Source organism: Vibrio tetraodonis, assembly GCF_003350295.1.
In the GTDB taxonomy this organism is placed as follows: domain Bacteria; phylum Pseudomonadota; class Gammaproteobacteria; order Enterobacterales; family Vibrionaceae; genus Vibrio; species Vibrio tetraodonis.
In genome coordinates, this window is sequence record NZ_QLYY01000024.1 from 1 (window position 1) to 57,671 (window position 57,671).

The 57,671-nt window shown below is 42.0% G+C and carries 49 protein-coding genes, 2 tRNA genes, 2 rRNA genes and 1 riboswitch (1 of these 54 running past the window's edge); of the genes, 38 read left to right on the forward strand and 15 right to left on the reverse strand.

The window, feature by feature from the left end; genetic code table 11:
• The 12 genes from DPF90_RS20375 to thiH all read left to right on the forward strand — a co-directional run.
• Positions 1–270: ribosomal RNA gene (locus tag DPF90_RS20375) — 23S ribosomal RNA — on the forward strand; the annotation flags it as partial.
• A gap of 81 nt (positions 271–351) precedes the next feature.
• Positions 352–467: ribosomal RNA gene (gene rrf, locus DPF90_RS17595) — 5S ribosomal RNA — on the forward strand.
• Positions 468–499: 32 nt separating this feature from the next.
• Positions 500–576: transfer RNA gene (locus DPF90_RS17600), tRNA-Asp, on the forward strand.
• A 45-nt stretch (positions 577–621) separates the two neighbouring features.
• A tRNA-Trp gene (locus DPF90_RS17605) sits at positions 622–698 on the forward strand.
• A 271-nt stretch (positions 699–969) separates the two neighbouring features.
• Positions 970–2,352 carry a multicopper oxidase family protein gene (locus DPF90_RS17610; protein ID WP_114787633.1) on the forward strand — a complete coding sequence of 461 codons (1,383 nt, stop codon included), beginning with the start codon at positions 970–972 and terminating at the stop codon, positions 2,350–2,352.
• Positions 2,353–2,461: 109 nt separating this feature from the next.
• Positions 2,462–2,845 (forward strand): fluoride efflux transporter CrcB, encoded by a 384-nt coding sequence (crcB, locus tag DPF90_RS17615; protein WP_114787634.1) that lies wholly within the window; start codon positions 2,462–2,464, stop codon positions 2,843–2,845.
• Positions 2,846–2,914: 69 nt separating this feature from the next.
• A riboswitch (TPP riboswitch) is annotated at positions 2,915–3,013 on the forward strand.
• Between the two features lie 167 nt (positions 3,014–3,180).
• Complete coding sequence (gene thiC, locus DPF90_RS17620; protein ID WP_114787635.1) at positions 3,181–5,121, forward strand: phosphomethylpyrimidine synthase ThiC; 1,941 nt, start codon at positions 3,181–3,183, stop codon at positions 5,119–5,121.
• Positions 5,121–6,494: a thiamine phosphate synthase gene (locus DPF90_RS17625; protein ID WP_114787636.1), complete on the forward strand. Its 1,374-nt coding sequence runs from the start codon at positions 5,121–5,123 to the stop codon at positions 6,492–6,494. The genes thiC and DPF90_RS17625 overlap by 1 nt, the downstream gene beginning before the upstream one ends.
• Positions 6,484–7,239 carry a HesA/MoeB/ThiF family protein gene (locus tag DPF90_RS17630; RefSeq protein WP_114787637.1) on the forward strand — a complete coding sequence of 252 codons (756 nt, stop codon included), beginning with the start codon at positions 6,484–6,486 and terminating at the stop codon, positions 7,237–7,239. The genes DPF90_RS17625 and DPF90_RS17630 overlap by 11 nt, the downstream gene beginning before the upstream one ends.
• Before the next feature lie 74 nt (positions 7,240–7,313).
• Entirely contained in the window at positions 7,314–7,568 is a 255-nt protein-coding gene (gene thiS, locus DPF90_RS17635; protein ID WP_114787638.1) for a sulfur carrier protein ThiS, read from the forward strand.
• Positions 7,569–7,573: 5 nt separating this feature from the next.
• A complete protein-coding gene (locus DPF90_RS17640; protein ID WP_114787639.1) occupies positions 7,574–8,341 on the forward strand; it encodes a thiazole synthase in 768 nt (255 codons plus the stop codon).
• Positions 8,342–8,359: 18 nt separating this feature from the next.
• Complete coding sequence (gene thiH / locus DPF90_RS17645; RefSeq protein WP_114787640.1) at positions 8,360–9,502, forward strand: 2-iminoacetate synthase ThiH; 1,143 nt, start codon at positions 8,360–8,362, stop codon at positions 9,500–9,502.
• Positions 9,503–9,602: 100 nt separating this feature from the next.
• Here thiH and DPF90_RS17650 read toward each other — a convergent pair whose 3' ends face one another.
• Both DPF90_RS17650 and DPF90_RS17655 read right to left on the reverse strand, forming a co-directional pair.
• Entirely contained in the window at positions 9,603–11,390 is a 1,788-nt protein-coding gene (locus DPF90_RS17650; protein ID WP_114787641.1) for an aminopeptidase P family protein, read from the reverse strand.
• A gap of 96 nt (positions 11,391–11,486) precedes the next feature.
• Positions 11,487–12,428 carry a LysR family transcriptional regulator gene (locus DPF90_RS17655; protein WP_114787642.1) on the reverse strand — a complete coding sequence of 314 codons (942 nt, stop codon included), beginning with the start codon at positions 12,426–12,428 and terminating at the stop codon, positions 11,487–11,489.
• A gap of 109 nt (positions 12,429–12,537) precedes the next feature.
• Here DPF90_RS17655 and DPF90_RS17660 point away from each other — a divergent pair, with 109 nt between their 5' ends.
• Both DPF90_RS17660 and tsrA read left to right on the forward strand, forming a co-directional pair.
• Complete coding sequence (locus DPF90_RS17660) at positions 12,538–13,731, forward strand: multidrug effflux MFS transporter (RefSeq protein ID WP_114787643.1); 1,194 nt, start codon at positions 12,538–12,540, stop codon at positions 13,729–13,731.
• Between the two features lie 83 nt (positions 13,732–13,814).
• A complete protein-coding gene (tsrA, locus tag DPF90_RS17665) occupies positions 13,815–14,099 on the forward strand; it encodes an H-NS-like global regulator TsrA (protein WP_114787644.1) in 285 nt (94 codons plus the stop codon).
• Between the two features lie 28 nt (positions 14,100–14,127).
• Here tsrA and asnC read toward each other — a convergent pair whose 3' ends face one another.
• Positions 14,128–14,592, reverse strand: a complete 465-nt coding sequence (gene asnC, locus DPF90_RS17670) for a transcriptional regulator AsnC (protein ID WP_114787645.1) — start codon at positions 14,590–14,592, stop codon at positions 14,128–14,130.
• 93 nt (positions 14,593–14,685) lie between these two features.
• Between asnC and DPF90_RS17675 the strand changes: the two genes are divergently transcribed.
• The 3 genes from DPF90_RS17675 to DPF90_RS17685 all read left to right on the forward strand — a co-directional run bounded on the left by DPF90_RS17675 (position 14,686) and on the right by DPF90_RS17685 (position 19,265).
• A complete protein-coding gene (locus tag DPF90_RS17675) occupies positions 14,686–17,829 on the forward strand; it encodes a bifunctional diguanylate cyclase/phosphodiesterase (protein ID WP_114787693.1) in 3,144 nt (1,047 codons plus the stop codon).
• Positions 17,830–17,894: 65 nt separating this feature from the next.
• The gene (locus DPF90_RS17680; protein ID WP_114787646.1) at positions 17,895–18,674 is read left to right on the forward strand and encodes a class I SAM-dependent methyltransferase; all 780 of its coding nucleotides are present in this window, start codon (positions 17,895–17,897) and stop codon (positions 18,672–18,674) included.
• Between the two features lie 102 nt (positions 18,675–18,776).
• A complete protein-coding gene (locus DPF90_RS17685) occupies positions 18,777–19,265 on the forward strand; it encodes a hypothetical protein (protein WP_114787647.1) in 489 nt (162 codons plus the stop codon).
• Positions 19,266–19,300: 35 nt separating this feature from the next.
• On the opposite strand, the gene DPF90_RS17690 is transcribed toward DPF90_RS17685, so the two are convergent.
• Positions 19,301–20,176, reverse strand: a complete 876-nt coding sequence (locus DPF90_RS17690) for a carboxylate/amino acid/amine transporter (protein ID WP_114787648.1) — start codon at positions 20,174–20,176, stop codon at positions 19,301–19,303.
• 56 nt (positions 20,177–20,232) lie between these two features.
• Positions 20,233–20,658, reverse strand: a complete 426-nt coding sequence (gene uspA, locus DPF90_RS17695; RefSeq protein WP_114787649.1) for a universal stress protein UspA — start codon at positions 20,656–20,658, stop codon at positions 20,233–20,235.
• Between the two features lie 155 nt (positions 20,659–20,813).
• Here uspA and ftnA point away from each other — a divergent pair, with 155 nt between their 5' ends.
• The 12 genes from ftnA to DPF90_RS17760 all read left to right on the forward strand — a co-directional run bounded on the left by ftnA (position 20,814) and on the right by DPF90_RS17760 (position 36,860).
• The gene (gene ftnA / locus DPF90_RS17700; RefSeq protein WP_114787650.1) at positions 20,814–21,341 is read left to right on the forward strand and encodes a non-heme ferritin; all 528 of its coding nucleotides are present in this window, start codon (positions 20,814–20,816) and stop codon (positions 21,339–21,341) included.
• Positions 21,342–21,414: 73 nt separating this feature from the next.
• Entirely contained in the window at positions 21,415–21,738 is a 324-nt protein-coding gene (gene uspB, locus DPF90_RS17705) for a universal stress protein UspB (RefSeq protein ID WP_114787651.1), read from the forward strand.
• A gap of 105 nt (positions 21,739–21,843) precedes the next feature.
• The gene (locus DPF90_RS17710) at positions 21,844–23,037 is read left to right on the forward strand and encodes a BaiN/RdsA family NAD(P)/FAD-dependent oxidoreductase (RefSeq protein WP_114787652.1); all 1,194 of its coding nucleotides are present in this window, start codon (positions 21,844–21,846) and stop codon (positions 23,035–23,037) included.
• Between the two features lie 132 nt (positions 23,038–23,169).
• Complete coding sequence (locus DPF90_RS17715; protein WP_114787653.1) at positions 23,170–23,991, forward strand: TnsA endonuclease N-terminal domain-containing protein; 822 nt, start codon at positions 23,170–23,172, stop codon at positions 23,989–23,991.
• Positions 23,981–26,107: a transposase gene (locus tag DPF90_RS17720; protein ID WP_205395205.1), complete on the forward strand. Its 2,127-nt coding sequence runs from the start codon at positions 23,981–23,983 to the stop codon at positions 26,105–26,107. The genes DPF90_RS17715 and DPF90_RS17720 overlap by 11 nt, the downstream gene beginning before the upstream one ends.
• A 10-nt stretch (positions 26,108–26,117) precedes the next feature.
• Positions 26,118–27,566: an ATP-binding protein gene (locus DPF90_RS17725; protein ID WP_240314541.1), complete on the forward strand. Its 1,449-nt coding sequence runs from the start codon at positions 26,118–26,120 to the stop codon at positions 27,564–27,566.
• A gap of 593 nt (positions 27,567–28,159) precedes the next feature.
• Positions 28,160–29,551, forward strand: a complete 1,392-nt coding sequence (locus DPF90_RS17735) for a TnsD family Tn7-like transposition protein (protein ID WP_114787656.1) — start codon at positions 28,160–28,162, stop codon at positions 29,549–29,551.
• A 147-nt stretch (positions 29,552–29,698) separates the two neighbouring features.
• On the forward strand, positions 29,699–29,875 hold the full coding sequence (mads1, locus tag DPF90_RS17740) for a methylation-associated defense system helix-turn-helix domain-containing protein MAD1 (RefSeq protein ID WP_114787657.1): 177 nt from the start codon (positions 29,699–29,701) through the stop codon (positions 29,873–29,875).
• A gap of 20 nt (positions 29,876–29,895) precedes the next feature.
• Positions 29,896–32,892, forward strand: coding sequence for a type I restriction endonuclease subunit R (locus tag DPF90_RS17745; protein ID WP_114787658.1), 2,997 nt, complete (start codon positions 29,896–29,898; stop codon positions 32,890–32,892).
• Entirely contained in the window at positions 32,885–34,117 is a 1,233-nt protein-coding gene (locus tag DPF90_RS20490) for a restriction endonuclease subunit S (protein ID WP_114787659.1), read from the forward strand. Before DPF90_RS17745 ends, DPF90_RS20490 begins: the two co-directional genes overlap by 8 nt.
• 5 nt (positions 34,118–34,122) lie before the next feature.
• Positions 34,123–35,226: an AAA family ATPase gene (locus DPF90_RS17755; RefSeq protein ID WP_114787694.1), complete on the forward strand. Its 1,104-nt coding sequence runs from the start codon at positions 34,123–34,125 to the stop codon at positions 35,224–35,226.
• A gap of 2 nt (positions 35,227–35,228) precedes the next feature.
• Positions 35,229–36,860 (forward strand): type I restriction-modification system subunit M, encoded by a 1,632-nt coding sequence (locus DPF90_RS17760; protein WP_114787660.1) that lies wholly within the window; start codon positions 35,229–35,231, stop codon positions 36,858–36,860.
• A gap of 314 nt (positions 36,861–37,174) precedes the next feature.
• On the opposite strand, the gene DPF90_RS17765 is transcribed toward DPF90_RS17760, so the two are convergent.
• Both DPF90_RS17765 and DPF90_RS17770 read right to left on the reverse strand, forming a co-directional pair.
• Positions 37,175–37,819: a hypothetical protein gene (locus DPF90_RS17765; protein WP_114787661.1), complete on the reverse strand. Its 645-nt coding sequence runs from the start codon at positions 37,817–37,819 to the stop codon at positions 37,175–37,177.
• Positions 37,809–40,469 carry a phospholipase effector Tle1 domain-containing protein gene (locus DPF90_RS17770; RefSeq protein ID WP_205395206.1) on the reverse strand — a complete coding sequence of 887 codons (2,661 nt, stop codon included), beginning with the start codon at positions 40,467–40,469 and terminating at the stop codon, positions 37,809–37,811. The genes DPF90_RS17765 and DPF90_RS17770 overlap by 11 nt, the downstream gene beginning before the upstream one ends.
• A gap of 199 nt (positions 40,470–40,668) precedes the next feature.
• Between DPF90_RS17770 and DPF90_RS17775 the strand changes: the two genes are divergently transcribed.
• Both DPF90_RS17775 and DPF90_RS17780 read left to right on the forward strand, forming a co-directional pair.
• Positions 40,669–41,145, forward strand: coding sequence for a hypothetical protein (locus DPF90_RS17775; protein ID WP_240314542.1), 477 nt, complete (start codon positions 40,669–40,671; stop codon positions 41,143–41,145).
• Between the two features lie 275 nt (positions 41,146–41,420).
• Complete coding sequence (locus tag DPF90_RS17780; protein ID WP_162814061.1) at positions 41,421–42,386, forward strand: G protein-coupled receptor family protein; 966 nt, start codon at positions 41,421–41,423, stop codon at positions 42,384–42,386.
• A 24-nt stretch (positions 42,387–42,410) separates the two neighbouring features.
• Here DPF90_RS17780 and DPF90_RS17785 read toward each other — a convergent pair whose 3' ends face one another.
• The 6 genes from DPF90_RS17785 to DPF90_RS17810 form a co-directional block, all read right to left on the reverse strand.
• Positions 42,411–43,007, reverse strand: a complete 597-nt coding sequence (locus tag DPF90_RS17785) for a hypothetical protein (protein ID WP_114787664.1) — start codon at positions 43,005–43,007, stop codon at positions 42,411–42,413.
• Positions 43,004–43,435, reverse strand: a complete 432-nt coding sequence (locus DPF90_RS17790) for a biopolymer transporter ExbD (RefSeq protein WP_114787665.1) — start codon at positions 43,433–43,435, stop codon at positions 43,004–43,006. Before DPF90_RS17790 ends, DPF90_RS17785 begins: the two co-directional genes overlap by 4 nt.
• Entirely contained in the window at positions 43,425–44,168 is a 744-nt protein-coding gene (gene exbB, locus DPF90_RS17795; RefSeq protein WP_114787695.1) for a tonB-system energizer ExbB, read from the reverse strand. Before exbB ends, DPF90_RS17790 begins: the two co-directional genes overlap by 11 nt.
• Before the next feature lie 617 nt (positions 44,169–44,785).
• A complete protein-coding gene (locus tag DPF90_RS17800) occupies positions 44,786–47,875 on the reverse strand; it encodes a TonB-dependent receptor (protein ID WP_114787666.1) in 3,090 nt (1,029 codons plus the stop codon).
• Between the two features lie 121 nt (positions 47,876–47,996).
• On the reverse strand, positions 47,997–48,944 hold the full coding sequence (locus DPF90_RS17805) for a FecR domain-containing protein (RefSeq protein WP_114787667.1): 948 nt from the start codon (positions 48,942–48,944) through the stop codon (positions 47,997–47,999).
• 2 nt (positions 48,945–48,946) lie between these two features.
• Positions 48,947–49,465: a sigma-70 family RNA polymerase sigma factor gene (locus DPF90_RS17810; protein WP_114787668.1), complete on the reverse strand. Its 519-nt coding sequence runs from the start codon at positions 49,463–49,465 to the stop codon at positions 48,947–48,949.
• 482 nt (positions 49,466–49,947) lie between these two features.
• On the opposite strand from DPF90_RS17810, the gene DPF90_RS17815 reads away from it, so the two are divergent.
• The 3 genes from DPF90_RS17815 (at position 49,948) to DPF90_RS17825 (ending at position 52,674) form a co-directional block, all read left to right on the forward strand.
• Positions 49,948–50,358 carry a TetR/AcrR family transcriptional regulator gene (locus tag DPF90_RS17815; RefSeq protein WP_338062880.1) on the forward strand — a complete coding sequence of 137 codons (411 nt, stop codon included), beginning with the start codon at positions 49,948–49,950 and terminating at the stop codon, positions 50,356–50,358.
• Positions 50,359–50,607: 249 nt separating this feature from the next.
• Positions 50,608–52,122: a catalase KatE1 gene (gene katE1, locus DPF90_RS17820; protein ID WP_114787669.1), complete on the forward strand. Its 1,515-nt coding sequence runs from the start codon at positions 50,608–50,610 to the stop codon at positions 52,120–52,122.
• An 87-nt stretch (positions 52,123–52,209) separates the two neighbouring features.
• Positions 52,210–52,674: an ankyrin repeat domain-containing protein gene (locus DPF90_RS17825; protein WP_114787670.1), complete on the forward strand. Its 465-nt coding sequence runs from the start codon at positions 52,210–52,212 to the stop codon at positions 52,672–52,674.
• A gap of 115 nt (positions 52,675–52,789) precedes the next feature.
• Here DPF90_RS17825 and DPF90_RS17830 read toward each other — a convergent pair whose 3' ends face one another.
• Positions 52,790–53,296 carry a GlcG/HbpS family heme-binding protein gene (locus DPF90_RS17830; protein ID WP_114787671.1) on the reverse strand — a complete coding sequence of 169 codons (507 nt, stop codon included), beginning with the start codon at positions 53,294–53,296 and terminating at the stop codon, positions 52,790–52,792.
• Positions 53,297–53,458: 162 nt separating this feature from the next.
• Here DPF90_RS17830 and DPF90_RS17835 point away from each other — a divergent pair, with 162 nt between their 5' ends.
• The 4 genes from DPF90_RS17835 to DPF90_RS17850 all read left to right on the forward strand — a co-directional run bounded on the left by DPF90_RS17835 (position 53,459) and on the right by DPF90_RS17850 (position 56,516).
• Positions 53,459–54,133, forward strand: coding sequence for a response regulator (locus DPF90_RS17835; RefSeq protein ID WP_114787672.1), 675 nt, complete (start codon positions 53,459–53,461; stop codon positions 54,131–54,133).
• Positions 54,117–55,502 carry a sensor histidine kinase gene (locus DPF90_RS17840; protein WP_114787673.1) on the forward strand — a complete coding sequence of 462 codons (1,386 nt, stop codon included), beginning with the start codon at positions 54,117–54,119 and terminating at the stop codon, positions 55,500–55,502. The genes DPF90_RS17835 and DPF90_RS17840 overlap by 17 nt, the downstream gene beginning before the upstream one ends.
• Before the next feature lie 310 nt (positions 55,503–55,812).
• Entirely contained in the window at positions 55,813–56,181 is a 369-nt protein-coding gene (locus DPF90_RS17845; protein ID WP_114787674.1) for a hypothetical protein, read from the forward strand.
• A gap of 35 nt (positions 56,182–56,216) precedes the next feature.
• A complete protein-coding gene (locus DPF90_RS17850; protein WP_114787675.1) occupies positions 56,217–56,516 on the forward strand; it encodes a hypothetical protein in 300 nt (99 codons plus the stop codon).
• A gap of 90 nt (positions 56,517–56,606) precedes the next feature.
• On the opposite strand, the gene DPF90_RS17855 is transcribed toward DPF90_RS17850, so the two are convergent.
• Positions 56,607–57,671, reverse strand: the 3' portion of a protein-coding gene (locus DPF90_RS17855; RefSeq protein ID WP_114787676.1) for an aerolysin family beta-barrel pore-forming toxin. 381 nt of this gene lie beyond the right edge of the window; only the last 1,065 of its 1,446 coding nucleotides appear in the window; its start codon lies off the right edge, out of view; the stop codon is at positions 56,607–56,609.

The window sequence follows — 57,671 nt, forward strand, 5'->3', positions numbered from 1 at the left end:
GAAGAAGGGGGCTGCTCCTAGTACGAGAGGACCGGAGTGGACGAACCTCTGGTGTTCGGGTTGTGTCGCCAGACGCATTGCCCGGTAGCTAAGTTCGGAATCGATAACCGCTGAAAGCATCTAAGCGGGAAGCGAGCCCTAAGATGAGTCTTCCCTGACCCCTTGAGGGTCCTAAAGGGTTGTTCGAGACTAGAACGTTGATAGGCAGGGTGTGTAAGCGTTGTGAGGCGTTGAGCTAACCTGTACTAATTGCCCGTGAGGCTTAACCATACAACACCCAAAGGGTTTTGTTGTGGACTCAAATAGAACATTGAATGTGTAAGAACGCAGCTTTCCGAATTAACAAATTTGCTTGGCGACCATAGCATTGTGGACCCACCTGATTCCATGCCGAACTCAGTAGTGAAACGCAATAGCGCCGATGGTAGTGTGGGGCTTCCCCATGTGAGAGTAGGACATCGCCAGGCTTTACATTTAGACTCAAGAGTCTAACCAGTGCGGAGCGGTAGTTCAGTTGGTTAGAATACCGGCCTGTCACGCCGGGGGTCGCGGGTTCGAGTCCCGTCCGCTCCGCCAATTATTTAGAAACCTCGCTAATGCGAGGTTTTGTCAGATATCCACAGGGGTGTAGCTCCAATTGGCAGAGCAGCGGATTCCAAATCCGCGTGTTGGGAGTTCGAATCTCTCCACCCCTGCCATATAGAAGGCTCTAGTCGAAAGACTGGAGCTTTTTTGTTTTTGTAGCGATAAGCAGCGGATTCAGCTTATACCTAAAGAATACGCGTGTTGGGAGTTCGAATCTCTTCACCCCTGTCAAATATAGAAGATCTAGTTGTCAAACTGCAGGCTTTTCTCAACTCAACTTTTTATGATTCATGGATAGTCGATAATTTTTGTTATACATCGATGAGAAGTATTCTTATTTATCTGTTAAATTTATCGCCTTGTTGAATTCACATTCTATTATCTATGAATATCTCTCGTCGCCAATTTGTAAAATCTGGTCTAGCGCTTTCCGCACTCAGCGTTCTTCCAGCTTGTAGTTTAACTCGAACTTCTACTAATCCAGATGAATGGATATACGATCTTACGGCAGAGCCGGCTTCAGCGGAGCTTGTTCCCGGTTATACGACCAATGTGCTAGGTTTCAATGGCGAGATACCTGCTCCGACTATTCGGTGTCGTCAGGGGCAAGAGGTAACGATTCGATTTACTAACAAACTTGATGAGCCTACAACCATTCATTGGCATGGGTTGCGAATACCTATAGAAATGGATGGTGTCCCATTTCTTAGTCAGCCCCCTATTATGCCCGGTGAAACCTTTGTATATAAATTTACCCCACCAGATGCTGGCACATTTTGGTATCACCCTCACATGAACAGCGTTAAGCAATTAGGCATGGGCTTGGTTGGCTTGATCATTGTCGAAGAGTCAGTTCCTGTTCAGTTTGACCAAGAATACGACCTGATGCTCAAGCATTGGCATCTTGATAAACAGGGGCAGTGGAAAGATCTCATGATCCCTCGACTAAGTGCAAGAATGGGCACGCCGGGTGAATGGAGTAGTGTCAATGGTGTCCATGAACCGGTTTATCAATTAAAAGAAAACGCAGCGACACGGATACGTATAGCTAATGTGGACAATACCTTGACCTACCCAATCGCTATCGAAGGCGCGCGCGCATGGGTCATAGCGATAGATGGTAATCCAATAGAATCCCCTTATGAGCTTTCTCAGCATAAAATTGGCCCCGGTATGAGACTTGACCTTGCTTTGATTGCACCTGAGCAAGGAGAGCGTATTTATGTGCGTTATATGAAGGGGCGATTCCCTTTCCCATTATGTGAGTTTGATATTGTTCATTCAGATCTGCCTGATCAGCGATACATTCCAAAGTTGCCCCTTAACCCTGTTCCCGAGCTGGACCTTGATAATGCGCAAAAACTTGATTTTGTATTCGAGTGGGAGGGGGCTGTATCACCAGTTGGCAAGAATGGTAAGTCAATGCCTAAGTTCTGGTTAACTAATAAACGAGCATGGGAGGGGATGTCAAAAGATAATATACCTGAGCCACTTGCTTCACTTGAACTGGGTAAAACATACATTTTCTATCTAAAGAATGTTACTCAATACCATCATCCAATCCACTTGCACGGGCATACATTCACAGTATTGGAGCTGAATGGCAAAAAAGTAGAAGAACCTTTTCATACCGACACCGTGTTGCTTGGTAAGAATGGGACGGCTAAAGCGGCGTTTGTTGCCGACAATCCCGGCCGCTGGATGTATCATTGCCATGTGATTGAGCATATGAAAACGGGCTTAATGGGTTATATTGAAATAAAGTGACTCCTGTAACTTTTTAAATCTCATATTATTTTGCAGTGATATTACTCGATAATTTGTTACTATTGATCGTTAACTATCCAAAGGTAACAGGCATTCTCTGGGGGAGATAATGGGACAGCTTTCGATTCTTGGGTTTATTGCACTAGGTGGGGCCTTGGGGGCATGTTCTCGTTATCTTGTGACTGAGTTTTTTGTTGCCTTACTTGGACGAGGTTTCCCATACGGAACCTTGACGGTCAATGTGGCTGGCTCTTTCGTTATGGGGCTTCTCATTGCTGCATTTGAAAATGAAATGTTAGCCAGTGAGCCATGGCGTCAAATTATTGGTTTGGGCTTTCTTGGAGCTTTGACCACCTTCTCGACCTTTTCCATGGATAATGTTTTGCTGATGCAGCAGGGCGAGTTTTTTAAGATGGGCCTCAATGTATTAGCGAATGTCATTTTGAGTATTTCTGCCGCTTGGGTGGGTTTTCAATTGATAGCCAGGCTCTAGTGACTGTCAATATTTCGCTAATTACTGTTTAACTTGGCTTGGTTTAACCAAGTCTCTTCTATATACTTTGTTTACTTGTCGGAGTGCCATAAGGCTGAGACCGTTTATTCGGGATCCGTTGAACCTGATCAGATTAGTATCTGCGAAGGGAACAAGAGAAGATATCTATACCAGCTTCAGTTCTGGTTTATCTATCAACTTGTCGAATACAGCTGTATCGTTATTGTTACTTGAAGTAACCCGATTTAGCTCTCGTTTGACACCTCTTGTCGCATCTTTCCGCCAAGCATTTTTATGACTTTTTATCTAAGAATAACAAAGCAAGGAAAAATGCTATGTCGAATCGCAAACAAGCTCGACTGGAAGCAAAACAGTTTATAGACACGCTTTCAGCTGCACCATATCCTAACTCTAGTAAAGTTTATGTTGAAGGATCTCGGCCCGATATCCGTGTTCCCATGCGTGAAATTAGACTTTCAGATAGTTTGATTGGCGGAAGCAAAGAGAGCCCCGTTTTTGAGCCCAATGAAGCTGTTAGAGTCTATGATACCTCTGGACCATATACAGACCCAAACTATAACATCGACCTTTATAATGGTTTGCCCAAGCTCAGAGAGGGGTGGATCATAGAGCGCAGTGATACTGAGCTACTAGACGATGTAAGTTCAGTCTATTCTAAGCAGCGCTTAGCGGATGAAACACTTGATGATCTTAGGTATGGAAACCTTCCTCGTGTTCGCCGTGCCAAGAAAGGTCAATGCGTTACTCAGCTCCATTATGCTCGCAAGGGTATCGTAACTCCAGAGATGGAATATATTGCACTGCGCGAAAATATGGGGCGTGCAGTCTATCGAGATAAGACTTTAAACCAACAGCACCCGGGTGAAAGCTTTGGCGCCCATTTACCCAAGGATATTACCCCTGAGTTTGTGCGTCAGGAGGTTGCGCAGGGCCGTGCAATTATACCCTCCAACATCAACCATCCCGAGTCTGAGCCTATGATAATTGGTCGCAACTTTCTTGTTAAAGTGAACGCTAACATTGGTAATTCATCGGTTACATCGTCAATTGAAGAGGAAGTTGAAAAGCTGGTTTGGTCAACTCGATGGGGAGGCGACACGGTTATGGATCTTTCCACTGGCCGCAATATTCATGAAACGCGAGAGTGGATTTTACGTAATAGCCCAGTGCCAATAGGCACGGTTCCTATGTATCAGGCGCTGGAAAAGGTCAATGGTGTTGCTGAAAACCTGAACTGGGAAGTTATGCGTGACACACTGATAGAGCAAGCGGAGCAGGGTGTTGATTACTTTACCATTCATGCTGGCCTTCTTTTACGTTATGTCCCTATGACGGCTAAACGCGTGACTGGAATCGTTTCTCGCGGAGGGTCGATTATTGCCAAGTGGTGCTTGGCGCATCACGAAGAGAGCTTTCTTTACACACACTTTAGAGAGATTTGCGAAATTTGTGCCCAGTACGATGTTGCCCTCTCCTTAGGTGATGGATTAAGACCAGGGTCTGTTGCTGATGCTAATGACGAAGCACAATTTGCCGAGCTGAGGACTCTTGGTGAGCTCACCAAGATAGCTTGGGAATACGATGTACAAGTTATCATAGAAGGTCCAGGTCATGTACCTATGCATATGATTAAAGAGAATATGGAAGAGCAATTGCACCATTGCCATGAAGCACCTTTCTATACTCTTGGACCATTGACTACCGATATTGCACCAGGCTATGACCACATTACGTCGGGTATTGGGGCGGCGATGATTGGTTGGTACGGATGTGCCATGCTTTGTTATGTAACACCTAAAGAGCATCTAGGGTTACCTAATAAAGAAGATGTCAAAACTGGGCTAATTACCTACAAAATAGCTGCACATGCGGCAGATTTAGCTAAGGGGCATCCCGGAGCACAAGTGCGAGATAATGCCTTATCCAAAGCGCGCTTTGAGTTTCGCTGGGAAGACCAATTCAACTTAGCTCTAGACCCAGATACTGCCCGCTCTTTTCATGATGAAACACTACCTCAAGAGTCAGGAAAAGTAGCGCACTTCTGCTCTATGTGTGGTCCTAAGTTTTGCTCGATGAAAATCTCCCAAGAGGTTCGAGAGTACGCCAAAGACAAACAGCAGGTCGCTGCAGACCAGGCTATTAGCATACAAATGCTGGATGATCCGCTGGAAGGGATGCGTAAAAAGTCACAGGAGTTTCTAGCGACAGGGTCTGAGCTTTATCATCCTGCGGCTCATGCTGAGGCCAACGAATAATGACAAAAATCCTTATTCCCAAGCCGCTGATTGAGCTTACATGCCTTATTCAACACTATTTACTAAGCGCTAAAAAGCAAGGGTTTGATATTAATGAAATAGAGCTGGGTGTGAATTCAACTGCATCATTTAAAGTGATTACAGATCATCAGGTGACTGATTTTAATACGGATATTATTGATGAAGCGTTTGAGGTGACTGAAAACACTCATCATGTCTACTATCACTCCAAGCTGTCCGCTCTAGATTATAAAAGTTACTCTTGTAGCTCTTTCTATATGGGTATTGATGATGGTGAAAAAAACAAAGAAAATCATATGGATATATGGTTTAACCCTGCAACTGGTCAGACTCTGGCGTTATCTTGTGGTCGCAAATGTGGTAGTGATAATTTCAGGCCAAAGGAACATTTTTGTTGGTTCATTATGCTCTTCGCATTGGACTTTTCTATAGAAGACTCGTTGGTTTTGGCTCGAGCGATGACCAATAGAAAAGATAATGTTTCACGTGAAACATATGGAGATAACGACCTAAATCCAAGTTTATTCACTTGGCCGCATAGGATTTCTGAGTTTCCGACACCTGTTCTGAACGATTCACGCTTTGGTATTAGATCGGCTTGGTCATTAAATACGCCTGATTCACCATTTGCACCTCTTGCGAAAGATGGCTTAGGTATATACCCGATTGTCAGCAGCAGCGAATGGGTGGAAAAGCTACTAGAGTTAGGCGTAAAAACAATTCAGTTGCGCTTGAAGGGCCTAAGTCCAACTGAGTTGGAGAGGGAAATTGTTCGGTCGATTGAACTAGGATGCCGATACGGTGGCCAAGTCTTTATCAATGATTACTGGGAACTCGCGATTCAACATGGTGCTTTTGGCGTTCACTTAGGCCAAGAAGATTTAGAAGAATCAAACTTGTTACGTATTAAGCAGGCCAATCTTAGATTAGGTATATCAACTCATGGTTATTATGAGCTTTTATGTGGTTTGAGTCTTTGTCCTAGTTATATTGCTATCGGACCTATTTTTCATACTAACTCCAAACAGTTAGTGTCCAAACCACAGGGGTTGGCACGTTTGGCATTATACCAACAGCTAATCGACAGTCTTGGTTCTTGCGATATACCAAGCGCTCGCGTTAAAGCAAGTCCTTGTCCTACGGTAGCAATAGGTGGAATTAACCAAGCGAATGCTGAGCAGGTTTTGCAATCTGGTGTATCCAGTATTGCCTTGATAGGCGCTATTTGTTCTTCAGATAACTTAGGCGCTACCGTTAGCTTTTTTACCAATCTATTCCATAGCTACGTCGACAGAAACAAGGACCAAGAAGGACGTGGTCTGCAGGAATCTGGGAGGGCTTATGTTAACTGATGAGCAGTTTAACCGTTATCAGCGGCAAATCGCTCTTCCGGAGATTGGCGAACAGGGGCAAGTTAAGTTAAGTCAGTCACATGTGCTCATGATTGGCTGCGGTGGTCTAGGTAGCGCCGCAAGTTTATATTTAGCTGGCTCAGGTGTGGGTAAGTTGGTCATCGTTGATGATGATGACGTTGACTTTAGCAACCTCCATCGACAGGTTGTTTATCGCGATAAAGACATCTCTTCATCTAAAACTGAGGCGATGACGAACCAGTTATTAGCTTTAAACCCAGCCGTAAAGATACGCAGTTTGGATAAAAGGCTGAGCAAATCTCAACTCGAGCTAGAGGTAATGTTAGCTGACATCGTATTAGACTGCTCAGATAACATGCATACTCGGCAACTGATTAACCAAGTTTGTCTAGAGCAGAATACAGATTTGATATCTGCTGCTGCTATTGGTTGGCTTGGACAGTTCTGTGTTTTTGACTTTAGTTCGAAGGGGGAAAGTAATGCTTGTTATCGTTGCCTATACCCATTTGATGAAGTTGAGCAGGTACACAATTGCGCTGAGCTTGGTGTGATTGGGCCGGTTGTTGGCATTTTAGGAACCTATCAAGCACTTGCCGCCATTCAAAAGCTTGCTACTGGTCGGTTTCAATTCAAGGCACCTATGCTGCATAGGTTTGATGGCCTACAAATGCAATGGCAGTACTTATCGATCACGAAAGATAAACAGTGCAAAGTCTGTAGCTAAAGTAGGATTGAAACCTAGATTACATACGATGCCTGGAACATAAATTTTATCGGATATTTAAGGACAGGAAGGCTGTGACAACTTCTGAACAAAAAGTATTTCATCGTTCACAAGCGAACCATGATCTAATGACTATCGTAATTAACGATATTTCAAAGCAGGTGGCTAAAGACTCAAATCTTGAGCAGATAGTAAATCAGTTAGGTTTGTCTGAGAAAGGCTACGTATTCTCGATTAATAATCAAGTGGTCCCTGGTAGCGAGTGGACTGAGACTGTACTGGTAGAAGGGGATCGCATTAGTTTGTTTCAAGCGATCGCTGGAGGGTGAGTGAGATGCTAACAATTGGAGAGAGACAGTTTCAATCGAGATTGATTACTGGCACTGGAAAATTCTCTAACAGTAGATTGATGGTCGAGGCAATTACGGCTGCTGGTTCTGAGCTCGCCACTATGGCGCTTAAGCGGGTTAACATTAACGACAGCAAAGACGACATTATTGCGCCGCTTATAGAAAAAGGCATAGGATTATTGCCCAACACGTCTGGTGCGAAGAACGCCGAAGATGCGGTTTTTGCGGCGAACTTAGCCCGAGAGGCACTAAAGACCAACTGGGTAAAACTGGAAATTCACCCTGACCCCAAATACCTATTGCCCGATCCTATCGAGACTCTCAAAGCTGCAGAGAGGCTTGTGAATCTTGGTTTTATCGTATTGCCCTATTGCCACGCTGATCCAGTGTTATGTAAACGGTTGGAAGAAGTTGGCTGCTCAGCTGTAATGCCTCTTGGTTCACCGATAGGATCAAATAGGGGGCTAGTCACCAAAGATTTCTTGGAAATTATTATCGAACAAGCCAAGGTGCCGGTTATTGTTGATGCTGGAATTGGAACACCTTCTCATGCCGCCCACGCGATGGAGATGGGTGCTGACGCTGTAATTGTCAATACAGCGATCGCAGCTTCTAGGGACCCTGTTTATATGGGCGAGGCGTTTAAATTGGCGGTGAACGCTGGTCGTATAGCCTATGAAGCGGGGTTAGCGAGTCAAGCTTCTCATGCGGTTTCGTCAAGTCCATTAACTTCATTTCTTGATGAAATCTAGCACTAAATGGAGGGGCTGATGAGTTTCAGCAAAGAGTTTAATCATTTTGTTTGGGACGACATATCAATGTCGATTTATGCCAAAACCGCAAGAGATGTTGAGAGGGCACTTAATAAAGAAAAACTCGACTTAGAGGATTTTAAGGCACTTGTTTCACCAGCAGCAGAGCCATATCTCGAATTGATGGCTCAAAAGTCGTATGCCATTACCCGTAAGCGTTTTGGTAATACCATATCCTTATTCATCCCTTTGTATCTGTCTAACTTATGTGCCAATGACTGTACTTATTGTGGCTTCTCAATGCAGAACCGCATAAAACGCCGTACTTTAAGTAAAGGCGAAGTTATGGCTGAAGTTAGAGCAATTAAACAGATGAAGTTTGATAGCATACTCCTGGTGACCGGAGAGCATGAATCAAAAGTAGGAATGGATTATTTTCGCGAGATGGTGCCAATTATAAAACGCAGCTTCAATTATCTTGCAATGGAGGTTCAACCTCTTAAACAGCAACAATATGCTGAATTGAAAACGCTTGGTTTAGATGCAGTGATGGTTTATCAAGAAACGTATAAACCTTCTACTTACGCAAAACATCACTTGCGCGGCAACAAAACTGATTTTGAATTCCGACTGGATACGCCAGACCGTCTCGCTCAAGCGGGTATAGACAAGATAGGGCTCGGAGCTTTAATTGGTCTAGAAGACTGGAGAACTGACTGTTTTTTTGTTGCCGCACATCTCAATTATTTAGAGCGCAACTATTGGCAAACTCGCTATTCAATATCATTTCCACGACTGCGTCCGTGCGAGGGCTCGAGCTCGTCGAATTATGTCCAACCTAAGTCTGTGATGACGGATAAACAATTGGTCCAGCTTATATGCGCTTATCGGTTGTTTAATAATCAGGTTGAACTTTCAATGTCAACTCGTGAATCTGCAACATTCAGAGACAACGTACTCCCCTTGGGAGTGACCACTATCTCTGCAGCGTCGAAAACTCAGCCTGGTGGCTATTCATTGGAGCAGGAAGAGCTGGAACAGTTTGAAATTAGTGATGAGAGAAGTGCAATGGAAGTGGAAAGTGCAATCATAGCTAAAGGGTTTGAACCTGTTTGGCGTGATTGGCATTCTGCTTATTCGGGAGTTCGCCAAGTACAATGAATGTTTCACGTGAAACACTATTGTTGATAGAACTATGGGTTAAATCATAAAAGCTCCTGAGTTGGAGCTTTTTTATCTATGGGTTATTTAGTGGCCGAGCTTATCGAATGACAGTATCCGTTGCTTCACGCAGCCACTGCCTCACTTTACCTTCAACATGTTGGCTAACATCGTGCCACACCTTTTGGTGGTACTCGTTCAGCCAGTCTAACTCGGTGTCCGTCAACATATCAAAATTGATATTACGCTTGTCGATAGGACAGCGAGTTAGAGATTCAAAGCCAAGCACAGAAAAGTCGCCGTTGGTTTTTGATTCGACGACAAGCTCGAGGTTTTCAATTCGAATTCCAAATGCGTCAGCTCGGTAATACCCAGGCTCATTGGAGAGCACCATGCCAGTAGTTAGTGGAACGTCAATTTGTCGTTTGGAAATACTTGCTGGTCCCTCATGAACATTTAGGAAATGTCCGACACCATGGCCGGTACCATGATCGTAATCATAACCCTCTGCCCAAAGGTGCTGACGAGCGAGAGTGTCGATCTGATAGCCGCGAGTACTTTTGGGAAATTTCGCACGGGCAACATTAATATGGCCTTTAAGGACTAAAGTAAATTGCTTGATCATCTCGTCGCTGGGTTGACCAATGGCAATTGTGCGGGTGATATCCGTTGTGCCATCAATGTATTGACCTCCAGAATCAACAAGATAAAGAGAGTCCATCTCAAGTTGTCCAGGCGTGGGCTGATTTTCATGATTGTAGTGACACATGGCTGCATTCGGTCCAGCCGCAGAAATAGTATCAAAACTCAAGTCCTGTATTGTCGGATCTTGATAACGAAATGACTCAAGTTTATCCGCTAGTATTGCTTCATTATGTAGATGCCCCGAGCTTACTTGCTCATCTAACCAAGACAAAAACTTGGCCATGGCTACACCATCGCGTATGTGACACGCCCTCATGCCCGCAACCTCTGTTGCGTTTTTTGCGGCCTTTGGCATTAGACATGGGTCTGCACAATGAACAACATTCGCCCCCGCATTTTGTAACACTAGTTTGAACCAAGCATTGCTGGTGGCTGGATCCAACATAACCTGCTTGCCAGTTAGAGCTTCTATTCTAGATTGAAGTGATTCTGGGTGGTGGACAGTGACATTCTGGCCAACATGAGAATGAAAGTTCTGTGGTAAGCGAGTTGGGTCAAGGAAATACTCAAGACTTGAATCTGAATGTAAGATCACGTGGGAAAGCAGGACGGGTAATCGGGAGACATCAAGCCCGCGAATGTTAAGCAGCCAGCATATGGAATCTAGAGCGGTAATGACAACGCTGTCCGCTCCTTGTTTTTTGATAAGTTCTGCGATTTGTAGACGTTTGCTTTCGCAGGTTTGACCAACAGCATCCGTTGGCATCAGGCGAACGTCAGAAACAACAGGCTCTGGACGATTATGCCAAAGCTCATCAATAGGGTTGGTGTCTAATATTTTTAGCTCTAAGGTATCTGCGAGTTGTTCTTGCGCCATTCCTAACCAAGAGGCGTTATGCATTCTTGGGTCAATGGCTACACGAGAGCCTTTGTGTAGATGAGATTTAACCCACTCAAGTGCTGGTTCCTCAACTAGGTGTCGATACTCAAAGTGGTCGGCAGACACTTGCTTAGTCACTTGTACAGTATAACGACCGTCGACAAAAATGGCTGCCTGGTCTTTTGTGATGACAGCGGCACCAGCAGAGCCAGTAAAACCAGTTAGCCAGTACAAGCGCTCGTTATGCGCGGGTACGTATTCACCTAAATATTCGTCTTCATGCGGTACAACCAGTGCGTCAATATCTTTGTCATTTAGCCACTGACGTATTGCAGTTAGGCGTTGCTCAGTAGTCTTAAGCATTTATCGTAATCCTTCATTTGTTGTGCGTCCTTGCTGACTAAACGACTGACAGCGGACGATATGAATAAGCTACTCTTTTTGTCGTAAGCCTGCAAATCATCTAAGAGAAGTGGTTTTCTCTTCAATAATTTGTCTAAGCCATGAGATAGCAGGATCTTTTTCTCTATCTCTGTGCCAAAACATGGTGTAAGCCATAGGAGGAAACTCAAGCGGCAAAGGAAGGGTCGTCAAACCAAGCTGTCTCGATGAGAGTTTGATGAAATGACTTGGGGCTGTGAAAATAAAATCGGTATAAGAACAGAGGATTGCCGCACTATTGAAGTCGGGAACTGTGATAGCAATGTCTCGCTCTTTGCCGATATCTGCGAGGCGATAGTCAAGTAACCAGCGATCGTTGCCATCACACCTTACCTGAACGTGTCTTTGTGATAAATAGCTATCGAGATCCCAAGGTTTAGACAGTGCAGGGTGATTTTGACGCAACAAGCACATTTGGTTATCGCGGTAGATTTCTTTTTCACAAATATCGCTAGGCGGCAGCATGGTCAGTTTGGCATCATTAATGTCGATGTCTTTACCAGTAATACCTAAATCCATATCACCACGTAAGATTTGATTAAACGTATTTTCTGTCCATCCATGGGTACTAATAGTAACACTAGGTGCACGTTTGAAAATCTCGGGAAGAAAGTGGGGAAGTATTAGAGGGTAGACACTCTCTACCGCAGAAATTTGGAAGCGATAGTCGCTAGAGTCAGGTGAAAACTCTTCTGGTTGAGTAATTTGTTCTAAGTGATTAATTAAGTTATCGAGCTTTGGTTTCAAAAACAAAATTTTAGGTGTTGGCTTTAGTCCGTGGGCATGGCGCACGAAAAGTGGGTCTCCAAATTGAGTCCTGAGTTTTGCTAGGTTTTTGCTCACGGCAGATTGGCTCAAACATAGCCGATGTGCAGCTCGGGTTACATTCAGCTCTTCTGCGAGCACATTAAGGCAAACAAGAAGGTTGAGATCGATACGTGCCAGCTTTTCTATATTCATAGGAAATTCCCTTCAGGAATATCTTTGATGACTATGCGTCATTGGATGTAATAACTCGATTCAAATACACTGTCAACAATTTCATCAACGCCTGTCAGAGTCAGAATCTATGTCAAATGCTGACACAAATAATGGTAACCAAATGCAAATTGTTCTTTTGGTGTTATTGGTGCTTTTTAGCCCACTAGCTATTGATATTTATTTGCCAGCACTGCCGCAGATGGCTGAGTCTTTCAGTGTCGAGCATGCTTTGATTCAAGATACAATTACATGGTTCTTGTTTGCTATGGGGCTTGGTCAACTATTTGCTGGTCCTTTAGCAGACAAACTAGGACGTCGAACTGTTGCATTGGGAGGAGTAAGTATCTACGCATTGAGCGCCTTATTGGCGTGGGGAGCTCAGACGATAGAGTGGATGCTATTGGCTCGACTGCTACAAGGCTTGGGTGCATGTGCTACATCGGTAGCAGCCTTTGCAACAGTTCGCGATATCTTTGGACCAAACAAAAGCGGTAAAGTCATCAGTTACCTAAATGGTGCGATTTGTTTTATTCCTGCCTTGGCGCCCATTCTAGGCAGCTGGTTGACGCAAGAGTTTGGATGGCGAACCAACTTTTCATTTATGGTTTTATTTGGTGTGCTTGTATATTTAGTCTTGGCTGTAGCTATGAAAGAGACAAACCCTAAATCAAGTTGCGAGCCTGTTTTTCGAGCCAGTCGCTATATGGCAGTATTAAATACCCCGTCCTTTTTGTTTCATGCCTGCTTGTGTATGTTTTCAATGGCTGTGATATTAGCCTATGTTACCTCAGCTCCAGTCGTTTTAATTGAAGGCTTGGGGCTTAGTATGAATGATTTTACGCTCTGGTTTGGTATTAATGCTGTGGTAAATATTGCCGCTTGTTTAAGCGCGCCTAAATTTATGGACAAATATGGTACCTATAATGCGTTGATTACTGCGATACTTTTATTGGGTTTAGGCGGAATACTGATGCTATTTTTAGCGCAATACCAAACCCCATTGGCCTTTATGCTGCCTATTTTCTTATCTTCCGTCAGCTTCGCCTTTATCCTCGGTGGTGCGGCTGGTAAAGCTTTGGCACCGTTTGGAGATAAAGCAGGTACGGCAGCAGCATTGTTAGGGCTATTTCAAATGAGTGGTTCCGGCCTAGTTGTTGCCCTAATGCAGAGGCTAGATATGCAACCTCATATGATGATCGCTCTGCAAATGTTTATTGTGGTACCAAGTGTTTTTATTTTGTTAAGTAAAACGGGAAGAAAATGGCATACAACCTTGGCTTAACTTGATCTAATTGCTTTGAACAACAAAAAAAACATTGTATATTTAAACTTCACTTCTAATAACAATGTGGACGCTTAACTTCGATGTCGATGACAACTTATGAAATGGCTCGTGTGCTGGAGCAACTTGAAGATTCTCCAGAAAAAGTCATGTTTGGTAAATTACTCAATGAATTAGGCAATCAAAGCGGTGAGCGCATCCGTAGCGCTGCTAAACAAGTTCCTTTGCATATGTTGCGCGATATTATCTTCCAGTTTCAACAAGTCATTGAAGATAGAAAAGGTGAAGAAGTTGCCTCCATCGCAAAATCTATTGCTGAGCAAGGCATTTCAGTTGATGAATTAAAGCAATATTTAGAATCTAATTAATTTATTGCCCACAGCAAACGGGCAATTATTATGGATTTACGTTCCTGTTTATTGGGTTTTGCAGCGAGATCAATGTTTCCGTTGACTGAACTTCGTCGATTGCCTGTAACTTGTCAATGAGTACAAACTGCAACTCCTCGATAGAGCGGCACATCAATTTAACAAAAATATTGTAGGCGCCTGTGGTGTAGTAAGCCTCAACCACCTCCTCTAATGCGTTTAATTTTTCTAAGGCGGAATGATAATCACGAGCTGCATTTAAGTTGATACCGATGAAGCAGCAGACATCGTAGCCGAGCTTTTTAGTATCAACTATAACCTCTGTGCCTTGTATCACCTCAGCCGCTTTCATTTTTTCAATTCGAACATGAATGGTGGCCGGGCTGACACCAAATTGCTTAGCCATTTCCGCATAGGGTGTTCGAGCATCCTCCATTAAAGTTTTTAAAATAGTTCTATCTAAATCATCCATCTTAGCGCTCTGAGCTTGCATTCGGTTCTCAACTTAATATTGGTCTCTAGTTCAAATTATCACCAATAGTGATACTATTAGATTAATTGCCACCTTAATATGAGAGCTATTTTAGTGCGCTTTTGTCTCATTCTTCTAGCGATATTTTATGCAGGGCTCTCGCATTCTCATGCTGCAAATAAAGACGTCCTCGTGGTGCATTCATATCACCAAGGTTTTTTTTGGACCGATGCTTTCCAGCTAGGGTTGGAAGATGTGTTACAAGATGATCACCTAGTTTTGAGAGTTGAATACCTCGATTCAAAGCGGATACAAGATCCCACCTATTTAGAACAGCTCTACCAGTTATATAAAACTAAGTTAAGCCAAGAAGCCTTTTCTGCAATTGTTGTCAGTGATAATAACGCGCTTAATCTGATGCAACGTTTAGCATCAGAAGTCGGTGAAACACCAGTAATATTTGGTGGGATAAATCACTACAGCCCCAATATGCACTCTCAATTAAGGGCGACGGGAGTGATCGAAGATATCGATATTTACAGCAATATCGCTCTGATAGAGCGTATTCAACCCGAAGTTAAGAAAATCTATGTGATCAGTGATTATTCTGTTTCTGGAGAGCTTGTTCGCCTGCAAGTGACCGAATTTTTAACCGTCAACCCCGAATATAAGCGTATCGTTGAGCAAATTACTCCCGAAAGCTATCAAGAGTTAATAGACCTGTCTAAAACCTTGGATAAATCGAGCAGCATCTTATTTTGTATGTACCACAGAGATAAAAATGGCTGGATCACTGAAGAGGCACAATGGCAAGAGCTTAATCGCAATTCTGGGGCACCTATCTATCTTGTCCACGATTTGGGTCTAGGAAAGGGTGCGGTGGGCGGATTTATTCAAAGCGGAAGAACCCACGGCCAACAAACGGCCAACCAGCTCCTTAAGGTATTGCACTTTAATTCCAAGAAAATGCCTAATGTTGAAATGGGCACGCCAGAAATAAAACTAGACTACCAAGCGGTTAAGAAATGGGATTTGGGGATTGATGGTGAAGTGTCGACCATTTTATTTAATAAGCCTATACCTTTTACCGTTCGCTATCAGCGAGAGCTGAAGATATTTGTCAGTGTCGTAGTATTTTTGACCTTGATTATCATGGCGTTGGTGTACTATTTGAGCCGGTTAAAACGAAGTGAGTCGATAGCAAGAGAAAGTCAGATGCTTATTGAAATGGTATTTGACCAAAGCTATCACTTTATTGGCCTTTTGGACGGTTACGGGCGAGCGGTTTCCTGCAACAGTAAACTTCAAGAGCTGCTGTATCATCAAGACTACAGCGTTGATCGGCCAATTTGGCAACACCAGCACTGGGAAACGAACTCAGCTAAGCTTTTAAAGCATTACTTTGACAATGAAGATACCAAACAAAGCGCTCAATTTGAAGCTGAGATTTGGCATTCAGAGCAAGGTGCAATGGTGCTTGAAATAGCGCTTAAACCCTTACCTGATAATGGCCAAGGCGTTAACTATCTTTTTGAAGCGCGAGACATTACGTCGCGAAAAATTACTGAGACGAAGTTATTTCAGCGCGAAGCAAACCTAAGTCATTACTATGACCAACAACCAGTGATGATGATTACTTTGGATGAACATAATTGTGTTCAGCAAGTGAATCATTTTTCTGAACTCTTACTTGGCTATGAACCTGAGCGCTTGCTTGGTCATAGGTTAGTTGAGTTCTATTTGCATTCAGATGCGGTCACACCAAGACAGGTTTTACTTCAGCCCAAACAGGCAATGTGTGGTGTTTGGCGACGCGAGATTGAATATCGTCATGCCGATGGTCATGCAATATGGATTCGTGAAAATATACGGCCATTGGTGGAAACTGGGCATTTATTGATTGTTGGTGAGGACATTACCGAAACTAAACATTTGGCGGAGCAACTAGAATATCAGGCGCGCTATGACTTACTCACGGGTACCTATAACAGAAATCAGTTTGAAGCTGAGTTAGAAAAAGCATTGATTGAAGTGGAAAGTTATACGCGAACCCATGCCATGCTCTATCTGGATCTCGATCAATTGAAGGTGTTAAATGATACCGCGGGTCACGAGGCAGGAGATATGGCGATTCAATTTTGTGCCAGTATGCTCCAAGAGGTATTGCCTTATAACGCGATCCTTGCCCGAATGGGTGGAGATGAGTTTGCGGTATTACTTAAAGACTGCACTGAGCGAGATGCAACAAGCGTTGCCAGCTCGATTATTTGGGCGCTCAGTGATCAACACTTTGTTTGGGATGATATTCGATTAAATTTGACCTGCTCAATTGGTATTCGCTTGATAGACCATACTGCTGAGTCTCCCCAAATGGTGCATGCGCAAGCCGACACAGCATGCCACGCTGCCAAAGAGGAAGGGCGTAACAGGTTTAATCTTTACTGTCAGGACGATGAAGATCTTCGTCGCAGAGAACAGGAAATGGAATGCGTGAGCTTTGTTCATGACGCTCTTGCTAACAATCGAATCGAGTTATTCGCCCAACAAATTTTGTCTTTGGATGACGATGAGCCTCTGATGCATTTTGAAATACTGATCCGTATTCGTGATGCTGAGGGTGAATATATCGCACCGGGTATATTTATGCCTGCGTCTGAACGCTACAACATGGCACAGTTACTCGATAAACAAGTGGTGACGAAAACTCTTGATTGGTTTGAAGAGAATCCAGAGGCACTGGATCACCTCGGGATGTGCTCGATTAATCTGTCAGGACACTCAATGGGCAACCAAGAGTTTATCAGCTTTTTACTCAACAAACTGCAATTTAGCCGAGTACCCTGTAGTAAGATTTGCCTAGAAATTACAGAGACTGCGGCAATGAGTAACATGAAGCAGGCGATTGCATTATTCACTCGGTTCAAGGAGCTTGGCTGTAAGATAGCTCTCGATGACTTTGGCTCAGGGCTATCCTCGTTTGGCTATCTTAAAAAGTTGCCGGTTGATATTGTCAAGATTGATGGTCTGTTCGTACGCGAGATTGATGTCAATGATGGGGATCGCCTCATGGTTCGATCTATCAATGATTTGGCTAAGCAGATGGGTAAGAAAACGGTGGCCGAGTTTGTCGAAAACAACAGAATTCTCGATATGCTTATTGATCTTGGAGTTGATTATGCCCAAGGATACTTAATTGGCATTCCCAAACCTTTGCCCACTCTGGTTGACGAACTGCTTGCGTCACGCAATCAAAAATAGTCACCCAAGACGAAATCTATTACACTTGCCCGCCTGTTTTTCGAACTCAACTTTGGAGCCAACACTTGCAGCTACAACTTATCAGCGAAGACTTCAGCCTCAATGAACAATTGAAAGATTTGTCATTTCGATGGGGGCTTACGCATGATGAGCAAAGTCCTTTTGCTTTGGTTTTAACTTCTGAGCGGTTGGAGTTAAGAAAAACGGATGAACCTAAGCTTGGTGCTATTTATGTTGATCTTGCTGGTGGTGCAGCTGCCCACAGGCGAAGATTTGGTGGTGGTAAAGGGCAGGCGATTGCCAAAGCGATAGGCATGAACAAGGGGGTTATACCAAGTGTTCTGGATGCAACCGCTGGGCTTGGGCGAGATGCCTTTGTGCTCGCTTCACTTGGTTGTAAAGTCCAGATGCTCGAACGTAATCCCGTCGTGGCAGCCTTGCTTGATGATGGATTAATGCGTGCCAAGCGTGATCCTGAAATAGGTGGTTGGGTCAGTGAGCGTCTTTCGTTGAATCATACTTCCAGCCATAGTGCACTCGAATCACTTGTGAATGATTCCAATCTTGATAGGCCTGATGTGGTTTATTTAGACCCCATGTATCCACACCCAGAAGGGAAAAAGAAATCAGCATTGGTTAAAAAAGAAATGCGCGTCTTTCAGTCTCTTGTTGGTGCCGATCTCGATGCCGATGACTTGTTGTCTCCAGCTTTAGCCATGGCGAAAAAAAGAGTCGTGGTTAAGCGTCCTGACTATGCTAAGTGGTTAGGAGAGCACAAGCCGACTATGGCAATTGAAACCAAAAAAAATCGCTTTGATGTCTATGTCAACGCTTCAATGAGCTAACTGAGACTCGCGGCCTCAAGTTTTACTTTTATGCTTGCCATTAGACTCTGATATGGGTATATCATAGTAAGAATTATTCGTATTCTTGTCTGGAGTGTTTGCATGACCAAAAGCTTGTGTAAGATGAACCGCAAGCAAATTGCCGATGGATTGAGTGACATTCATCGTTTGGTGGCTGAGCCTAAGTTCGTTTGTCGCTCGTGTGCGCGTTGCTCAGCAGACAAGGCGGCACTTTGTAAGCCCACACTTATTTCGACGCTATCTCCCCATAATGCGGCAGATAAACAGCCCGCTTCTGCGGCGCAAGATAAATCCCAACTGGTGAAAAAGGTTATTGAGCAGGCTAAACAAAAGGCCAATGACAAGCCTAATATCTCACCAGAACGTTTGCTTGAATATACCAGTACTAAAGAGATTAAAAGGGCTCAAAAGGCACTGAAAAAGCAATATAAGCAGCAAAAGCAACTACTTAAGCTAGCGAAGAAAAAGAGAAAGTTATTAAAACGGGAAGCTAAGTTGATAGCTTGTCTTGATGTGACTCAGTTTTCTGATCTCAAAAAGACCAGCTTACAAGCGAGTAACATGCATTAAAAAGCTCTCCATAGGGAGAGCTAATATCGTTGCTGCTAAGATTGGTAACTGAGTGCTACTTTGCGTTTTACCCAAGTTTCGTTAAACCATAGTGACAGCATGATAACAGCGCCGCCCAGGGCTAAACGAGTTAAATCGACGTCTCTATTCCAAATGACTATGTTGACAATCAGTCCTGCTGGAACCAAGGCGTTATTCATCGCTGCCAGCGCACCAGCGTTGACTAACGTAGCCCCTTTATTCCAGCCAAAATAGCCCAACCCAGAAGCCATAATCCCTAGATAAATGAGTACACCCCATTGTGTGTTGGTGGTTGGCATACGTTCTAAGTTGCCAAGCAAACTGAATGCGACCACTGCGACACATAAAGCTCCGAGGTAGAAATAGCCAAAGATCGTATGCTGAGAGAGGTTTACAGGCTGATCTTCCAAGATGTATTTATAACCGACTTGACCAATAGCAAAGCAAAGGTTTGCTCCCTGAACTACCAGAAAGCCAAGTAGAAAGTTTTCATTAATTCCAGCAAACTTAATCAACGCGGCTCCAGCAACGGCGATAATCGCGGTAACTAGATACCAAGGTGAAAAACGCCCTTTGAGTAAGTCGTAGATCAGGGTGACATAAATTGGGGTAAACACAGTAAACAGCAGTACTTCTGGTACAGAGAGTAAAAGAAAAGATTGATAGTAGAAGCAATACATTAAACCGAGTTGGGTGCCACCCACAGTCATAAGCTTGGCAATCAGCTTTTTATTTACTCCCCTAAATTTTAAGAATGGAAGAAACATCAAGCTTGCTAAAGCAACACGCATTAGCACAGAGAACCAAGAATCTACCTGACCAGCGAGATATACACCGATCAGGCTAAATGAGAATGCCCACAGAAGTGTGACGGCAGACAGGTAAGCCATAATCAATACTCATTATCAATAAATGGCCAGCAGTCTATACCAAAAACTAGGCAGGGTCAGTCATTAAGTGGCACGACCAACATATCGACAGGAGAGCAGTTAATGAGCTGTCTGGTTGAAGATAATAACTTGCTCCAAAAGTCCTGATGGTGGCCACAAACTACGATATCAACATTAAACTCTCTTATGGTGTCGCACAGTTCATTGCCTAAGTCACCACTGCCCACTAGGGTATGTTTAATCGGGTAGTTGGCATGCTTGGCAAATTTTTGTAACTGCTGCTGCGAGGCTTCAATAGCCTGATGCTGGGTTTCTGCGAGGTTGATATCAATAAGTCCTGTATAGAGCTCGGCATAATTGACATCAATGTGGATAAAAGACACTTCAGCACCGAGTGGTTTGGCTAGGGAAACGGCTTTATCGACGAGTGTTTTACTGTCTTCTGACAGGTCTACGGCAACTAATATATGCTGATAACTCATGATGAACTCTCCATTTAAGTGTCTGTTGATAGGTTAGCATTATGGTGTAAATGTTTTTGTTGAGGTGATCTCAGATCCACATTCACTCGTCAAAGTGTTAAGGTGTGGTAGTGATAAGATTCATTGAAGTAAATCAAGTTAATTAGGAGTAAGAAATGCTTTCACAGGCGATGGTTGATCAACTGAATGAGCAAATTAATCTCGAATTTTTCTCATCCAATCTATACTTACAAATGAGTGCTTGGTGTGAAGACAAAGGATTTGAAGGTGCCGCCGAGTTTCTTCGTGCACACGCGGTTGAAGAAATGGGGCACATGCAGCGACTTTTTACTTACGTAAGTGAAACAGGCGCCATGCCAATTTTGGGTGCAATTGAAGCCCCTAAGCATGAGTTTGCCAGTTTAGGTGACGTATTCCGTGAGACTTATGAACACGAGCAAATGATAACTCAGAACATCAATAAGCTTGCCCACGTCGCTTTTACGTCCCAAGACTACTCAACTTTCAACTTCCTGCAGTGGTATGTCGCAGAACAACACGAAGAAGAGAAGTTGTTTAAAGGGATCATAGACAAGCTTGATCTTGTTGGTGAAGACGGTAAAGCCCTGTTCTTTATCGACAAAGATTTAGCAGCTTTGGCGAAAGAAGGTTCATCTTCTATCATGGATGCCCCCGCTGAATAAGCTTCAGCATAAGACTTTCTAGGCAGATCGTCTTTTCTTTCTGGGCTTCTGATGAAGATGTAGGGAGGAAAAGATGATCACAGCTGACACGATTTTATTCACGCTAATGTTAATCACCTTGGTCAACATGGCCAGATACTTAACCGCCTTACGTTCTCTCATATACATCATGCGCGAAGCACACCCCTTGCTTTATCAGCAAGTTGATGGTGGCGGATTCTTCACCGCTCATGGTAACGTGACTAAGCAGGTTAGGCTTTATCATTATTTGAAGAGTAAAGAGTACCACCATCATCATGATGAAATCTTTACCGGCAAGTGTGAAAGAGTAAGGGAGCTATTTATTCTATCGAGTTCTCTTCTCGGCGTAACCCTCTTTGCAGCTATGATTCTGTAGCTGGATAATTTGGCAAGGCCTCTAATTGGGGGTAGAATAGCGCCAATTGGCTAAGGATGTGCTAGAAGCACATCCTTTTTTATTGGGTTTAAGTTGAGAAAGGTTATGACAGAGAAGTTTGATGTTGTCATTATCGGAGCGGGCGCTGCGGGTTTAATGTGCGCGGCAGAGGCAGGTAAGCGTGGCCGTAATGTATTGGTGCTAGATCATGCTAAAAAGCCCGGCCGAAAAATTCTCATCGCAGGTGGTGGTCGTTGTAACTTCACTAACTATGACGTGTCGGCGAGCAACTTTTTATGCCAAAACCCGCATTTTGTTAAATCTGCGCTATCTCAATATACCAACTGGGACTTTATTGCCATGGTCAGCAAGCATGGTATTGAGTTTGAAGAACGCGACCATGGCCAGCTGTTTTGTGTGGGTGATTACACGTCAAAAGATATCGTTAAAATGCTCTTAGCCGAGTGCGATTTGCCCACTGTTACTCAGCGCTACCAACAAGATGTCCATCATATCGAAAAGATCCAATCTGGCTTTTTGCTTGATGTGAACACCCATTCCATTGAGTGTGATTCGCTTGTTATCGCGACTGGTGGACTGTCAATGCCAAAGCTTGGCGCAACGCCATTTGGCTATAAAGTGGCCGAGCAGTTTGGCTTAAATATCGAACCAACCACTGCAGGCCTTGTGCCTTTTACTCTTCATAAAGAGGATAAAGAAGCGTTTGCTGAGTTGTCAGGCATTGCTGTCGATGCTGAGATTACTGCTCAAGATGGCACAATTTTTAAAGAAGCTTTGCTGTTTACCCACAGAGGTTTATCTGGGCCTTCTGTGCTGCAAATATCCTCGTACTGGAGGGCAGGACAAGCGGTTACGATTAACTTGGTTCCTGATGTGGATGTCGATGCTTTGCTGGCGAGTAATCTTGAAAAGCACCCCAACCAGAGTTTGAAAAATACCTTAGCTAAAGTGCTGCCTAAGCGCTTAGTAGAGGTTTTGATAGAGCGTAAAGCTCTCACAGATAAGCCACTTAAGCAGTTCACATCTAAACAGTTAATAGAAGTCACTGAGAAACTTGAGAATTGGCGAATCATGCCCAATGGTACAGAAGGCTATCGCACCGCAGAAGTTACCTTGGGCGGTGTGAGTACCGAACATATTTCATCCAAAACGATGCAATGTAAAGACATAGCAGGCCTCTATTTTATTGGCGAAGTAGTGGATGTGACAGGTTGGCTCGGTGGCTATAACTTCCAATGGTGCTGGAGCTCAGGCTTTGCGGCTGGGCAGTGGGTGTAAAATTGTGTAGGTAAAATAAAGTTTGCCAATTTCAAATAAAGATTGCCAAAATCAACGGTCATGTAAAATATAGTTTGCCAGAATGTGCTTGTGGGTCTAGGCTCTCAGTAAGGATGAGAACTGGAGTAGATTATGACTCGCAGCTTTGAAAGTTATGAGGATTACAGGCGTCACCTTCGAAACAAGTGGGGTCAAGGAGAAGGGAGTAAATACAAGCCTTGGTTCACTGTAAGAGACGTTAAAGGCTCTAATGCTTTTCGGGCTGAAGTTTTTGGTCTGAAAACAGGAAGGACCCACCACTTTCTTTCGTCTAAAGAATCTCAACTCTTCTATATTCTTGAGCATCGTGATGATGTCATTGATATTCGGGAACAGTTTCCGCTACTTCCTTTGGAGTTGAGCCAAAAGGTAGCAAGAACACTTGGTGTTAAACACCCAACAGTGACGAAAACTGGCATCCCATTCATCATGACTACTGACATTTTAGCAACCGTGGATTGTGGTACTGGTAGATCCTATCTTGCCTTTTGTGTAAAGCCAGAAGAAGAATTGGATAACCCTAGGGTTCTTGAAAAGATTGAAATTGAAAGAATCTGGTGGGAATTGCTAGGTGTTCCTTTTCAGGTCTTTACTGGTAGCAAGAAAACGGAGATTTTAAGCCGAAATTTGTCATGGGCAACTGATCCTTTACGCTCAGGTACGCAATACGAGATTGATAAGTTTGTTGATCCAGCATTAAGCCTTCTATCGGTTGGGAAGCACTTAAAATTAGACCTTTGTGATACATTTATGAGTACTTTTAATATTGATAGCGTAAGTGCTTTAAATATTCTAAGGATGTTGATAGCTAAAAAATTTATCACTGTTGATTTGTCAACTTTACTCGAAACATCTCCAATTATCACTATTGTTAGTATTTCTTATAATGTGAGGATTGTTGCCGGTGAAGATTGAAATTAATAGTACTTGGAAGTTTATAGATGTTGAAGGTTTGGAAGACGGTACATATAGAGTTCTCAAAATTGAAGACAGTATATCATCATTAATTGTTTTTAACCTTGAATATACAAAAATAATCGTTCGGCCAGTTTTGCTTCATCTTGAACATTTTTACTTGTTATTTAAGGAAAAAAAGATCAAAAAAGTACCTTATGAACAGTATCCTTACTTGTTAAATGATGAAGATAAAATTCCTGAAAAATACAAACTAATAAGGGAAGATAGATATAGGAAAATTAAAAATATAGTTCAAGATCAATCTCTTCTTTTTCAATTTGCAACAAAGAAAAAAATTCCAGCAGTTTCTAATCAAGCCAAAGAGTTAGGAACTGATAGTAAGACAATATATCGGTTACTAAATTTATATTGGAAGCTTGGACAAACAAAAAATGCTTTGTTGCCTGCTTATAGCTTGAGCGGTGGGAAAGGAAAAATAAGAGAAAATGTAAAAAATAGTCTTGGAACTAAGCTTGTTTCACGCACCGGGAAATTCGATTCACCTCGGTCATATATTGTAAAAGAAAACGATAGAAAATTATTTGAAAAAGCTTTGAAAAAATACCATTTAAAAAATAATGGTCTCAACTTAAAAGAAACATATAAGAATTTACTAAGACAAAGTTATCAATTTGAAATTTTAGATGCTCACTATTTAGATCGAATTCCTGGTGTACCGAGTTACAGACAGTTTGTAAACTGGTCGAAAAAGATTTTCAACCAAGATGAGGTTGTAAAATTTAGGACAAGCAAGAGTGACTACTTAAGAAATAAAAGAGCGGTAGAAGCTAGCATCACCGATAAAACTCCAGTGCCAGGTAGTTGCTTTGAGATTGATGCAACGGTCGCTGACGTTCATATCGTTTCTGAATTACGTCGAAACCATGTAATAGGTCGGCCAACAATTTACTCAATAATAGACCGCGCCAGCCGAATGATCGTTGGATTTCATGTTTCTCTGTACCACGCTTCATGGAAGGCTGCTCGACAGGCATTAGTAAATGCATTCTCTCCAAAAATTGAATATTGTCAGAAATTTGGAATTGAGATCAGCGAAGAAGAGTGGCCATGTTCGCATATTCCCCAGAGATTGATTTGTGACAATGGGGAAATGATAGGGTTAAAACCACAGGATCTCGTAGTTCCTCTAACGGAATTACAAATAGCCCCACCATACCGACCTGACTGTAAAAGCTTAGTTGAAAGGCGATTTGGCTACTTGAATGATAAATCCCTTCATCGCCTTCTAGGAAGTAGCCGTGGTGGCAAAATCGTTAGAGGAAGTCCTGACCCGAGAAAAGGTGCAATTTATACACTACGAGAGGTTACATCACTCTTGATTAGAGATGTGTTAGAACACAACAAAGAAATATTTGACGATCTAGCCTTGACGAGTCGTCTACTAATTGAAAATGATCTATCCCCTACACCAATAAATCACTGGAATGTACACCTATTAAACCATCGACATGCACTTAAAATGGCTAGCTTAGATGAAATAAATGCTCGCTTGCTACCTCGAGAAGACGTTTCAATGACACGGAGCGGGATTTTGTTCAATGAAATATATTACTCCTGTCAACGTATTCGTGACGAAAATTTAGCTGCTATTGCACGAAATTACGGACGATTCAAGCTAGAAGCCAGAGTTAATTATGATGACACCTCATATATCTATGTAAGGCTGAAAGATAATGAAGGCTTTACTCGATGCGATATTTTGGAAAGAAGCAAGGAACTTAAGGGAATGCCACTTGCTGAGGTTTATTATCTGCGTGACTGGCTTGATGAAAAGAAGCGTAAACAACTAATCACGGTCTCTTCAATTGATAACTTAAGCCATAAAGAAAATATTCAAAAAAGTGCATTTAAATCTGTAAAACAGACCCCAAAATTGAAAACCAAGGGGGAGCGAACAAAAAATGTTAAGCAAAGACGGCGAGAAGAAATTGAGTGGATAGAATCTAAGGAACAACAAGAGTCTCTACCTGAAGAACAAGTTAAAGATGGTGTTAAAACCGAAGATCGTAGTTACTCTAATCAATTGGTAAAACTACCAAGAAGAAAAAAATAATGGAGTCGATGTGAAGAACATTATGCGATGGGAACAAGCTAACTACAGCAAAGCCATTTTGCCTGAATATCAAGGAAATCCTTTAATTGAAGCTCTTCCTAAAAAGGCAAGTGATAGCGATGTAATTGAAAAATTCTGTAACTATCCCGATCTATCTTCACACATTCGAACTTCTTTAGATTATCTAGAAAGGGAGGAATATCTTGCTCGAATTGATGAGTTGCGACAACCACTCCCCCAATATATTGAATGTTTCAGAGCGATAGAAAGAGCAATTAAGTCGGGTTATTTGGCTAAGAATCCACTCACACCTACCACAATGCAGTATTTACACTATCCTGTTGATGCGCGCCCTAATGTTGAACCAGCAACTGGCTATTTTGTGCCCAAAGGAAAGGGGATAACATTAATCGGTGATAGTGGTGTTGGTAAAACTTGTATGCTGGAACAAGTTCTTAGTTATTTTCCGCATGTGATTGAGCATGGTAACTACAATGGTAAACCTCTGGATTTTAAGTATCAGGTTGTTTGGGTAAAAGTCGATTGCCCAAGAAATTCAAGTGTTCGGGAGCTTTGTGAGGAGATATTGTTTAGTTTGGATTCAGCAATGCGGAATGAACGAACCACACCTGGATCGACAATCCCTAAACTACTCACTCAGATTGAACAAAAGATCAAGTCGAGCCACTTAGGAATATTGGTGATTGATGAGATGCAAAACCTTCAGTTCAAGAGAACTGGTGGTGAAAATAATCTTCTCAAGTTTTTGCATCACATAGTAAATAAGCTTGGTGTCCCATTATTTTTCTGTGCGAACCCGCCTTTTGATGATTCACTTGCTTTAACTCTTAAAAATGCACGACGAGCAGAAAGTGGCAGGACAATCTTTATGAAGCCACTTCTACGCCACGACATAGGCTGGGAATCGTTTATCGCTGAGTTATGGGACTTACAGTGGACTAATGTAGAAACGCGGCTCAGTGAGGGCCTGAATGATAAGATGTATGAGCTTTCACTAGGGAATATTGATATGGCGTGTCGTATTTACTGTGAAGCTCAACGATTAGTTATTGGTACTGGTGATGAGAACATAACAAGTGCAGTACTTGAGTATGCTTACCCTGTAGCGTGTTCTTTATCGTCGAGAACTAATGAAGTAATAGAAGCTAGGCAAAATCTAATCTTGCCAAGAAGAACGGCCAAGCAGAATACTGTTCCTAAGATTCTTAAGACAAAGCTTGGTAAGCCAAGGATTATTGGTGATTATAATAGACCACACCATCCTGAATTTGAGGTGAGGCTTCGTGAGTTGCACTTGACGGATAAACTCCTTCACATGATTGGAGACCCTGACTTGATTCAACGTGGAATAGCTACAGGAAATGTGCCTAATTATATGCGGGATGTAGGTATGCTATGTGATGAGCACTTTATATTTAGTGAATTTGGAGAGATGTAGTCGCTTTGTACAATGGTGCTGAATAACGTTGAAAGATGTTATTGTAAAGTTCTTGGCTATTAAGCAGAAACACTACTCTAATGTGCTCAATGTCAGAAGTGGTGAGAACGGAACGCAACCAGCCTGCGAAAGACATATCCAATAGAGCCTCGCAATTAGTAAACCAAATCCAATAGGCTTGATTGCTATTTCGGATGATGTTCAAGAGCTGATGTTCATTTTGGTAGTCTTGGCCTAAAGAAAGAAGATCAACGTAAATTGTTTGGACGCCTATCCCCTGATTTATATGATTATATGTATCTTGAAGTTTTTCTTGACACTCGTGTGAGAAGGCATGAAGCCTCATCAACCTCAACTGCCAGCACCCATGTATGAAGCGTTCATATGAGCCGACAGGCAAACTATCAAAATTAGGGCTCAAAGGTTGTGAAGCTAAGTTGAATTTCAAAGGTATCACCTGTTTTTGACAATTATTACCTAGAGAGTAGCAAAAATATGGTCTAAAAATTCAAATGGAATACTTTTTTGGGAAAGTGACCTAGCTCCGGTCTTTGTTACAGTTATTGGAGTCGGACTGCGTTTATGGTGAATATATGTATTGTCTGCCAAATGCACTACCAGATGAATTGCTTTTTAGTCGAATTGTCAGATTCCTATCTGTATCAGGTCTGTCTACTTCAAAATTTCTATTAACTGTTTATGACAACCCAAAGGCAAGTATTCATCCCTATTTAACTGCGGGTCTAAACAACTTGGCAGAGTTATCCAATGAAGAGTTAGATAACTTACTGTATCAACAGACATTAGCTCCAGTTTTCATGAGTTGCTTACCTTTACATGCTAATGAAATTTATTTGGGGCTTGTTTCAAGCAATAACTATACAGCGACAAGAGCTAGTCAACTATCTTGTGTGAGGGAAAGAGAGCCGCTATCCCTAAAATGCTGTCCACAGTGTATAAAGTCTGATATTGGTAATCATGGTGTTGCTTACTGGCACCGTAGTCACCAGATACCAGGTATCGAGTCATGCTCAAAGCATCCTATATGGTTGGAGCATGTTTCACTTCCCGGGCGGATCAGAACAAATATAGGCTTACCAGCGATTCATGACCTTTGTCGAAAAAGCTCGCAATCAAGCTTCGAGTTAGCACGCTATGCAAATAAGTTTTTGAGCACAAAAGAGGATCGCTGCCCCAAAATAAGCTTGGATTTTTACAGGGAAAGATTACGTGAATTAGGGTATGTGACGAAACACAACAGAATTAGAAGACGCTTGTTGTCTTCTGAGTTTTATCGATTCGTTTTGCAACTGGAATATCCATCTGACAATTTGCTTCCTAAAACATCGGTAGATTATAAATATTTGTCATACTTGCTTCATGAAAATACTTCGCAGCAGCCTTTTAAGAGCATTTTATTTAGTTACTGGCTAAATTGTACTGAGCCAATAGGTTGCGACAGTGCTGCTCATACTTTTTGTCCGGTAGATGATAGTCATCAGAAAAAAGTTGAGTGCTTAACACTCTTAAGGAAAGGTAGGTCAATTTCCTACGTTAGCCGGGAAACAGGTAAAAGCCGCTGTTTTGTTAAATCGATTGCCCTTCTTGCAAACTTAAATACACGACTGAAACCCACAAAGTTATTACCTTCGGTTTGCAAAACAGCTATCGTGCTCGCAAGAAGAGGTTTTCATCGTAAAGAAATTGCGCTAAGGCTGTCCATTTCTATCGGAAGTGTAGAGATGTTAATTTCAGCAACAATTGGATTGGTGCAATGGCGGAAACAATGCAAGTATGAATCTAAAAGGCGACGTTATGAACATCAGATCCTTCGTTATCGCCAAAAATATCCTCAAGCTATCCGACGAGATATAAAGTCTGATTGTAACGCTGCATTTTTCTGGCTGTATATACACGAAAGAGTATGGTTGGAAGATAACTTACCGATTGCAACTCCTCCGTCCCCGCCCCCTAGATTTAAGTGACTAATAGCAAGAATGATTTGGCGCATCTCCACACATTGATGCCCTGCTTTGACACTGTGGACATAAGTTCAGTGATGTTCTGTCAGTACATTGTGAATTCCGCAATTTTCTCATACAATCTGTTTGTTCAATGTGTGAGATTAGATAATGGACGATGAAATTCTGACGATTCAAGAGGTGGCAGATTACCTCAAATTGAATGAAAAAACGGCGTACAGGCTCGCTAGCGAAGGAAAGCTACCTGGTTTTAAGGTTGGCGGCAGTTGGCGCTTTAAGAGAACAGATCTAGAAGCATGGATCGAAAAACAAAAGGGTCGAGCTTAGTCTCGAACGGAATGCAGCAGATGACAAAAGAACAGCAGATCGAAGAAAGCTTCATCAAAAAATTACAAGATCTCAAGTATACCTATCGACCAGATATTCGTGATAAGGATTCATTAGAGCGTAACTTTCGAGAAAAGTTTGAGAGGCTTAATCGAGTTAATCTAACGGATGCGGAATTTGCCCGCTTGCGTGATGAGATCATAAGCTCAGATGTATACTCTGCCGCTAAGACCTTACGTGAGCGCAATTCCTTTCAACGCGAGGATGGCACTCCACTGCACTATACATTGGTAAACATCAATGATTGGTGTAAGAACGAATACGAAGTCATCAATCAACTTCGCATAAATACAGATAATAGCCATCACCGATATGATGTGATTATTCTTATCAACGGTGTACCCGTTGTTCAAGTGGAGCTAAAGAGCCACCAGATCGTAACTCGTCGTGCTATGGAACAAATTGTGAACTACAAGAATGATCCAGGTAATGGCTACACCAACACAATACTGTGCTTTATGCAATTGTTCATCGTTAGTAATGAGCATCGAACTTACTATTTTTCAAACAATCATAGCCAGCACTTTAGTTTTGATGCTGATGAACGTTTTCTTCCAATTTATCAGCACGCTGACACCCACAATAAAAAGATTGCTCACTTGCATGATTTTGCGAATGACTTTTTGGCTAAATGCACACTAGGACAAATGATTAGTCGTTATATGGTACTCGTGGCTAGTGAACAGAAAATGCTCATTATGCGTCCGTATCAAATATATGCGGTAAAATCGATTGTTGATTGTATTCACCAAAATCGTGGTAATGGCTATATCTGGCATACAACCGGTAGCGGTAAGACTTTGACGTCATTTAAAGCATCTACCCTATTAAAAGACAATAAAGATATTGAAAAGTGTTTATTTGTCGTCGATCGGAAAGACCTAGATCGTCAAACCCGTGAGGAGTTCAACAAGTTCCAGGAAGGTTGTGTTGAAGAAAATACCAATACTGAAAAGCTAGTTCGCCGAATGCTTTCGGAGGATTATGCCGATAAAGTTATTGTCACCACAATTCAAAAGCTTGGCTTAGCATTAGATGAAAACAGCAAACGTAATCAGGTTAATAAGAAAAATGGCAAGCCAACATATAAAGAGCGTCTAGAGCCACTGCGTGATAAGAGAATCGTATTTATTTTTGATGAATGCCATCGTTCGCAATTTGGTGATAATCACAAAGCAATTAAGGATTTTTTTCCTAATGCACAATTGTTTGGTTTTACTGGTACACCAATTTTTGATGATAACGCTACATACAAGCAGATCGATGGTACTGTCGCATCTAATGTGACTACAAAAGATGTATTCCAAAAAGAGTTGCATGCCTATACCATCACTCATGCTATTGATGACCGAAATGTACTGAGTTTCCATATTGATTATTTCGGTAAAGATAACGGTGAGAAAAAACCTAGGAAAGGCGAAAACCCACCGTCACAAGCTGTAATTAATGCCACCTTAGATAAACATGATAGTGCCACGAGCCAACGCCGCTTCAATGCCATATTAGCGACAGCAAAAATTAATGATGCTATCGAGTATTATCAGCAATTCAAAGCGATCCAAGCAGAGAAACAAGCTGAAGATAGTAGCTTTGAACCGTTGAACATCGCTTGTGTGTTTTCTCCTCCCGCAGAAGGCAACAAAGATGTGCAGCAGTTACAAGAAGATCTGGAGCAAGAAAAGGAAGACAACAAACAGCAGCCGGATGAAAAGAAGAAGGCGCTAACTGCAATCATTGAGGATTATAATCGGCAATATGGTACGAACCATAAGATTAGTGAGTTCGATCTGTATTACCAAGACGTTCAGCAGCGTATTAAAGATCAGAAATACTCAAACGCTGATTATCCGCGTAAGAATAAGATCGATGTGGTTATTGTTGTGGATATGTTGCTGACAGGTTTTGACTCTAAGTACTTGAATACTCTGTATGTAGATAAAAACCTCAAGCATCATGGTTTGATACAAGCGTTTTCTCGCACCAATCGCGTGTTGAACGACAGCAAGCCCTGGGGCAACGTTTTAGACTTCCGTGGTCAGGAAGATGAAGTTAACGCAGCAATTGGTCTTTTCTCTGGTGCCACCAAGGGGCGTGCCAAAGAAATTTGGTTGGTCGATCCCGCGCCTGTTGTCGTGAACGAATTCAAAGAAGCAGTTGAAAATCTACAAACATTTATGCTCAAGCATGACTTAGAGTGTACTCCTTCAGACGTAGCTAACTTAAAAGGAGACACCGCTAAAGCAGAGTTTATCAATCATTTTAAAGAAGTTCAGAAGCTCAAAACTCAATTGGATCAATACACTGACTTGAGCGATGAAAACAAGCAGACCGTTGCAGAACTATTGCCTGAAGACATACTGCGCGGCTTTAAAGGCTCCTACCTAGAAACTGCTCAAGAGTTAAAACGAAAGCGGGACAAAGGTGATGATGTTGAAGATGTTGTACAACAACTCGATTTTGAATTCGTATTATTTGCATCAGCGTTGATTGACTACGACTACATAATGGCATTGATTGCTAAATCTACTCAGACAACCAAGACTAAGCAGACAATGACACGAGCGCAGCTAATTGATTTGATTAGCTCCAGTGCTAACCTGATGGGTGAGCGAGAAGATATTATCTCCTATATCAATAGCTTAAAAGTAGAACAAAGCTTGACAGAACAAGAGATCCGCGATGGCTTTCTAGCTTTTAAAGCCGCTAAAGCGGGTCAGGAGCTCACAAAAATGGCGGAGAAGCATGGTTTGCCACCGCAAGCTCTTAGCGTTTTTGTCGATGGAATTATGAATCGAATGATATTTGATGGTGAGCAATTGACAGATTTGTTGGAGCCCCTAGAGTTGGGCTGGAAGGCTCGTCGTTTGGCAGAGATCGCTTTGATGGAAGATCTTGTGCCGCATTTACAGAAGTTGGCGCAAGGTCGTGAAATTTCGGGGTTAGCTGCATATGAGTAAGTCAGAAGTTAAAGTTTTGGTGCCAAAACTAAGGTTTCCTGAATTTAGGAATGCTCAGAATTGGAATCCTCTAACTCTTGGAGAGGTCAGCGACCGGATCACCGAAAAAGTGGGTGAGAGGCAACTTACTACTGTAAGCATCACTGCCGGAAAAGGATTTGTCTCTCAAGCTGAGAAGTTTAGTCGTGATATTTCTGGTAAACAGTATAAGAACTACATTGCATTGAAGAAAGGTGAATTTTCTTATAATAAAGGGAACTCAAAAACTTTTCCTCAAGGAGCAATATATAAGCTTCATGAATTTGATGAGGTAGCAGCACCTAATGCCTTTATTAGTTTTCGTTTTAAAGATGAATACGTTGCTGATTTTTATAAAGGATATTTTGAGAACAATTTCCATGGAAGGCAATTACTTCGCTATATTACGAGTGGAGCAAGAAGCGATGGTTTATTAAACATTAATCCAAATGATTTTTTTAAAATCATATTACCGACTCCAGTTGATAAAATCGAACAACAGAAAATTGCCGACTGCCTCTCATCTATCGATGAACTAATAGAAGCCGAAGGTGAAAAGCTTGATGAGCTTAAAGCTCATAAGAAAGGCTTGATACAGCAGCTTTTTCCTAGTGATGGCAAAGCAGTACCTAAACTTCGTTTTCCTGAGTTCCATAATCAAGGGGAATGGAAGACTAAACCTCTTGATAAAATTGCTGAGAATTTAAATTCTAAAAGAGTCCCAATCACTAAGAAAGATAGAATTAAAGGTAGTATTCCTTATTATGGAGCATCGGGAGTTATTGATTATGTAAAAGACTATATTTTTGATGATGAGTTGCTTTGTATATCAGAAGATGGGGCAAATTTAGTTGCAAGAACATACCCCATAGCATTCTCAATAAAAGGAAAAGCTTGGGTCAATAACCATGCACATGTGTTGAGATTTGAGAACGCATGTACTCAAGTAATTGTAGAAAGCTATTTAAATTCAATAAGTCTAGAAGACTACCTAACTGGGATGGCTCAGCCAAAACTTAATAGAGCTAAATTGAATGTTATTCCTATTCCTCTTCCAGATTTAAATGAACAGCAGAAAGTTGCCGATTTGCTATTGTCAATCGATGAGTTAATTCGTCCACAAATTCAAAAGGTAAACTATCTTAAGCTCCATAGAAAAGGCTTGATACAGAATTTATTCCCCTCTTTGGAAGAGGTGGAGGGGTGAACGAAATGACTTTTGATACGCTAGGAGGTGTCGCTGCCCACCTTCGAGATAAGTTGGATGAAAAGAAATACATTGTTCTCTTTGCCTATAACGGAACTGGTAAGACTCGCTTATCTATGGAATTTAAAGAACTAGGTAGGGATGGCGACAGCAGAGACACACTTTATTTTAACGCCTTTACTGAGGATCTTTTCTATTGGGATAATGACTTAAATAGTGATTCAGAGCGTGTTCTTCGAATGAATAGTGATTCGCGTTTCTTTAAAGGCCTGCAAGAGCTCGAAATGGAAAACCGTATTCGCCCACTATTACGCCGTTATGCTGATTTTGATTTCTTTATCGATTACGACAAATGGAGTATCAATTTCGTTCGAGAAGTTCATGATGACAATACAGTCCAAACTATAGAGCACATCAAAGTATCTCGTGGTGAAGAAAACATTTTTGTTTGGTGTTTTTTTCTTGCAGTAGCTCAGCTTGCTGTAGATGGTCAAGATGCGTATAGCTGGGTCAACTACATCTATATTGATGATCCAATATCATCTTTAGATGACAATAATGCTATTGCTGTGGCAAGCCATCTAGCACAACTATTGAAAGACCAAGATGGCGATATACGCGTTGTTGTTTCGTCTCACCATGCATTATTTTTTAATGTGGTTTGGAATGAGTTAGGAGAAAAGCGAAAACAGCTTCAACCTTACTTCTTACGCAGTGATAAGGAGACTGGTGCTTACGCTTTACGCTATACCAATAGCACACCATTTTTTCATCATGTAGCATTGCTAACGCAACTTCATCAGGCTGCGGAGTCCGGTGAACTATATACCTATCACTTTAATATTTTGCGTGGAATTTTGGAAAAAACAGCGGCATTTCATGGGTTTAAAAATTTTTCTGCTTGTATTAAGCAAGACGATGATGATCCAGACGGAGTCCTTCATGCTCGTATTATCAATATCCTAAGTCATGGTGATTACTCTATGTTTGAGCCAATGGAAATGCAGGAAGAGAATAAAGGCTACTTCCGTAAAATATTAAGTGATTTCATGGAAAACTATCGGTTCAACCCTGAACTATTCCCAGAATTAACGACTGAGACAAATTAATAATGACTAAAGAACAGCTTAATCAGCTAGGTAAGACCCTCTGGGATATCGCAAATAACTTACGTGGTGCAATGAATGCGGACGACTTTCGTGACTATATGTTGTCGTTTCTGTTTTTGCGTTACTTGTCAGATAATTATGAAACTTCAGCTAAAAAAGAGCTTGGCTCTGATTACCCTAAGATGGCAGAAGGCGACAAGCGTTCACCTTTGGCGGTGTTTTATGAGCAATTGACTGAAACTGAAAGAAAAGAGTTTCAAGAACATATGCGTACAAAGGTTCATTATGTTATTGAGCCGAAGTACTTGTGGAGCAACATTGCAGAGTTGGCTAGATCTCAAAGTTCAGAATTACTAAAAACGTTAGATGACGGTTTTGATCATGTTGAGAATCACAGTTTCAAAAGTACTTTTCAAGGGTTGTTTTCCGAGATAAACCTGAACTCCGAGAAGCTGGGTAAAACCTATACAGCTCGGAATACTAAGCTTTGTACCATTATCCAGAAAGTATCAGAGGGTATTGCTGAATTTTCTACAGACAGCGATATATTGGGTGATGCTTATGAGTATTTGATCGGTGAGTTTGCCGCTGGTTCTGGTAAGAAGGCGGGTGAGTTCTATACACCACAACCGATTTCAGATGTATTGTCTGCAATAGTTTCGTTAGACAGCCAAGATCCTAAGACTGGCTACAAGAAGCGGATTGAAAGTGTAATGGACTTTGCCTGTGGTTCTGGTTCCTTACTGCTTAATGTTCGTAAGCGACTTGGTAAGCATGGTATTGGCAAGATTTACGGCCAAGAAAAGAATATCACTACCTATAACTTAGCTCGCATGAATATGTTATTGCACGGTGTAAAAGATACTGAATTTGAAATTCATCATGGCGATTCACTTCTTAATGACTGGGAGCTATTGAATGAGATGAATCCGTCCAAAAAGCTTAAGTGTGATGCTATTGTCGCTAATCCTCCATTTAGCTATCGCTGGGAACCAAACGAATCAATGAGTGATGATTTCCGTTTTAAGAGCTATGGTGTAGCACCAAAATCAGCAGCGGATTTTGCTTTTTTGCTTCATGGTTTTCATTTCCTCAGTGATGAAGGCACTATGGCAATCATTTTGCCTCATGGCGTGCTGTTTCGAGGCGGTAAAGAAGATGCGATTCGTAAGAAATTACTGAAAGATGGCAACATCGACACTGTGATTGGCTTGCCAGCAAACTTGTTCTTTTCGACAGGTATTCCGGTTTGTATTCTTGTCCTTAAGAAGTGCAAAAAGTATGATGATGTATTGTTCATCAACGCCAGCGAACATTTTGAGCCAATTAAGCGCCAAAATAAGCTGATGCCAGAACACATTGATAAGATCATCGAGACTTATCAAGAACGTCCAGAAAGCGTGGAACGCTATGCTCGTAGAGTGACGATGGAAGAGATTGAGAAAAATGATTTCAATCTCAATATATCGCGGTATGTAAGTACAGCTAAATCTGAACAAAAGGTTGATCTTAAAGCCGTAAATGATGAATTAGTTGTTCTTGAAAAAAGATTAAATGAAGCTCTCGCAACACATAATAGCTTCCTTAGAGAACTAGGCTTACCGATTTTGCCTGGTCAAGTTGATGATAAATAGTCGTAGATACGTGCAATTCTTATACATCTTGATAGGAAGGAAGTTGTCGAACTAGCATGTGGTTGCGAGCTAGAGGATTCGCGAGATTTATCTTCCACCTTTAGACATAAGATATCGCAAATAAAATGGTCGCCCTAAGAGCGGCCATTTTTGCTCTTGGAATATTGTTTTCCTAATTTTAAGCTTAAAATTTGTTGGCTTTTGTATCCACTCTATGGACCAGAGTGGCGATCAGTACTGTCCGATGACGATGCCACATAAATCGAAAATGCCCAAACCCATTTAACTTAAAATATATAGTTACCCCAGAAAAACTAACCCTCAAAAGGCTTATCAGAGGTTTCGCCAGTGCCTTCATACAGCACGACGGACATTATGTTTCCATATTTACTATACGGAGCAGGCTTAACCCAACCATTGGGATCGGCGTTGTCTCGAACAGTACAATCGTTTTGTGGTCGCTCGCTATTGCATATGTAGCGGTAGAGCAGCATCACTTTAGGCCCATCAACCAGCACCTGCATCACAGGATTGGCTTTGTGGTTCTTGTAATAGCGATTCATAGTGTCGATTTTCTGTTTGGCTAGCTCGCTGTCAATCTCGCCATCGATGCGATACCACTTTTTATCGTATACGTCATCGTAGTTTCCCCATTCTGGCTTCCAACGCCGTTTCCATTCTTCGGCCCAATAGCCACTTCCCCAGCCGCTTTCCCAGCGGCCTTCAATCGCTGTAGGCACACCCATACCAACACTCGCACTTTTACAACAACCTTGCACTCCCCCATACGCAAAGTTTCCAACTCCGCCATAGATATCGGTGACCCACATATCACGAATAAACTGTGGGGCCCCCAAAGAGCCAGATTGACTAATTTTAGACACTGAGACGGGTTTCTCACCTAAGCAGCCAGCTAATAACACCAATAAGCCAATTATCGTCAGTCGCTTAACCATCATTAGTAAACACCACTCGTTTTAGTTGGTTGGATTCTGTTGTCACACCATTGACCATCTTTTCATAAGCACTGTCAAAGCCTGGATTAATGAGGGCATCATGAGGTCTGTGTATCCAGTCTCGGCCGTATTGACGTATTTCCGCCATCCAGTGCTCAGGGGTTATGCTACCAAGAGGTTGGGCTAAAAGCTTGTTTTTTAAAGCCTCTAATGCGACGTCGTTTTGTGTGGGGGCCATGTGATCTTGAGGAAGCTCTAATTTATTCATCAACCATTTTATGCCCATTGCTTCGCCTTGCTGCCTCATACGTTCTAATGGCAAGGTAGATAACCCATTGCTGATGGGGTGAAACACATAGTAATACAAGGTTTGGTTAACTTGTTTGACTGCCCCATAACGGCCTTTAGATTGGCATTCCTTTTCCCACGCTTGGCACTCTTGGGCAAACAACTTCTCCTTGTGATTGGTAGCAGCTTGCGCATGTTGGTGGTTTGCTCGGCGAATGGTCTCTGAAAATAACTCAATGGCCGATTCTGTTTTTATTAGCTCTCGATTAAAGGTTGCCGAGAGTGGCATCCCGTATCGCTCTGGTAAGCCTTGTTTGTCATACTGATGTTTGGAAGGGTAGCCACCGCCAACATCGGTATGGCACCCCGCGAACACCTCTTCATAAAAATGGCCGTAAAGTTGGTCGTAGCTTGAGCGTAATGACGTCAACGGAAAGTTTTTACGATATTCATGGTGCGCGCTAATTTGAAATACCCGCTCAGCACAGTTCACATCTAGCCCTAACTGAAAGTTACCATCTTCATGATCCCCAGCCTGATAAAACGAACCGACACTCTCAAATAGGCCAACAAAACGTACACTACAGGTACGAGACTCATCTGGGTAATAACCACGCCATGCTTTGACGCTATCATCATCCACATGCGCCAGTAAATTAGGAAACACCTCACCACAGGATTCACCTTCACGAGGGAGACTATAATCAGGCAACCCGTCTTTGACCGCATTGACAAAATGACGCGCCAGCGCCGCTCCTCGGCTAAAGCCAAATACATCAAACTCGATATGGGTAATACCTTCATATTCTTTGTTCAATGCGAGCGCTTCCACAATGTCGGAATATTGCCGAGTCCAGTTTTGCCATTTGTAAAACGCGCCCGTTTCACTTGATAGCAAATCTAATGTGGCTTTGATTAAAGGATGAGGGAGATGAGGTAGCCGATTAGGTTCTACCCCAAACGCTTGCGCAGCGTCCGTTTCATCTTCGCCTTTATCAATCATCTCAGGGTTTTGCCAAGCATCATCAACCGTACCCACACCAGAAACATAAATCGCATTCGATTGTTCATTTAACGGATAGGCTTCAAACAACCGCGCAATATTGGTGCGCGATTTCACCCCTCGGGTTTCCTTGTACAAGTCATTGAGGTTGTTTTGCCCTGTGCCATCAAAAAACACCCCGATACGTAGCGTCTTCTCTTGCACTTTCTGCACATTGAGTACAGGGGTTTGTTTGGGCATTCTCGCATCATCAAACAGGTGCAACACCGAGGGTGATAGCTGAGGTTTGGCGTATTCTCCCCACACATTACCGTATGGATAGGCGCTGCCCACAGCAAAGTCAGTTTGAGGGCACGGCTGCTCTATTTTCTTGGCGTCAGGGTCAAAAAATGCTTGTTCACTGACATTCAGCGTATCGCCTGCCTTTAATGACATGGGGTTACTGGCATAAGTCGGGTTTAAATTGAGTAATGCCTTGGGGCTAAGGCCGTATTGCGGCGCAATGTCAGACCATTTTTCATGTGTACCGTCGGGTTTTACCGCAACCGTATGGGTGTCTCTTTCCTCTTGCGTCTCTTCTTGTGTGATTTTTTCTCTGGCAAGTAAAGGCTCTGAACACGCCGATACCAACGCACCAACGTCAATCTTAGTGGCGTTCTTGTCAAGCCAAGCCGCATTTATCTCAGCCAACTCGTCATTGGTCAGCTTCTTACGGCGATAAAAGAGATGTTGAGGTGCAGGGTCGGCGTCTTCAATTTTTACTGGCACCAACAATGTGTTATAGGTGTGCTCGCTGATAAGCTCTTTGGTAATGCCACTGGGTGAAGAGCGCGTAATTTGCCAAGCGCTTCGGCCTTTACCAAGAATAACCATCTCATACACCAACTGTCCATCATAGAAGTAGTAATAGAAACCGTGAGCAGCACGGCCCAGCCTAGACTTACTTTCCACAACAGGCGTAAAGGGAATAAATTCCGCATTAATATGCTGTGAATCAATCGGTTTTGACGTAATGGAGTATGATTGGCTTATCCCGAGGCTTTGGATACGCTCATGAATCAGCGATTTTTCCTCTTCTTCGAAGCATTTGGCGGTTAAAATGGTATGGCGATGCGGCTTTATCTCTTCCGCTTTTTGCCAGCTCTGACTCCGCTCTTCGTTAGAGGTCTTACCCAAGCTAAACACACCCGTTTGCAGCGTACTTAGGTCATCTTTGGGCGCATGAATTTTAATGCGGCATTCAAACCCAGCCACGGGCGCTTTGTTTGTGTCAGCGATACGAGGCTGCGGGGGAAGTTTCACGTCTTCCTGAACAGGGGCATACCCAGCTCGGCGTGTCGGTCTGGGGAAATAGAGCGGCATGGTCAACATCCTGAAAAGACAAAGGTTTAGTGTATCAATAGGTCATTACTTGCACACTAAGCAAAGTGACGGATTTTCTAGGTATTTGGTCTGAATGAGTAGGTATTTAGACTTGGGTAAGTGCCCTGATCTGCTTTACTCGTAAGTTATTAGTCCAACAGATAAAGAATGTGATTTTTCATTTTTTGTTTCTGTTCGCATGATTGCGAGACAAGTAATAGAAACTGGTACATCTATTGTTCTTCCTGAATACAGGGACTCTCGAGCAAAACAAGTGAAAGGAAAGTGCTTCAAAGAAGATTTTCTGGTTGCTGCTAAGCCATCCACAATATTACTTGATAGTGCCAATAAAGAAGCTTCATTTGGAAAATGTGTTGTAGACGTAATGAGCAAAGTCGGTAATTTCACCTTTGTTATTTATTTTACTCACCCAAACCGTCCACTACCAAGTGAATTGCACACCCCATATAGCAGGCAATGCGGTATACTTGAAATCAAGCTGGATGATACATATCACCTATTTACATGCGATAAAGTGTCAGGTACTTGGCAACTAGACAGACTAAAAAATTACCTTCAACACGATGTCGAATCTAAAGTGTGGGTATTTCACCCCCGCTATGCTCAATTTGAGTGTATTATGTGTCAATATCAGTGGCAAGTTACATATACCTAATAAACCAACATGTCCTAAGTGTCACAACCATCTGTATGCTAAAGAGATTTTTTCAAGATAAGATCGTGTCAAACATGTATTTTTAGGAGTGGTCGTAAAATAAACAATAGTTAAAGCTGCCCCCTGGTTTTCTTAAGGCATCTATAAATCAAGCTTGGTGAACTGATTGAATTTTGCATAGTGCCCTAGACGCTCAGATATACATGGTCCTAATGGCAGTTTTTGGCAGTTGGGAGAGTAACTACTCGGTATTATGGATATTTTATTTGCAATCTATGAGTAAAAGACGAAACGGTTTTGGTCCTGCACTAGGAGAATCATTGCAGAGCTTTATTTTCAGAGTATTAGACCGGAATGGGTGTGGTGATTTTTCAACCATTGTGACAGGTGGTGGTTGGGGAGATAAGCCAAGTGTACCTTATTATGCTCGAAGCGAATTTGAAGCAATTGATCCTAATGGGTTATTCAGACTCTATGTAAAAAACACAAAGAGGAGTCACACTTGTTTTTCTTCCCCGTTGCCACTGACCCCCTCTTTTATAGAGACTTTTTATCCAGAGCAGCAAAAAAGCTATTCTGGGCTGCATATCCAAATTCGTTATTGCCAAGACTGCATCGAAAAGCAGTTGTATGAATTAGGGTATGCCTATTTCAAAGTGGACTGGCTAAATGCAGTCAATTGCTCAGTACATTCTTGTCAGCTTCACGTTGTGTCGCATGGATTGTCGCGAGGGGAAACCATAAAATCCATCAAGGGTATTCTTATTGGTAAAGGCGCTTTAGTAGAAAAGACAGACTTGAAGATAGCTGTTGTTGAACCGTCCCCCTCTTTCTCTGAAGTTGACTTGTTTTTTGCAACTTGTGCTAAGGAAGCTATTTTTGATTGTATCTTTTTTGATGAAAAGCTCTGCCCAGATGATTATACCGATTTGATACCCATAGGCTTGTTAAGAGAAGAAAACTCTTACCATCCGACATGGGGAGCTAGGCGACGCTCATTGCTCCGCAATATTGAATGTTATTATGAGCTGGCGATAGAAAGATCTTACACTCAGATAATGTCATATATTTCCAGCACGATGCTTGTTGAAAGTGTACCTATTCCTTGTGCTTCTCTTAAAAGCAGCGGTAAGTTTTTGTTAAAGGTTACATCCAAAAGTTGCGCGGATTGCAATAGCCTCTCCTGCCCATTGTGGTATGCTGATTGTAGTGATGGTTTTGGCAAACTTTATTCTACATAAAATCGCATGTTGGCAAACTTTATTTTACCTACACATTTTTGCGCGTCTTGGATACTGCTTATGTTGCTCTAAATGCATAACGAGCTTTTGTTTCCAGTTCTGCCTCACTTTTTTAATGTGCTTGCTAAAAGCACCAGACGCTCTTTGGGGTTTTGGACTGTCTTTATTTACCTGAACCTTGGGTATGCTTCTTTCTACTTGGGAGACCGAATTTGACTTGCTTGCTATTGGGTCGTTTATTCTATTTTCAGGTATTGAAATTTCTTTCTCAGCTTCTGGATTTTTTTTTGCGGTCTTCTTATTGCTCTTGGTTACTATATCGCTTGATCGGGCCGATTCGCGAACATTAATTGGCGAAGACTGCTCTTTTACGGATTTGTCTTTTGCTGTTTTACTTTTTTTGGGTTGGGGTGATGGTGTCTTGGTTTGTGTGGCAACTGGAGCCGCTAACATCACATTGACCGGAATCGCCGAAGGAAGAGGGGGGGGTATATTCTTTGGCTGATGCCAAATATACATGGCAGCAATTAGGTGCAAAATAGCGCTGATTACCATACCAGCAATAAGCCAAGGACCAAAACCATCATTTGGTGTCTTGATATCAGCAGAGTTAAATTTCATCGATGTTGAGTCTCGACATGCTCGAGGCCAACAAGGGCAATTTGTGTGTATTTAGCTTCAGATAAGGTATTGATTACTTTCATTAAGCTTTGATAATCAAGGCTCTTGTCTGCGCGCAGATAAATTCTCTGCTCTTTGTTGGGAAGTATTTCACTAAGGGTATGTGAGAGTTGGTCTAGGGTTACTTCACGTTCTTCTGCCAAAGTTAATACTAACTCCCGGTTAATAGTTAGATAAAATGGTTTTTTGGGCTGAGGTGTTGGCGTAGCAGAGGAGGTAGGCAAATCAATAGGGACATTCACAGTTGCCAAAGGTGCGGCAACCATGACGATAATTAAAAGTACTAAGATGACATCCACAAAAGGAGTCACATTGATTTCATGATTGACGACTAATTCATCGTGTTGAGAAGAAACCTTAAAGCCCATCTAAGTTACCTCTACTATACTGCTTTTTTTCATCAATGATAGGGGTGCGATCAAGATCGCGACTAACTAACACCATTAAAGTAGCGGAAATATCAGCCATTAAAGCTCGGTAGTGACTGACCCCTCGCGTAAAGTGGTTATAAAGCACTACGGCAGGAATCGCCGCAATCAGTCCAATCGCGGTTGCCAGTAGTGCTTCGGCAATCCCCGGTGCTACGACGGCTAAAGTGGTGTTTTGGGATTTAGCAATACCAATAAATGCATTCATGATCCCCCATACAGTGCCTAATAATCCAACAAAGGGGCCCACAGAGCCTACCGTTGCCAGCACGCCAGTTCCGGCTAGTATTGTGCGACTCAATCCAACTTGAACTCGTTCAAGTCTTAACTGCAGTCGCTCTTTTATGCCATTATTTTTATCCGTTCTTGCCGAGAGTTCTAATTCTTTTACTGTGGCGCTGAGCAAGTGCAGACCAGCTCCTTGTGCCTCATGGCAGCGCAGCTTACCCTCAGCTAAAGTCTCCGAGTCGAGCAATTCGGTAAGAATGTGCTTGGCTCGTCGACAGGAAACACGCAGCTGCAATTGTTTTGCAATAGCAATCGACCAAGTGACAATAGATGCTGCCAATAATAGCAACATTACAGCTTTTACCACCCAATCTGCTGACAAATACATGCCATAGGGAGAGAGACTATAGTGCTGTGGATAGTCCAGAGAGTGATTTACTGCCATTGGACTCCTAGTGTTTTTTTCTGTCTCGCTTATCGATAAATTATCTATTAGCTGATTTGAATGGTGAATATTACTGGTTTCTGCTTCAACTCCAGTAACCGAAGATATTGAAATGATAAAAGCTAGTAATAATCTGCGGAGCTTTCGCATTGTGATAAACATATTGATATCCGAGTTAAAGCTAGGTTTGATCATAAATTAATGCCGTCAAACTACTGTTAACGATTTGATTCAGCGATTAAACCCCTTTGAATAAAAAATGGGAGCAATAATCTTGCTCCCGGAAAAATAAAATTGCAATTAGTTTGGGTAATTGCGAATACTTCAATTGGATAAAGTAGAAACAAACTACTGACCTATAAGAAATGAAAAGTCATTGTTTGAAGTTATGGTAAATCCCGATGAACTACCGTATCTATCTTTGACAATGGCTAACAGATAAAGCTATTCATAGACACGAAAATGTCTAAAGTTAATATCTTTTTTTGTTACTCATTTCTGGTATTAGGTTAGTTTTCGTCTACGTCTAACATTCGAAGCTGGATTTTCAACTTCATCTAGTACACCGATTGAAAACCTGAAAACCACAAATTGTTTTTTAAAACAGCAAGATTAAATTAAAAATCACTAACCAACTTTATGGTTATCGTCCTTCCCGGAGCAGGTAAGCCAGTAATAGCGCCGGGTTCTAAGTAGTAAACATTGGTTAAGTTACTGCCGCGAACTTCAAACTGGAAATGATCGTTGTAAGCATAACCAATATAAGCGTCCAAAGTGGTGACATCATTGCGCTTGATATAATCATCACTATAACTGCCTTCGGTATAATTAGCCCGCGCTCCTGTTATTAATTTTTGGTTAAAAAGGCGCGTGCCAATATGCAGACTGCCTGTGATTTCTGGCGGCGATTTAGCCGCCAAATAACTGGTATTACTGAATCCTCCTCTTCTGCACTCTTTATATTCTGCAATGCTATAATCAGCTATATCAGACGTGAAGCGCTGTGCTGCTGAGCTCTGATCGCATACTTCATTTTCTAGATTGTAAGCAACGGAAAGATCGGAAAAGTAATCACCACTGTCGTAATCTAATTGCAGCTCTAGACCACGCGTGGTCATCTTATCTAGGTTGGTAAAGCTAGTCGTTGAGAGAAAGGTGTTTCTATCCATCACATCCTCAATGACTTGATCAAAGTAAGTCAATTTAGCGTTGGCATTGTCGAAATAGTGAATATATCCCACTTCCCATAGTATGGAGCGTTCTGGCTTTAGAGGTGATGAGGCTTTAGGTACGGCGGAAAAGCCGACTGTACTTTCAAACATGCTTGGAAAACGTAATGATTCTGCGTAGCGAATGTAGCTGCGACTCTCTTCTGTCATCATCCATGTCAATGTGGCAGACGGCATCCATCCCCCATCACTTGATTCAGTATTGGTATAGTGACTGATTGATGATGACTCTATCTGGTGCGCGCTACAGCTGCCTTGTACATAATTGGAGTTGCCTGCAGAAGTAATACAAGCATTATCCTGAGCGCTATATTGCCCTTGTCCATTGGGCTTCCAATCTGAAGTCATCTGTTGAATATAAGAGGTATGCTGCCGTGCTTTTGCTACCTCTTGGTCAATCTTGGTATTTTGCTCAGCGATTGCGTTATTCAAATTTTGCTGAGCGATACCGCGGGCCGAATGACCTGAGGGCAATTTAGTGAATATGGTTTGCCACTTTATGATCTCTGCATTGGTTTGACTGCGAATGGAGTTTTCTACACCAGAAAGATACGCATCGCGATTTTCATCTGTAATGGGAATATTTAGCTGATAGGTGAGGTTATAGCCATCTCGCTTAATTTGCTCCAATTTTTTAGTATCTCCGGCGGCAAGGCGACTTTTAACATAGTTATCAATACTTTTGTAATAGCCATAGCGAAGGCCAGCATTGAAAATAAAGCTATCACTGGCGCGCCACTCTATATTGGTGCTGGCAGTATATTCTGTTCGCTCACCGGCGCGCACGACTTCATATTCTTGTATTGCCGTATTTAGATCACCTTTAGGGGCGAGCTGATGGTATTGATAACGCCCTGAAAGGGTGACGTCAACATCACTACCAAAACGCATTTTATTACTAAAATTCATACCATAACGGTCTTCTTCCGTATTGATATGAGCGAGGTTTTTGATAGCGGAAGTAGCGCTCGATGCGTAGTTGGGTGAACCAGAGCCGACATTAGATCCAATATTGGACATAGTTGCCCATAGATTAGAGGAGAAATCGATGTAAGGGTTATCGGGCTGAGAACGCAGTTTAAGGTTATAGGCTTGCAATTGAACTTCGTTTAGCGGCCACTGAGCCAAACCTGACAAATAACGAGTTTCTGCACGATCGGCAAGAATCCCGCCGTGAATCGTTTGAGTATAACGCCCTCCGAGCTCTATTTTGGTAGAAGGGCTAAGGTTAAACGCAAACTTTCCGAGTATGGATTCCATTTCAGAAGAAGTGTTGGGTACTTCTTGACCTGGGTAATATACTCTTGCCAAATGTTCTGGCTGAATAAAAAGTCTACGGTTGTCTATTTCTTGAGACTCGTCCCCATCTAAAGGTTGGTTATAAAACCCAGAGTGGTTTTTGCCAGCAAAATAATTCCCTCTGTTGCGATATGCATACGCAGTTAACCATTCATAGTTTGGTTTGATACCTGATATTGCCAATCGATAGGCAACATCTTCACCGTTTAGTGGGTTATTGTCTTGCTGTTGTTCTGGATACACGATTAAAGCTGGGTCTGTGTAAATTAAGTCAGAAGGCGCTATGTTTGCGTATTCGGGAACGGTATTGAACACCTGTCCAGTATATAATCTGGGCTCTCGAGGTTTTGTTGAGTTGCTGCTACTCTCACCAATAAACTCCATACCAAAGGTCTCTCCCTCAGGTACGATATCTCTGGCTGACAAGGTTGTAATTTCAACCGCACCGCCGACAGAAGTATTCACATTTGGGTTAATTTGTGCCCCTTTGTGAATGGTCATCCCGCCAATCAAACTTGGATCGAGAAAGCTGCGATTTGATGCACTTCGATACCCGTTATCTACCGTGATAGCCTGCTCAGTACCATCTATAATAACTGGGACTCGACCTGGGACTCGACCTGGGCCTTGAACACCACGAATACTGGGGTCAATACCACCACCATTTCTCGCATCGCCACTAAATACATTCGCCATCCCCTTGAATAGGTCTGCACTGTCTGAGCCTTTAAAGCGCTCAATTTCCTCTTTACCTCGATATTCAGTTGAAACATCTTGATCGTATACATTGGTTTGGCCAAGTTCGTCTCGATTCATATCAGACTCAAAACGTGTTCCAACGTCAATCGCTTCTAATGACCATTGATCATTGCTATTGACTACATATGAACCATCATTTTGTTTCTCAGCACTGAGTCCAATATCAGCAAGCAAGATGCTAAATGCTTCATCAGGCTGATAGTCCCCTTGCAATCCCATGCTGAACATTTCTCGGCTGAGATTGGCGTTGATCGAATACTGGATGTCGGCTTGCAGAGCAAACTCATTTAGCACTGTGTCTGCCTCACCAGCTGCGATATCAAAGTACTGAGCCTGAGCACAAAAGGTCACCAAAGTTCCTAAACTAAGCTGGGTACTTCGAGTGATGTATAGACGACGGGAAAGGGTGGAAAACTGCACACATACTTCCTTAACTCAATGGTTTATCCGTGACTACACCGAGTGAGAAAGGAAAAGCCTCAACAAATTATTATAATAATCAGCAAACTAAGTGAGAAAGCCGTTATATAAATGAGTTAAGCTACTCGCTTAACTTACGGGAAATAGTGACCCAGAATCGAGTCCTAAAGCGGACTTGAATTGGTAAAATTTTACCTAGATTTTGAAGGGTTGTGTCTGTATCACGTATCGAATAAATACCGGAAATTCTTAAATCGGATAAATCAGATTCAATGTTTACTACACCTCTTCTGTAACGTGAAATCTCGGCTAAAAACTCATTTAAAGGCATGTCTAAAACCTCTATTTTACCCTGTGTCCATAGAACTTCATTCGCTAGTAAAGGCTTCTTAATATAATAATTCTTGGAGCTAAATGTACTTTTTTGTCCAGCCTCAAGGTATTGATTATTTGAAGCTTTGGTAGCTCTATTCATGACTTGACCCTCAAATACGCTGACTCGGGTTGTGTCCTGTTCCAGTCTCACGCTAAACACGGTCCCTAAAGGGGTAACAAGGCCTTGTGGCGTCAATACATAAAAAGGAGTGAGATGGTGACTCGTTGTTACCATGACTTCTCCCTCAATAAGGTGAAGTACTCTTTGACTCTGGGTGAAATCGACCCTAATACGGCTCGAGGTATTAAGTACGACTAGAGTTCCATCTGAAAGAGTAATGGGCTTAATCTCACCTTTTGTACTGGCATACTCACTTTCTCCTTTAGATATAGATGCATCATTTGTCAGGATTAAACTCATGGCCGCAATAGAAACGCCACTCCAAACCAGTATTTGTCGACGGGATAGGCCTTGACGATACTGACTTAAAATGACTTTTCCAACTTTAGGGTCTGATAGAGAGGTCAACTTTTTTTGTACGGACTCTAACTGTCGCCAAGCATAATCGTTATCAGGTTCACGACTACGCCAAAGCTCAAACGCGCGCTTATCTTCCTCTGTAACCTCTTCAGACAGCATGCGGGCCATCCAAAGTGAAGCCTGTTTAATCGATTTTCTTGATGCCTTTTCCACTGTTAATCCAAATTGCCGATTGAGGCCAAGATACAGGATTGTAATGCTCTAGCAACATACTTTTCCACCGAGGAAATGGATACATTAAGACACTGCGCGATCTCTTTGTAACTTAACCCTTCGACTTGCCTTAAGATCAGAGCCTGCCTTACTTTAAAAGGCATTTTATGCAACATGGCATCAACTTCTACCAGCATGTTAATCATTATGACTTTATCTTCTGTTGATACAGCAAATTCTGAAGGTTGCTGCTCTAACATATCAAGATAAGCAGATTCAATACGCTTGCGGCGATAGAGATCTACCACTAGGCCCTTAGCAATATGAGTTAAGTAACGACGAGAATCTTGGCGTGGTGGCAACTTTCGGCTGACCATTAAACGAACATAGGTGTCTTGAACTAAATCGGCTGAAACCTGAGGACAGGTGAGTCTCCTCTGAATAAATAAGGAAAGCCAGCTATGGTGCTCACGATACATACTATCCACTTCGCTGGCATCTGTGATATTTAAAGCCGTCATAATTTACACCTATTTCTGAAACCATATACAACCAAATGAAAGCCAGTATCACTATAATTTATATATAATCAATAGGTGTTTGTAATAAATATGAAATTGAGTTTTTTATCGGTATTTTTATGACGATATTAGCATAGGGCTTTACACTTAAAGGTTTTAAGAATATCTGTTTCTCTGTTATCTAAAAGAAATGTTGTCTTAGTGCTGTAATTTTGATCTCTGTTGATGAGGTTTACTTGCCATGTCTAAAAGATGAGCTGTCACAGTAAAGATTTTTATCCTTCATCTTGTTTGTTTGGCTCCAAATAGGTCGTAAACATGATAGAGTGACGGCATCGGCCAAAATTGCCGATATTGCCGAGAGCTATATTCAAAGCCGAGGATTTAATGGTTTTAGCTTTCGCGATATTTAAAATGAGCTTGGCATTAAAACAGCCAGCATTCATTATTACTTCAAAACCAAGCAAGACTTAGCCAAGGTGGTGTTTGAGCACTATCTTAAGCGCTATGGCGCTCAATTAAACAATATTGACCAGCAACAGGGTACTGTAGCAGCTAAGCTAAGTGCTTTGGTCGAAGTGTTTGTGAATGTACGAGACAGTAACAAGTTGTGTCTCTGTGGTATGTATACCTCAGATATTTCCTCGCTCGCGGAGGAAGTTACTCTACCGCTCAATAGCTTTGTTGAAATGAATGAAAGATGGATTGCGCGTGTGGTAGAACAAGGTGTTAAAGACGGTGACTTTATTGATGCATTCGACTCAAAAGTCTATGCTCGGCTGTTCTTTACCTCTATGGAGGGTAGTATGCTGTTATCTCAATTTCAGACATCTGCTTATATTCAAAGTGTTAGGCATGGATTACTAAGCCATATTGTAAAAACAAAGCAGTAAAAATTCAGCCTCCTCCTATTGACGGCTTTCCTCTGACTATAGCGGTAAGCCTTCATGTCTCTCAGCTTTCCCACGCTAATCCGTTACCTGGCAAAAAATTTCATCGATTATCCCTATTGATTCTATTGTTGTTTCCCATTAAACAAACTTAACCATTGAAGATATAGTGTTTTTCGGGCGGAAAAGGGCTTTTGAGTATCTATTGACTACTCGATGAGTCAATGGGTTAGCATGCATTGGAGAGCAGCCATGCAGATGTCAAAAATATCTTTGTTTATTACAGTGGGCGTGTTTAGCGCATCGATACAAGCGCAAACTCTGACAAGAGATAATGGCGCACCAGTTGGAGACAATCAGAATTCAATCGTTGCTGGAGAAAACGGCAGCGTATTATTGCAAGACGTTCATCTTATCCAGAAGCTTCAGCGCTTTGCCAGAGAACGCATCCCAGAGCGTGTAGTCCATGCACGTGGTACAGGGGCTCATGGTGAGTTTGTTGCCTCAGGTGATTTTAGTCAGCTGACTGCATCGGCTCCTTTTACCGAAAGTGGTAAGGTGACAGCTGTATTTGTGCGCTTCTCGACAGTGGTTCACTCAAAAGGCTCCCCTGAAACCCTTCGCGATCCACGTGGTTTTGCTACCAAGTTTTACACTGAGCAAGGTAACTGGGACCTAGTGGGTAATAACCTACCAGTGTTTTTTATCCGTGATTCAATTAAATTTCCGGATATGGTGCATTCTCTCAAACCATCGCCCGTGACCAATGTTCAGGACCCAAACCGATTTTTTGATTTCTTTAGTCATGAGCCAAGCTCAACCAATATGTTAACTTGGGTATATAGTAATCTTGGTACGCCTGCTAGTTACCGCACCATGAATGGTTTTGGTGTCCACGCTTACAAATGGATTAACACCCAAGGTGATGTTAATTATGTAAAGTTTGAGTGGAAGAGTCAGCAAGGTGTAGAGAGCCTACGCCCAAATGAAGTAGGTAAAGTGCAAAGTCAGGACTTTAATCATCTGACTAATGATTTATATACTGAAATCAGTCGAGGTAACTACCCGAAATGGGATTTGTACGTAAAGGTTCTGTCTCCAGAAGAGCTCAGTAAACTCGACTATAACGGTCTTGATGCGACTAAAGTTTGGCTTAATGTACCGGATAAAAAAGTTGGCACTATGACGCTTAACCGTATACCTGAAAATTTCTTTCTAGATACCGAGCAGTCAGCCTTTGCGCCGTCAAACCTTATTCCGGGAATAGAGCCATCTGAAGATCGTCTGTTGCAAGGCCGTTTGTTTGCTTACGCTGACACTCAGCTCTACCGCTTAGGTGCAAATCTATTTCAATTGCCAGTCAATCGTCCGCTCGCGACGGTGAATAATCACAACCAAAATGGCCTAAGTAATAATGCTAAACAGGCAAATGGGGATGTGAATTATGAGCCGAGTCGCCAACTCGATTTGTCTGAAGATACGCAATTTAAAGCGGTTCAAACTCCTTTGTCTGGCACTGTGATTCAAAAGGCAATCAGCAATCCTCGTGATTATTATCAAGCTGGTGTTTTATATCGCAGTATGAGCTATCAAGATCAAAGCGATCTGATTGCTAACTTGGCTGGTGATTTAAACCAAGTTTTAGATAAAGACGTTAAGGAAACTATGGTCAGCTTCTTCTATCGCGCAGATAAAGACTATGGGACGCGCCTTGCCAAGGCGACTCATACCGACCTTACGAGTGTTAAAAGTAAAGCCATGATGTAGGAATAAATTTTGGCCTGCGGGAGGTGTATCTGCTCTTTTCTGCCCGAAAATCAGGGCTCCCACAGGCCATTTTTATAGGGAAAGCAAATGAAAACACTAGTATTACTAAGCTCAGTTCTTTTCTCGGTCAGCCTGTCATTTAACTTACTAGCCGCAGAAACTAAGGTGGAAGAAGAATACCAAGCTTTGGTGGAGCTATTTTTTGATGCTGCACGAGTTGGTGACAATGAGGTGCTAGAGACGTTTGTATCGCAGGGGTTTCCGGTTGACCAACGCAACAATCAGAGCTATACCGCCTTGATGGTAGCTGCTTACAGTGGTAATAAAGAAAGTGTGCGCTTACTTTTGGACTCCGGTGCTAATGCCTGTTTGCAAGATAAACGCGGTAACACTGCTCTAATGGGCGCTCTGATAAAACGTGAAATCAGTATTGCTAGCGATCTCTACCAAGCTAAATGCTCGCCAGAGCTACGTAATAAGGCGGGGCTAAATTTGCAAGAGTTTGCTCAAATCTACGGCCAGTCTAAGGTGTTGCAGTCTTTGCAAAACTAATCACCCATTTCAATGGACTGCGTGATAATATTTACTAATAGCTCTTGTTTAGCTGTACTTATAAAAAGATTTAATATTGTACACGCCCTTTGGTAAAGGGCGTGTTTTACAGTCATTACAGTACTGTTTTAATTGCGCTTTCTGCGCAGGCTGTATCTAAGTGACCACCCGGTGCGCCGCCTACGCCAATAGCTCCTACTATGGCATTGTTAATTTGGACTGGCACACCTCCTGCCAAGAACAGTAAGTTGTCATCCATGTTTTGCAGTGGCTGAAGGATAGGTTTGTCGGCGATCAGATTCATCAGATTCCCAGAAGGCTGTTTCATACTTGCCACGGTAAAGGCTTTTTTGCGCGAGCTTTCTAGAGTGTGAACGCCTGCACCATCAGAGCGCAGCTGAGCAAGTACGTTACCGGACAGGTCAACTACAGTTGCTGTCACTTTATATCCATCAAGCTCACACTTATGCACGGCTTCCTTAACCAGCGAGAATGCCGCTGTTGAAGAAATTTGATTAACAGAAACAGTTTGGTTTTTGTCTGCCGCTGCAGAGCCAAAAGATAGGGCAGCAGAGAACAGACCAAGAGTAGTAATTAGCGCGTTTTGTTTTAAGTTTTTCATAATGACTCCATCTAACACATTGTTGTTATCAACACCGTCAGACTACCAAGAACACTATTACCAGAAGCTTGCCCAAAGATTACAAAAATGTAATCTAGATGAAATTCACCAACTATTGTTGATAAAGTAGATTGATACAAGCGCTATCAAAGTGAAAGGCTAATGAAAATATTGTTGATAGAAGATGATGCTCATATCGCCCGTTTCCTGCTTAACGGGTTCCAGCAAGAGGGGTGCACAGTAACCCATACGGTTAATGGTGTGGACGGACTGCACGAAGCTAGCACGGAATCTTATGACGTGATTATCCTAGATCTGATGTTACCGCTGAAAACAGGTTTTGAAGTACTCGAACAGTATCGAGGCCAAGGGTATACAACACCAATTATTATTCTCAGCGCAAAACATTCGGTGGAGGAAAGAGTCGTTGGGTTAAAAGCTGGCGCGGATGACTATTTAGTTAAGCCTTTCGCTTTCCCCGAGCTTTTAGCGCGGTGTCAGTCGCTCTTTCGCCGAGGAAAGCAAAGCTCACCTCAGTCTTATGAGCTGAAATATTATGATCTGACTTTGGATTTGATGAAACATTCATTGGTGAGGGCGGGTAAGGCTATCGCTTTAAACCAGCGAGAGTTTGTATTAATGAAGCTTTTACTGGAGAACCCAGAGGTGGTGTTGTCAAAAACTGCGATATTAGAGCAAGTTTGGGGGCATCAATTTGATCCTCAAACCAATGTGGTTGATGTGTTGGTTTGCCGCTTAAGAAGTAAGGTTGATAAGGGTTTTGACAAACCGCTGATTCACACACTGAGAGGAGTTGGCTATGTCCTCAAGTCGTAACATTAAACAGGCGCTTATCAGTGCTGAAAAGAAGCTATTACTGCGCTTCATCGGTTTGCTTTTATTTTGCCTGCTACTGGTAGAGCTCGCTGTCGGCGTGCTTTTTTTCTATGATCTTTATCGCGCTGAAACCAAAATACTTACTTCTATGGCCTCGGAGTATCAGCGTATATTGAAATATGACTCTGCGCAGCGTTTAACTCATGTGTTGGAAGCAAACCCAGAACGTTTGATTGATAATAAGATTAGCGTGTTTGTGACTGAAGCTAACAAACCAGATCAAGTAACGCTTATCGTCGGAGATGAAATGCTTTCACCTGATCTTGGTTCAAGGATAAAGCAACAGGAGAGTGGAAATTGGATCGAACGTTTCATTTTCAATCCTTATCTTGTGGTGCAAGTAAAAGGCGATACACAAAACTTTTGGTTAGTGCTTGATAATCAAAAGCGTTACGTGATTGCGTTTGAAAACTGGATAACGACTGTGTACGCAATGCTTGTTATGTTAGTGATTACTTCAATCTTTACCCAGCGGATTATTCGCAATGCTATGACCCCTTTGGTGACATTAGGCAACTTATTAGAAAAGCTTCGCCACGGTAAGTTAGACAGTATAGAGACTATCAAAGCACCGCAAGGGCTAAGCCTTGTGAGTGCAAGCGTTCAAGAAGCAGTGACCAGTTTGCACCATACTACGACAGTACTTAACACCACAGTTGATGCTATTGCCCATGATATTCGTACTCCTTTATCTCGAATTATGCTGTCTTCGCAAACCGCTCTCATGAATGAAGAAAATACGGATGAGAGTAAAGCAAAAGAGGCTTTAGCTGACTGCGCTGAACAGGCGATGCAGGCTAGTAATATGCTGACCGCATTGATGAAGTTAAATGATGAGAGAGTAGGGAAGCGTAAGATAAAAAAAGTCTCAACCAATATAAATGAGGTGGTAGAAAAGGTATCAAGCTGGTTTGAAGATGTCGCTGAACAAAAGAATATCACTCTAATGACTACGTCAGTTGAAGAGGTGGTGATTGAATCAGACCCAGATAAGCTGACCCAAGTTTTAGTTAATTTAGTGGACAACGCGATCAAATATACACCTGAAGGTGGACAAGTTACTGTCGATATTGAAAAATCGTGTGATAAAGGTGTGGCAATTCATGTGATTGATACAGGAATTGGAATTGAGTCTAAATTTCAAACGCTCATTTTCGAAAGATTATATCGAGTTGATACGAGTCGCAGTAACACAGAGGGTTATGGATTAGGGCTATCGATCGCCGCCGCTATGGTAGATAACTTAGGTGGGACGATTAAACTATCGTCACAATTTGGCCAAGGCAGTCAATTCAGTATTGTGATTTAGCATATTTAAAAAGGTGGTTTTTCATTTATATACTTCAGAGTGTTTATATTGTTTAAAGGTATATTAATAATATTTATTCTTATTTAACGGATAGTTTTTCAATTTTACTTACTATAGTGTGACTTTATTTAAATTAGTGGTTTATAGTAAAAATACTTTACTCTTTTTTAACTTGAAATATATATCTAATCTTAGCTTTTATTTTACATCAAAAATAAATAAATCAAACTAATTATTATTTACTCACCTTAATTACTTGATTAGGATTGCTTTAGTTATAAGAGCCAATCAATTAATAAAGGGATGTGTTATGTTTAAGAAATTATTATTATTAGCTTTCTTATCGCCATGTTTAGCTTTGGCTAATGAAAGTAGTTTTATTAATGCTAATGTCGACAATGCTGAAGCATCGGTGACATCAATTCCAGGTGGCTGGAGTGAATATCGTGCTTTAAGTCGTAATGAATACAATACTTTCTATCAAGCATTAGGTGGCTTAGTCGGAGTGTCTTACTCTCCTTTTGCGGTTTCCGCAAGTGTGACAGCAGGAATGAGCTACAAATTTATTTGTAATGCACAACCTACTTACCCAGATGCACCTACTTATGCAGTTGTGGTTGAAGTTTATCACTCAATAAATGGCACTCCAGAGCTTGTCTCTATTAATGAAATTAACTAAACCCTCTATTAAATATAATCTTTGGAGTAATTATTATGAAAAAAACAATTCTATCTATATTCTCTTCACTATTGTTAATCCCATCTTTAGCCATGGCATCAAATAGCACATTGGATAAGATATCTAAAAGCACGGAAGTAAATAATATGATGGGTAATAACTTCTTAATTCATCTTAAATATGTGAAGTCTGATTTTAGTGGTGGCTACTATACTTTTTATGAGCTAAAGACTCAGGCTATGGACTCACCTAACTATTTTTGTGCTACGCTAAAGATTGATGAAATTGGTAATAGCGGCGTAGAAGTTGTAAATAATGTTAGATGTGCTCAGTAGCAGCATAGTCTGATAAAAATCTAGACTTTTTTGCTATCGATGATGAAACGGAAGAGTAGCCGCTCTTCCGTTTGTTGGTTTAAGAGCCTTCTACTCGTTGATAGCTTTAATGGAGAATTCTGCGTTGCTAAAACCCAGCCTGTCGAGTTCTTGCTTATCAAAGTTACTTGATACATCAAGATGATTTTCTATATGTAGATGTTGTTTTTTAATGGCGCTAGCCTGGCCTATTTCTATGCTTCCAGCAAATTGAGACTCAGCGTAAAACTCTCCAGAGACATAGGAGTAAAACGGTCTTAAACTTGCGCCTGTTGTGTGCTGCATATTTTCAAGGCCATATTCATTGATTGCCCAGCTCCAGTCCCACCATTTTACTTCACCATTAATGTATCTATGGTCCCATTGATAGCGGAGATCGGCAGAATGGTTGCTAGCTCGTCCCATGGTAAAGGTGTGGGTATGATTTGGTCTATTACTAGGATGCGTAAACCATGCATTACCGCCCCAACGCAAAAACCCATTGAATGTAACGTCGTAGCTTATATTCGCCCCAAAACGATAAGGGTAAGAGATGCTTGCGCGATAAAGTTCAACTCGAATTGGAATTTCAGCGTTTGCGGGTACCATAGGTCTTGCTTGAAGCATGATATTTTCGCTGTCTGATCCGCCATTGGTACTGGCAAAGCTTTGATTGGCCTCAAGGTTGATGGTGAGCTTGGTATCGCCAACCAGTGGCCATTTAAAGGTATTTTCGGTCGTCACTTTCTGCGAAAAACCAAAGCTGTTTGATTTTGACCAGTTTGTAGACTCGTTAACTTTTAGATCAACCACCACCTGTTGGGGGATGTCGGTATGGTTTCTCGCTACAGCAGTAATGGTTTTGACCAGCTCGCGAGATGACTCGGTGACTTCGCCATGCCAAAAATCATCTTTATTAAGGGTGTAGGCAAAATTACCTATGGTCATTTTGGTCTTTTCGTTGCATCGATATCCGCTGCACGTCCCATCTTGATTGCCTTGAATTACCCAATTATCACCTTCACGCCTTATATCCATATCTTCTCCGACATATTGGCCGTGATTGCCGCCTACCCAAGCATAACCTAAATAGTGTGCTAAATAGCTTAGTGGTTTAACGAAATTTTCTTGATCGGT

Coding starts and splice junctions, on each gene's coding strand:
- DPF90_RS17610 (WP_114787633.1), top strand. CDS start 970: ATGAATATCTCTCGTCGCCAATTTGTAAAATCTGGTCTAGCGCTTTCC.
- crcB (WP_114787634.1), top strand. CDS start 2,462: ATGGGACAGCTTTCGATTCTTGGGTTTATTGCACTAGGTGGGGCCTTG.
- thiC (WP_114787635.1), top strand. CDS start 3,181: ATGTCGAATCGCAAACAAGCTCGACTGGAAGCAAAACAGTTTATAGAC.
- DPF90_RS17625 (WP_114787636.1), top strand. CDS start 5,121: ATGACAAAAATCCTTATTCCCAAGCCGCTGATTGAGCTTACATGCCTT.
- DPF90_RS17630 (WP_114787637.1), top strand. CDS start 6,484: ATGTTAACTGATGAGCAGTTTAACCGTTATCAGCGGCAAATCGCTCTT.
- DPF90_RS17640 (WP_114787639.1), top strand. CDS start 7,574: ATGCTAACAATTGGAGAGAGACAGTTTCAATCGAGATTGATTACTGGC.
- thiH (WP_114787640.1), top strand. CDS start 8,360: ATGAGTTTCAGCAAAGAGTTTAATCATTTTGTTTGGGACGACATATCA.
- DPF90_RS17650 (WP_114787641.1), bottom strand. CDS start 11,390: ATGCTTAAGACTACTGAGCAACGCCTAACTGCAATACGTCAGTGGCTA.
- DPF90_RS17655 (WP_114787642.1), bottom strand. CDS start 12,428: ATGAATATAGAAAAGCTGGCACGTATCGATCTCAACCTTCTTGTTTGC.
- DPF90_RS17660 (WP_114787643.1), top strand. CDS start 12,538: ATGTCAAATGCTGACACAAATAATGGTAACCAAATGCAAATTGTTCTT.
- tsrA (WP_114787644.1), top strand. CDS start 13,815: ATGTCGATGACAACTTATGAAATGGCTCGTGTGCTGGAGCAACTTGAA.
- asnC (WP_114787645.1), bottom strand. CDS start 14,592: ATGCAAGCTCAGAGCGCTAAGATGGATGATTTAGATAGAACTATTTTA.
- DPF90_RS17685 (WP_114787647.1), top strand. CDS start 18,777: ATGACCAAAAGCTTGTGTAAGATGAACCGCAAGCAAATTGCCGATGGA.
- DPF90_RS17690 (WP_114787648.1), bottom strand. CDS start 20,176: ATGGCTTACCTGTCTGCCGTCACACTTCTGTGGGCATTCTCATTTAGC.
- uspA (WP_114787649.1), bottom strand. CDS start 20,658: ATGAGTTATCAGCATATATTAGTTGCCGTAGACCTGTCAGAAGACAGT.
- ftnA (WP_114787650.1), top strand. CDS start 20,814: ATGCTTTCACAGGCGATGGTTGATCAACTGAATGAGCAAATTAATCTC.
- uspB (WP_114787651.1), top strand. CDS start 21,415: ATGATCACAGCTGACACGATTTTATTCACGCTAATGTTAATCACCTTG.
- DPF90_RS17710 (WP_114787652.1), top strand. CDS start 21,844: ATGACAGAGAAGTTTGATGTTGTCATTATCGGAGCGGGCGCTGCGGGT.
- DPF90_RS17715 (WP_114787653.1), top strand. CDS start 23,170: ATGACTCGCAGCTTTGAAAGTTATGAGGATTACAGGCGTCACCTTCGA.
- DPF90_RS17735 (WP_114787656.1), top strand. CDS start 28,160: ATGTATTGTCTGCCAAATGCACTACCAGATGAATTGCTTTTTAGTCGA.
- mads1 (WP_114787657.1), top strand. CDS start 29,699: ATGGACGATGAAATTCTGACGATTCAAGAGGTGGCAGATTACCTCAAA.
- DPF90_RS17745 (WP_114787658.1), top strand. CDS start 29,896: ATGACAAAAGAACAGCAGATCGAAGAAAGCTTCATCAAAAAATTACAA.
- DPF90_RS20490 (WP_114787659.1), top strand. CDS start 32,885: ATGAGTAAGTCAGAAGTTAAAGTTTTGGTGCCAAAACTAAGGTTTCCT.
- DPF90_RS17755 (WP_114787694.1), top strand. CDS start 34,123: ATGACTTTTGATACGCTAGGAGGTGTCGCTGCCCACCTTCGAGATAAG.
- DPF90_RS17760 (WP_114787660.1), top strand. CDS start 35,229: ATGACTAAAGAACAGCTTAATCAGCTAGGTAAGACCCTCTGGGATATC.
- DPF90_RS17765 (WP_114787661.1), bottom strand. CDS start 37,819: ATGATGGTTAAGCGACTGACGATAATTGGCTTATTGGTGTTATTAGCT.
- DPF90_RS17770 (WP_205395206.1), bottom strand. CDS start 40,469: ATGCCGCTCTATTTCCCCAGACCGACACGCCGAGCTGGGTATGCCCCT.
- DPF90_RS17775 (WP_240314542.1), top strand. CDS start 40,669: ATGATTGCGAGACAAGTAATAGAAACTGGTACATCTATTGTTCTTCCT.
- DPF90_RS17780 (WP_162814061.1), top strand. CDS start 41,421: ATGAGTAAAAGACGAAACGGTTTTGGTCCTGCACTAGGAGAATCATTG.
- DPF90_RS17785 (WP_114787664.1), bottom strand. CDS start 43,007: ATGAAATTTAACTCTGCTGATATCAAGACACCAAATGATGGTTTTGGT.
- DPF90_RS17790 (WP_114787665.1), bottom strand. CDS start 43,435: ATGGGCTTTAAGGTTTCTTCTCAACACGATGAATTAGTCGTCAATCAT.
- exbB (WP_114787695.1), bottom strand. CDS start 44,168: ATGGCAGTAAATCACTCTCTGGACTATCCACAGCACTATAGTCTCTCT.
- DPF90_RS17810 (WP_114787668.1), bottom strand. CDS start 49,465: ATGACGGCTTTAAATATCACAGATGCCAGCGAAGTGGATAGTATGTAT.
- katE1 (WP_114787669.1), top strand. CDS start 50,608: ATGCAGATGTCAAAAATATCTTTGTTTATTACAGTGGGCGTGTTTAGC.
- DPF90_RS17825 (WP_114787670.1), top strand. CDS start 52,210: ATGAAAACACTAGTATTACTAAGCTCAGTTCTTTTCTCGGTCAGCCTG.
- DPF90_RS17830 (WP_114787671.1), bottom strand. CDS start 53,296: ATGAAAAACTTAAAACAAAACGCGCTAATTACTACTCTTGGTCTGTTC.
- DPF90_RS17835 (WP_114787672.1), top strand. CDS start 53,459: ATGAAAATATTGTTGATAGAAGATGATGCTCATATCGCCCGTTTCCTG.
- DPF90_RS17840 (WP_114787673.1), top strand. CDS start 54,117: ATGTCCTCAAGTCGTAACATTAAACAGGCGCTTATCAGTGCTGAAAAG.
- DPF90_RS17845 (WP_114787674.1), top strand. CDS start 55,813: ATGTTTAAGAAATTATTATTATTAGCTTTCTTATCGCCATGTTTAGCT.
- DPF90_RS17850 (WP_114787675.1), top strand. CDS start 56,217: ATGAAAAAAACAATTCTATCTATATTCTCTTCACTATTGTTAATCCCA.